The sequence below is a fragment of the Streptomyces sp. NPDC037126 genome (assembly GCF_055605965.1).
Map to the genome: position 1 here is coordinate 735,184 of NZ_JBVJTD010000001.1, position 56,445 is coordinate 791,628.

54 protein-coding genes (1 of these 54 only partly in view) are annotated in these 56,445 nt (G+C 72.7%); 35 read left to right on the plus strand and 19 right to left on the minus strand.

Annotated elements, in window-relative coordinates; translation table 11 throughout:
- The 5 genes from lspA to ACZ7FF_RS03365 form a co-directional block, all read left to right on the plus strand.
- Positions 1-475 carry the 3' portion of a signal peptidase II gene (lspA, locus tag ACZ7FF_RS03345; RefSeq protein WP_470809054.1) on the plus strand. Its footprint begins 149 nt before the window's first position, so the window shows 475 of its 624 coding nt (coding positions 150-624); its start codon lies beyond the left edge, outside the window; its stop codon occupies positions 473-475.
- Between the two features lie 64 nt (positions 476-539).
- Entirely contained in the window at positions 540-1,484 is a 945-nt protein-coding gene (locus ACZ7FF_RS03350) for an RluA family pseudouridine synthase (RefSeq protein ID WP_470809055.1), read from the plus strand.
- The gene (locus ACZ7FF_RS03355; protein ID WP_470809057.1) at positions 1,481-1,948 is read left to right on the plus strand and encodes a GNAT family N-acetyltransferase; all 468 of its coding nucleotides are present in this window, start codon (positions 1,481-1,483) and stop codon (positions 1,946-1,948) included. Before ACZ7FF_RS03350 ends, ACZ7FF_RS03355 begins: the two co-directional genes overlap by 4 nt.
- 131 nt (positions 1,949-2,079) lie before the next feature.
- Positions 2,080-3,666, plus strand: a complete 1,587-nt coding sequence (locus ACZ7FF_RS03360; protein ID WP_470809058.1) for a Na+/H+ antiporter — start codon at positions 2,080-2,082, stop codon at positions 3,664-3,666.
- Positions 3,667-3,768: 102 nt separating this feature from the next.
- The gene (locus tag ACZ7FF_RS03365) at positions 3,769-4,509 is read left to right on the plus strand and encodes an SDR family NAD(P)-dependent oxidoreductase (protein ID WP_470809060.1); all 741 of its coding nucleotides are present in this window, start codon (positions 3,769-3,771) and stop codon (positions 4,507-4,509) included.
- Between the two features lie 11 nt (positions 4,510-4,520).
- Here the strand turns inward: ACZ7FF_RS03365 and ACZ7FF_RS03370 are convergent, their stop codons facing one another.
- On the minus strand, positions 4,521-5,627 hold the full coding sequence (locus ACZ7FF_RS03370; RefSeq protein ID WP_470809061.1) for a mechanosensitive ion channel family protein: 1,107 nt from the start codon (positions 5,625-5,627) through the stop codon (positions 4,521-4,523).
- 107 nt (positions 5,628-5,734) lie between these two features.
- On the opposite strand from ACZ7FF_RS03370, the gene ACZ7FF_RS03375 reads away from it, so the two are divergent.
- On the plus strand, positions 5,735-6,304 hold the full coding sequence (locus tag ACZ7FF_RS03375) for a dienelactone hydrolase family protein (RefSeq protein WP_470809062.1): 570 nt from the start codon (positions 5,735-5,737) through the stop codon (positions 6,302-6,304).
- Positions 6,305-6,311: 7 nt separating this feature from the next.
- Here the strand turns inward: ACZ7FF_RS03375 and ACZ7FF_RS03380 are convergent, their stop codons facing one another.
- The 4 genes from ACZ7FF_RS03380 to ACZ7FF_RS03395 form a co-directional block, all read right to left on the minus strand.
- Positions 6,312-7,982, minus strand: a complete 1,671-nt coding sequence (locus tag ACZ7FF_RS03380) for an alkaline phosphatase D family protein (protein WP_470809064.1) — start codon at positions 7,980-7,982, stop codon at positions 6,312-6,314.
- Positions 7,983-8,083: 101 nt separating this feature from the next.
- Positions 8,084-8,893, minus strand: coding sequence for a thioredoxin domain-containing protein (locus ACZ7FF_RS03385; RefSeq protein WP_470809065.1), 810 nt, complete (start codon positions 8,891-8,893; stop codon positions 8,084-8,086).
- 81 nt (positions 8,894-8,974) lie between these two features.
- The gene (locus tag ACZ7FF_RS03390; RefSeq protein ID WP_470809066.1) at positions 8,975-9,664 is read right to left on the minus strand and encodes a hypothetical protein; all 690 of its coding nucleotides are present in this window, start codon (positions 9,662-9,664) and stop codon (positions 8,975-8,977) included.
- A gap of 68 nt (positions 9,665-9,732) precedes the next feature.
- On the minus strand, positions 9,733-11,058 hold the full coding sequence (locus ACZ7FF_RS03395) for a DUF2252 domain-containing protein (protein ID WP_470809067.1): 1,326 nt from the start codon (positions 11,056-11,058) through the stop codon (positions 9,733-9,735).
- 287 nt (positions 11,059-11,345) lie between these two features.
- Here ACZ7FF_RS03395 and dnaE point away from each other — a divergent pair, with 287 nt between their 5' ends.
- On the plus strand, positions 11,346-14,885 hold the full coding sequence (gene dnaE / locus ACZ7FF_RS03400) for a DNA polymerase III subunit alpha (protein WP_470809068.1): 3,540 nt from the start codon (positions 11,346-11,348) through the stop codon (positions 14,883-14,885).
- 70 nt (positions 14,886-14,955) lie between these two features.
- On the opposite strand, the gene ACZ7FF_RS03405 is transcribed toward dnaE, so the two are convergent.
- Positions 14,956-15,132: a hypothetical protein gene (locus ACZ7FF_RS03405; protein ID WP_470809069.1), complete on the minus strand. Its 177-nt coding sequence runs from the start codon at positions 15,130-15,132 to the stop codon at positions 14,956-14,958.
- A gap of 225 nt (positions 15,133-15,357) precedes the next feature.
- Between ACZ7FF_RS03405 and ACZ7FF_RS03410 the strand changes: the two genes are divergently transcribed.
- From ACZ7FF_RS03410 to ACZ7FF_RS03425, 4 genes are all read left to right on the plus strand, one after another.
- Positions 15,358-16,578: an NYN domain-containing protein gene (locus tag ACZ7FF_RS03410; protein ID WP_470809070.1), complete on the plus strand. Its 1,221-nt coding sequence runs from the start codon at positions 15,358-15,360 to the stop codon at positions 16,576-16,578.
- Between the two features lie 57 nt (positions 16,579-16,635).
- Positions 16,636-17,649 (plus strand): ABC transporter ATP-binding protein, encoded by a 1,014-nt coding sequence (locus ACZ7FF_RS03415; protein ID WP_470809072.1) that lies wholly within the window; start codon positions 16,636-16,638, stop codon positions 17,647-17,649.
- A 64-nt stretch (positions 17,650-17,713) separates the two neighbouring features.
- On the plus strand, positions 17,714-18,535 hold the full coding sequence (locus ACZ7FF_RS03420; protein WP_470809073.1) for an ABC transporter permease: 822 nt from the start codon (positions 17,714-17,716) through the stop codon (positions 18,533-18,535).
- Positions 18,536-18,569: 34 nt separating this feature from the next.
- Complete coding sequence (locus tag ACZ7FF_RS03425) at positions 18,570-19,211, plus strand: AAA family ATPase (RefSeq protein ID WP_470809075.1); 642 nt, start codon at positions 18,570-18,572, stop codon at positions 19,209-19,211.
- Positions 19,212-19,277: 66 nt separating this feature from the next.
- On the opposite strand, the gene ybaK is transcribed toward ACZ7FF_RS03425, so the two are convergent.
- The 4 genes from ybaK to ACZ7FF_RS03445 form a co-directional block, all read right to left on the minus strand.
- On the minus strand, positions 19,278-19,778 hold the full coding sequence (gene ybaK / locus ACZ7FF_RS03430; protein ID WP_470809077.1) for a Cys-tRNA(Pro) deacylase: 501 nt from the start codon (positions 19,776-19,778) through the stop codon (positions 19,278-19,280).
- A gap of 18 nt (positions 19,779-19,796) precedes the next feature.
- On the minus strand, positions 19,797-20,537 hold the full coding sequence (locus ACZ7FF_RS03435; RefSeq protein ID WP_470809079.1) for an LON peptidase substrate-binding domain-containing protein: 741 nt from the start codon (positions 20,535-20,537) through the stop codon (positions 19,797-19,799).
- A gap of 11 nt (positions 20,538-20,548) precedes the next feature.
- Complete coding sequence (locus ACZ7FF_RS03440) at positions 20,549-21,643, minus strand: hypothetical protein (RefSeq protein WP_470809081.1); 1,095 nt, start codon at positions 21,641-21,643, stop codon at positions 20,549-20,551.
- Between the two features lie 127 nt (positions 21,644-21,770).
- A complete protein-coding gene (locus ACZ7FF_RS03445) occupies positions 21,771-23,348 on the minus strand; it encodes an oxidoreductase (protein ID WP_470809083.1) in 1,578 nt (525 codons plus the stop codon).
- A 196-nt stretch (positions 23,349-23,544) separates the two neighbouring features.
- Between ACZ7FF_RS03445 and hisD the strand changes: the two genes are divergently transcribed.
- From hisD to ACZ7FF_RS03495, 10 genes are read left to right on the plus strand one after another with little or no spacing between them, the layout of a single operon-like run.
- The gene (gene hisD, locus ACZ7FF_RS03450) at positions 23,545-24,870 is read left to right on the plus strand and encodes a histidinol dehydrogenase (protein ID WP_470809084.1); all 1,326 of its coding nucleotides are present in this window, start codon (positions 23,545-23,547) and stop codon (positions 24,868-24,870) included.
- A complete protein-coding gene (locus tag ACZ7FF_RS03455) occupies positions 24,867-25,973 on the plus strand; it encodes a histidinol-phosphate transaminase (RefSeq protein ID WP_470809086.1) in 1,107 nt (368 codons plus the stop codon). Before hisD ends, ACZ7FF_RS03455 begins: the two co-directional genes overlap by 4 nt.
- On the plus strand, positions 25,970-26,563 hold the full coding sequence (gene hisB / locus ACZ7FF_RS03460) for an imidazoleglycerol-phosphate dehydratase HisB (RefSeq protein ID WP_452975577.1): 594 nt from the start codon (positions 25,970-25,972) through the stop codon (positions 26,561-26,563). Before ACZ7FF_RS03455 ends, hisB begins: the two co-directional genes overlap by 4 nt.
- Positions 26,560-26,724 (plus strand): hypothetical protein, encoded by a 165-nt coding sequence (locus tag ACZ7FF_RS03465; protein ID WP_406434773.1) that lies wholly within the window; start codon positions 26,560-26,562, stop codon positions 26,722-26,724. Before hisB ends, ACZ7FF_RS03465 begins: the two co-directional genes overlap by 4 nt.
- Entirely contained in the window at positions 26,715-27,359 is a 645-nt protein-coding gene (gene hisH / locus ACZ7FF_RS03470) for an imidazole glycerol phosphate synthase subunit HisH (protein ID WP_470809088.1), read from the plus strand. The genes ACZ7FF_RS03465 and hisH overlap by 10 nt, the downstream gene beginning before the upstream one ends.
- 4 nt (positions 27,360-27,363) lie before the next feature.
- Complete coding sequence (gene priA, locus ACZ7FF_RS03475; RefSeq protein WP_470809090.1) at positions 27,364-28,089, plus strand: bifunctional 1-(5-phosphoribosyl)-5-((5-phosphoribosylamino)methylideneamino)imidazole-4-carboxamide isomerase/phosphoribosylanthranilate isomerase PriA; 726 nt, start codon at positions 27,364-27,366, stop codon at positions 28,087-28,089.
- On the plus strand, positions 28,086-28,481 hold the full coding sequence (locus ACZ7FF_RS03480; protein ID WP_470809092.1) for a RidA family protein: 396 nt from the start codon (positions 28,086-28,088) through the stop codon (positions 28,479-28,481). Before priA ends, ACZ7FF_RS03480 begins: the two co-directional genes overlap by 4 nt.
- A gap of 6 nt (positions 28,482-28,487) precedes the next feature.
- Entirely contained in the window at positions 28,488-29,243 is a 756-nt protein-coding gene (gene hisF / locus ACZ7FF_RS03485; RefSeq protein ID WP_470809093.1) for an imidazole glycerol phosphate synthase subunit HisF, read from the plus strand.
- Between the two features lie 3 nt (positions 29,244-29,246).
- On the plus strand, positions 29,247-29,777 hold the full coding sequence (locus tag ACZ7FF_RS03490; protein ID WP_470809580.1) for a transcriptional regulator: 531 nt from the start codon (positions 29,247-29,249) through the stop codon (positions 29,775-29,777).
- Positions 29,778-29,792: 15 nt separating this feature from the next.
- A complete protein-coding gene (locus tag ACZ7FF_RS03495; RefSeq protein WP_470809094.1) occupies positions 29,793-31,046 on the plus strand; it encodes an MFS transporter in 1,254 nt (417 codons plus the stop codon).
- A gap of 4 nt (positions 31,047-31,050) precedes the next feature.
- Here ACZ7FF_RS03495 and ACZ7FF_RS03500 read toward each other — a convergent pair whose 3' ends face one another.
- Positions 31,051-31,449 (minus strand): VOC family protein, encoded by a 399-nt coding sequence (locus tag ACZ7FF_RS03500; protein ID WP_470809096.1) that lies wholly within the window; start codon positions 31,447-31,449, stop codon positions 31,051-31,053.
- Positions 31,450-31,464: 15 nt separating this feature from the next.
- On the minus strand, positions 31,465-32,100 hold the full coding sequence (locus ACZ7FF_RS03505; RefSeq protein WP_470809098.1) for a TIGR03085 family metal-binding protein: 636 nt from the start codon (positions 32,098-32,100) through the stop codon (positions 31,465-31,467).
- A gap of 83 nt (positions 32,101-32,183) precedes the next feature.
- On the opposite strand from ACZ7FF_RS03505, the gene hisI reads away from it, so the two are divergent.
- The 11 genes from hisI (at position 32,184) to lgt (ending at position 41,118) form a co-directional block, all read left to right on the plus strand.
- Entirely contained in the window at positions 32,184-32,594 is a 411-nt protein-coding gene (hisI, locus tag ACZ7FF_RS03510) for a phosphoribosyl-AMP cyclohydrolase (protein WP_470809099.1), read from the plus strand.
- An 11-nt stretch (positions 32,595-32,605) separates the two neighbouring features.
- A complete protein-coding gene (locus ACZ7FF_RS03515; RefSeq protein WP_470809100.1) occupies positions 32,606-34,084 on the plus strand; it encodes an anthranilate synthase component I in 1,479 nt (492 codons plus the stop codon).
- A gap of 54 nt (positions 34,085-34,138) precedes the next feature.
- The gene (locus ACZ7FF_RS03520; protein WP_470809102.1) at positions 34,139-34,777 is read left to right on the plus strand and encodes a TIGR02234 family membrane protein; all 639 of its coding nucleotides are present in this window, start codon (positions 34,139-34,141) and stop codon (positions 34,775-34,777) included.
- A 169-nt stretch (positions 34,778-34,946) separates the two neighbouring features.
- Positions 34,947-35,210: an HGxxPAAW family protein gene (locus tag ACZ7FF_RS03525; RefSeq protein WP_470809103.1), complete on the plus strand. Its 264-nt coding sequence runs from the start codon at positions 34,947-34,949 to the stop codon at positions 35,208-35,210.
- Positions 35,211-35,336: 126 nt separating this feature from the next.
- The gene (locus ACZ7FF_RS03530) at positions 35,337-35,837 is read left to right on the plus strand and encodes a DUF2752 domain-containing protein (RefSeq protein WP_470809105.1); all 501 of its coding nucleotides are present in this window, start codon (positions 35,337-35,339) and stop codon (positions 35,835-35,837) included.
- Positions 35,838-35,972: 135 nt separating this feature from the next.
- On the plus strand, positions 35,973-36,782 hold the full coding sequence (trpC, locus tag ACZ7FF_RS03535) for an indole-3-glycerol phosphate synthase TrpC (protein WP_470809106.1): 810 nt from the start codon (positions 35,973-35,975) through the stop codon (positions 36,780-36,782).
- Between the two features lie 21 nt (positions 36,783-36,803).
- Entirely contained in the window at positions 36,804-36,995 is a 192-nt protein-coding gene (gene trpM, locus ACZ7FF_RS03540; protein ID WP_470809107.1) for a tryptophan biosynthesis modulator TrpM, read from the plus strand.
- A gap of 96 nt (positions 36,996-37,091) precedes the next feature.
- Positions 37,092-38,375: a tryptophan synthase subunit beta gene (gene trpB / locus ACZ7FF_RS03545; protein WP_470809109.1), complete on the plus strand. Its 1,284-nt coding sequence runs from the start codon at positions 37,092-37,094 to the stop codon at positions 38,373-38,375.
- Positions 38,372-39,190 carry a tryptophan synthase subunit alpha gene (gene trpA, locus ACZ7FF_RS03550; RefSeq protein WP_470809110.1) on the plus strand — a complete coding sequence of 273 codons (819 nt, stop codon included), beginning with the start codon at positions 38,372-38,374 and terminating at the stop codon, positions 39,188-39,190. Before trpB ends, trpA begins: the two co-directional genes overlap by 4 nt.
- A 97-nt stretch (positions 39,191-39,287) precedes the next feature.
- A complete protein-coding gene (locus ACZ7FF_RS03555; protein ID WP_470809112.1) occupies positions 39,288-40,064 on the plus strand; it encodes a DsbA family protein in 777 nt (258 codons plus the stop codon).
- A gap of 82 nt (positions 40,065-40,146) precedes the next feature.
- Positions 40,147-41,118, plus strand: a complete 972-nt coding sequence (gene lgt, locus ACZ7FF_RS03560) for a prolipoprotein diacylglyceryl transferase (protein WP_470809113.1) — start codon at positions 40,147-40,149, stop codon at positions 41,116-41,118.
- Positions 41,119-41,192: 74 nt separating this feature from the next.
- On the opposite strand, the gene ACZ7FF_RS03565 is transcribed toward lgt, so the two are convergent.
- From ACZ7FF_RS03565 to ACZ7FF_RS03595, 7 genes are read right to left on the minus strand one after another with little or no spacing between them, the layout of a single operon-like run.
- Positions 41,193-42,005: an HpcH/HpaI aldolase/citrate lyase family protein gene (locus ACZ7FF_RS03565; protein ID WP_470809114.1), complete on the minus strand. Its 813-nt coding sequence runs from the start codon at positions 42,003-42,005 to the stop codon at positions 41,193-41,195.
- Entirely contained in the window at positions 42,002-43,207 is a 1,206-nt protein-coding gene (locus ACZ7FF_RS03570) for a CaiB/BaiF CoA transferase family protein (RefSeq protein WP_470809115.1), read from the minus strand. The genes ACZ7FF_RS03565 and ACZ7FF_RS03570 overlap by 4 nt, the downstream gene beginning before the upstream one ends.
- The gene (rbsK, locus tag ACZ7FF_RS03575; protein WP_470809116.1) at positions 43,204-44,097 is read right to left on the minus strand and encodes a ribokinase; all 894 of its coding nucleotides are present in this window, start codon (positions 44,095-44,097) and stop codon (positions 43,204-43,206) included. Before rbsK ends, ACZ7FF_RS03570 begins: the two co-directional genes overlap by 4 nt.
- A complete protein-coding gene (locus ACZ7FF_RS03580) occupies positions 44,094-45,455 on the minus strand; it encodes an ADP-ribosylglycohydrolase family protein (protein ID WP_470809117.1) in 1,362 nt (453 codons plus the stop codon). Before ACZ7FF_RS03580 ends, rbsK begins: the two co-directional genes overlap by 4 nt.
- Positions 45,443-46,645, minus strand: coding sequence for an ADP-ribosylglycohydrolase family protein (locus ACZ7FF_RS03585; RefSeq protein ID WP_470809118.1), 1,203 nt, complete (start codon positions 46,643-46,645; stop codon positions 45,443-45,445). The genes ACZ7FF_RS03580 and ACZ7FF_RS03585 overlap by 13 nt, the downstream gene beginning before the upstream one ends.
- Positions 46,646-46,652: 7 nt before the next feature.
- Positions 46,653-47,771, minus strand: coding sequence for an ADP-ribosylglycohydrolase family protein (locus ACZ7FF_RS03590; RefSeq protein WP_470809120.1), 1,119 nt, complete (start codon positions 47,769-47,771; stop codon positions 46,653-46,655).
- Entirely contained in the window at positions 47,768-48,937 is a 1,170-nt protein-coding gene (locus tag ACZ7FF_RS03595; RefSeq protein WP_470809121.1) for an ADP-ribosylglycohydrolase family protein, read from the minus strand. Before ACZ7FF_RS03595 ends, ACZ7FF_RS03590 begins: the two co-directional genes overlap by 4 nt.
- Positions 48,938-49,208: 271 nt before the next feature.
- Here ACZ7FF_RS03595 and ACZ7FF_RS03600 point away from each other — a divergent pair, with 271 nt between their 5' ends.
- The 3 genes from ACZ7FF_RS03600 to ACZ7FF_RS03610 all read left to right on the plus strand — a co-directional run bounded on the left by ACZ7FF_RS03600 (position 49,209) and on the right by ACZ7FF_RS03610 (position 56,428).
- A complete protein-coding gene (locus tag ACZ7FF_RS03600; RefSeq protein ID WP_470809122.1) occupies positions 49,209-49,940 on the plus strand; it encodes a VIT1/CCC1 transporter family protein in 732 nt (243 codons plus the stop codon).
- Positions 49,941-50,457: 517 nt separating this feature from the next.
- A complete protein-coding gene (gene gltB, locus ACZ7FF_RS03605) occupies positions 50,458-54,972 on the plus strand; it encodes a glutamate synthase large subunit (protein ID WP_470809581.1) in 4,515 nt (1,504 codons plus the stop codon).
- A complete protein-coding gene (locus ACZ7FF_RS03610; RefSeq protein ID WP_470809123.1) occupies positions 54,965-56,428 on the plus strand; it encodes a glutamate synthase subunit beta in 1,464 nt (487 codons plus the stop codon). The genes gltB and ACZ7FF_RS03610 overlap by 8 nt, the downstream gene beginning before the upstream one ends.
- Positions 56,429-56,445 lie beyond the last annotated feature (17 nt).

Genomic DNA, 56,445 nt, shown 5'->3' on the forward strand with positions numbered 1-56,445 from the left:
GATCGCCGTGCTGTTCGCCGTGGCCGCGTTCGCGTACGCCCTCGACCTGATCAGCAAGACCCTGGTGGTCTCCAAGCTGGAGGGCCGCACGCCGATCAAGCTCGTCGGGGACCTGCTGGAGCTGCACGCCATCCGCAACCCGGGCGCCGCCTTCGGCTTCGGCGCGGCCTTCACCGTGATCTTCACGGTGATCGCCGCCGCGGTGATCGTGGTGATCATGCGGCTGGCCCGCAAGCTCTACAGCTTCCCCTGGGCGATCGCGCTCGGCCTGCTGCTCGGCGGCGCGCTCGGCAACCTCACCGACCGCATCTTCCGGGCGCCCGGCGTCTTCGAGGGCGAGGTCGTGGACTTCATCGCGCCCAAGGGCTTCGCGGTGTTCAACCTCGCCGACTCGGCGATCGTGTGCGGCGGCATCCTGATCGTGCTGCTGTCCTTCCGGGGCCTGGACCCGGACGGCACCGTCCACAAGGACTGAGCCCGGGCCGGAGTTGTCCACAGCCTCGTACCGTGGCCCTCGGCCCGTCCGGCATACTCGACGGGTGAGCACGATTCCCGAGATCCGTACCCTGCCCGTGCCCGACGGCCTGGAGGGCGAGCGTGTCGACGCCGCCATCTCCCGCATGTTCGGCTTCTCCCGCACGAAGGCGGCCGAGCTGGCCGCGGCCGGCAAGGTCCAGGTCGACGGCGCGGTGGTCGGCAAGTCCGAGCGGGTGAGCGGCGGCGCCTGGCTGGAGGTCGAGATGCCGCAGGCGCCCGCCCCGGTGCAGGTGGTCGCCGAGCCGGTCGAGGGCATGGAGATCGTGCACGACGACGATGACGTGGTCGTGATCGTCAAGCCGGTCGGTGTGGCCGCGCACCCCTCGCCGGGCTGGTCCGGGCCGACCGTCATCGGTGGTCTCGCCGCCGCCGGCTACCGGATCTCCACCTCGGGCGCGGCCGAGCGCCAGGGCATCGTGCACCGCCTCGACGTCGGCACCTCCGGCCTGATGGCGGTCGCCAAGTCCGAACGCGCGTACACCTCGCTCAAGCGCCAGTTCAAGGAGCGCACCGTCGACAAGCGCTACCACACGCTGGTCCAGGGACACCCGGACCCGACGAGCGGCACCATCGACGCCCCGATCGGCCGCCACCCGAACCACGACTACAAGTGGGCGGTCACCGCCGAGGGCAAGCCCTCCGTGACCCACTACGACCTCATCGAGGCCTTCCGCGCCGCCTCCCTGCTGGACGTGAAACTGGAGACCGGCCGCACACACCAGATCCGCGTCCACATGTCCGCCCACCGCCACCCCTGCGTCGGCGACCTCACGTACGGCGCCGACCCCACCCTGGCCAAGCGGCTGCGCCTGACCCGCCAGTGGCTGCACGCCGTGCGGCTCGGCTTCGAGCACCCCGCGGACGGACGCTGGGTGGAGTTCGCCAGCGACTACCCCGAGGACCTGCAGAAGGCCCTCGACCAGGTCCGCGAGGAGACCTACGGGTGAGCGCCGCGTACACCGTCCGGGTCGCCGCGGACGCCGCCGACCGCGAGGCCTGCTTCGCGGTCCGCAAGGAGGTCTTCGTCGTCGAGCAGGGCGTGGACGAGGACATCGAGTACGACGCCTACGACGCCGTCGCCGTGCACGTGCTGGCGGTCCGCGCGGACGGTGTGGCGCTCGGCACCGGCCGGCTGCTGTCCGGCGAGGCGGCCGCCGCCAAGACCGGCGGGGACGCGGCGGTGGGCTCGCTGGGGCGGCTCGCCGTCTCCCGCGAGGCACGCGGGCTCGGCGTCGGCGCCGCCCTCGTGCGGGCCGTCGAGGACGCGGCACGCGCGCACGGCCTCACCGCGGTGGACCTGCACGCGCAGACCCAGGCGCTGGGCTTCTACGAGCGCCTCGGCTACGAGGCCTACGGCCCGGAGTTCCCGGACGCGGGCATACCCCACCGGGCGATGCGCCGGGCCCTGTAGCGGCCCGCGAAAGGCCCGGTGAGCGGGGGTACGCCGGACCGGCGGGCCGAGGCCGCCGGAACGGCCGGTGCGTGGGCGGCGTGGCAGGCTTGAGGCCTGCCGTGTGATCGTCGACTCCCGGAGCGCCGGCCGTGGATCAGTTGGCTTTGCTGTTCGCCCTGCTGCTGGGGGCCCTGGTGAGCGTCCCGGTGGGGGACCGCTTCGGGGTGCCGGCGCCGGTGCTGATGACGCTGTTCGGCGGGGTCCTCGCGGTGGCCGACTTCGTGCCCAACGTGGACATCCCGCCTGAGCTGATCCTGCCCGGACTGCTGCCGCCGCTGCTCTACGCCGCCGTGCGGCGGACCTCCTGGCGGCAGTTCGCGGCCAACAAGCGCCCGATCTTCCTCCTGGCCGTCGCGCTGGTGTTCGTGACGACGGTGTGCGTGGCGTTCGTGGCCAACGCGATCGTGCCCGGGCTGCCGATCGCCGCCGCCGTGGCGCTCGGCGCCCTGATCGCCCCGCCCGACCCGGTCGCCGCGACCAGCGTCGCCGGACAGCTCGGGCTGCCGCGCCGCCTGGTGTCGATCCTGGAGGGCGAGGGGCTCTTCAACGACGTGACGGCCATCGTGCTCTACCACGTGGCGATCGCCGCCGTCGTGAGCGGCACCTTCTCGGCCTGGCACGCCGGTCTCGCGCTGGTGCTGTCCGCCGTCGTCGCGGTGGCCGTGGGACTGGTGCTGGGCTGGGGCGCGAACCGGCTGATGGACCTGCTGGGCGATCCGACCCTCCAGATCGGCATGACCCTGCTGGTGCCGTACGCCTCCTACGTGCTCGCGGAGAAGCTGGGCGGGTCCGGTGTGCTCGCCGTGCTCACCACGGCCCTGTTCCTCGCGGAGTACGCCACGGGCGCCGACGACGTGATGACCCGGCTGGCCGGGCACACCTTCTGGGACATCATCGACACCCTCGTCACGGGCGTCGCCTTCGGGCTGATCGGCCTGGAGCTGCACAACGCCATCCGCACGGCGAGCGGGCGGTGGGGCGAACTGCTCGGCTGGGCGGCCGCCGTCGTGGGCGTGGTGGTCGTCGTACGGCTGCTGTGGCTGCTGCCGGCGACCTGGCTGACCAAGCGGCTGCACGCCCGCCTGGACCTGGACGAGGAGATCCCGACGAGCTGGCGGGAGACCGTCGTGATGTGGTGGTCCGGAATGCGCGGGGTGGCCTCGGTGGCGCTGGCGCTGGCCATCCCGCTGCGGACCGACGACGGGTCGCCCTTCCCGGACCGGGACGAGATCGTCTTCATCGCCTTCGGGGTGATCATCGCGACGCTGGTGCTCCAGGGACTGACCCTGCCGTGGCTGGTGAGGCGGCTCGGGGTGCAGGCCGACTCCGAGCGCGAGAAGGAGGTCGAGAAGGAGCTGGCGGTGCGGGCGGCGAAGGCGGCGAAACGCCGGCTGCGGGAGATCGAGCAGGTGGAGGACCTGCCCGAGGAGCTGTCCGAGCAGATGCTGCGGCAGGCCTTCGACATCGGGATCCGGATCAGCCCCGACATGGGGGAGGAGGAGCGCAGGGAGGCCCAGCACCAGCGGGCGCGGCGGCTCAAGCGGATCCGGCGCATCCAGGGCGAGATGCTGAGCGCGGCACGGCACGCGGTGCTGGCCGCGCGGAGCGAGCCGGGGGCGGACCCGGAGATCGTGGACCGGGTGCTCAGACATCTCGATGTGCGCAGCCTGCGGTAGACGTCCACAGGCCGGGCCCCTGGGAGTCCCGCGGTCATACGATCAGCCCGCCTCTGTGGACAACCGCAAGCGGTGTCCGCGGCAGGCTCCTACGCTCGGATCATGACTCGGAACATCGTGATCAGTGGTGGCGGTACGGGCATCGGGCTGGCGACGGCGCGGGCCTTCGCCGCGGACGGGGACCGGGTGCTGCTGCTCGGGCGGCGCGCCGAGGTGCTGGAGAAGGCGGGCGTGCCGGGGGCGCTCACCCACGCGGCGGACCTGACCGAACCCGGTGACGTGCGGGGCGTCGCCCGCTTCGTCGCCCAGGAGTTCGGCACGGTCGACGTGCTCGTGCACAGCGCGGGCGGCTCGGGGGGACTTGAGCCCCCGGCGGACAGCGACGACCCGCTCGACCGGGTGGCCCACGCCTGGACGACCGGCTTCCGGCTCAACACCCTCACCGCCGCACTCCTCACCGAGGCCCTCAAGGAGCGGCTCGCCGAGCCCGGCGGAAGAGTGCTCTTCCTTAGCTCCATCGCCGCACACCGGGGCTCGGGCAGCGGCGCCTACGCGGCGGCCAAGGCCGCGCTGCACCCCTACGCCCACGACCTGGCCCGCCAGCTGGGGCCCCGCGGCATCACCGTGAACGTGGTCGCGCCCGGGTACGTCGAGGACACCGAGTTCTTCGGCGGGGCGATGTCCGAGGAGCGGCGGCGGCAGCTCATCGCCGAGACCTCCACCGGCCGGGCCGGCAGACCGGGCGATGTGGCGGCGACCCTGCACTGGCTGGCCTCGCCCGCCGCCGCGCACATCACTTCACAGGTGATCCAGGTCAACGGGGGCGCCGAACGCGGCCACTGACCCGCGGCCGGTCAGCGGCGGCCGGAGCGCGGGAAGTCGTAGGCCTTGCGCAGGAAGTCGCTGTCCGGGGACGGCACGCGGTACGGCGGCAGCACGGCGTCCGAGGTGTTGACCCGGGGCAGCGCGTAGGGGTGCTCCGCGGACAGCCAGGTGATCATCTGCTCGCGGACCGCCACCCGCACCGTCCAGATGTCGTCCGAGTCCTTCGCGGTCATCAGCGCGCGCACCTGGATGGTGTTCGGCGTGGTGTCGGTCACCACCAGGCTGTAGGCGCGGCCGTCCCAGGCCGGGCACTGGCGCAGAATGTCACGCAGCTTCTCGCGCATCGCCTCCAGGGGCGCGCTGTGGTCGAGATGCCAGTAGACGATGCCGGTCATCTGCGGGGTGCCCCGCGACCAGTTCTCGAAGGGCTTGGAGGTGAAGTACGACACCGGCATGGTGATGCGGCGCTCGTCCCACGTCCGCACCGTCAGAAAGGTCAGGGTGATCTCCTCGACCGTGCCCCACTCGCCGTCCACGACGACCGTGTCGCCGATGCGCACCATGTCGCCGAAGGCGATCTGCAGCCCCGCGAACATGTTCGACAGCGTCGACTGGGCGGCCACACCGGCCACGATGCCGAGGACGCCGGCGGAGGCCAGCAGGGAGGCGCCGGCCGCGCGCATCGCCGGGAAGGTCAGCAGCATCGAGGCCGCCGCGACCACGCCGACGATCGCCGACACGACGCGCATGATCAGCGTCACCTGGGTGCGCACCCGCCGGACCCGCGCCGCATCGTGGTGGACGCGCGCGTAGCGGCTGTACGAGGTCTCGACGACCGCCGCCGCGATCCGGATCACCAGCCAGGCCGCCGCCCCGATCAGCACCAGGGTCAGCGTCCGTCCGACGCCGACCCGGTGTTCCTGGAGCAGCTGCGCCTGGTCGTAGGAGCCTCTGAGCAGGGCGGCGCAGAGCACCAGCTGGTAGGGGATGCGCGCGCGCCGCAGGCGATCCCACAGGGGGGTCTCGCTGTGGCGCGCGTCGGCCTTGCGCAACAGCAGGTCCGTGGCCCAGCCGACCAGTACGGTCAGGAACACGGACCCGCCGATCACGATCACGGGACGGATCACGGTCTCCATGCCTTCGAACGTAACCGGGTTCCGCGGACCCTGAACATGTGACTTCGGCTACGGCGTGGGTAGTGCCTCGGTGCGGCCGGGGCACTCCCTGCTGGCACCATGGCCTCATGAACATCATGCTCTTTCACTCGGCCTACGGACTCCGCCCCGCGGTGCTCGAGGCCGCGGACCGGCTGCGCGCGGCGGGCCACGAGGTGTGGACGCCGGACCTCTTCGAGGGGCACACCTTCGAGACCGTCGAGGAGGGCATGGAGTTCAAGGAGCGGCTCGGCAAGGAGGAGCTGCTGAAGCGGGCCGTGCTGGCGGCGGCGCCGTACTCGGAGCGGGGCCTGGTGTACGCCGGTTTCTCGCTCGGCGCCTCCATCGCGCAGACCCTCGCCCTCGGCGACGACAAGGCGCGCGGGCTGCTGCTCCTGCACGGCACGTCGGACGTGGCGCCGAACGCGCACGTGGACGAGCTGCCGGTGCAGCTGCACGTGGCCGAGCCTGACCCGTTCGAGACGGACGACTGGCTGAGCGCCTGGTACCTGCAGATGGGCCGCGCGGGCGCCGACGTGGAGGTCTACCGGTACCGCGGGGCCGGTCACCTGTACACCGACCCCGAACTGCCGGACCACGATGCCGAGGCCGCCGAGGCCACCTGGCGGGTGGCGCTCGGCTTCCTCGAGTCGCTGTGACGAACGGCTACACCGGGTCGTAGGTCCGCTCGACCTTCTGGGTGCCGCTGCGGGTGCGGTACGAGCGCTCCCAGTGGGCGGTGGCGTCGGCGGCGGTGCGGTCGGACAGCACGTAGTAGTCCATCTGCGCGCGGTCGGCGGTGATGTCCAGGACGCCGAAGCCGTGCCGGTCGGTGTCCACCCAGTGGACGTGCCGGTTGGCGGCCTCGATGAGCGGCGCGGCGACCACGGAGACCGTGCCCTCGGGGACCTTCACGATGTCGTCGAGGTTGTCGGAGGTCACCGAGGTGATCACGAACTCGGTGGCCGCCGACGGCGACAGCGGGTAGGTGCCCGCGTCCACCGGCACGTCGTTGGCCCAGGACATGTGGATGTCACCGGTCAGGAAGACGGTGTTGCCGATGCCGTTCGCGCGCAGGTGGTCGAGGAGCTCGCGGCGGTCGTGGGTGTAGCCGTCCCACTGGTCGGTGTTGAGACCGACGCCGCCCTGCGGCAGGTCGAGCAGCTTGGCGAGCGGCTTGAGCAGGTCGGCGGTGAGCGAGCCGATGACGAACGGCGCGATCATCACGGAGTTGCCGACCAGCCGCCACTTGGTGTCGGAGGCCTTCAGTCCCGCCTTCAGCCAGTCGAGCTGCGCCCGGCCGGTGATGGTGCGGCCGGGGTCGTCGACCGAGCCGCTGGTGCCGGACACCTGCTGCGAGCGGAAGGAGCGCAGATCCAGCAGTGACAGATCGGCGAGCTTGCCGAAGCGCAGCCGCCGGTAGGTGGTGCCGGTGATCGCGGGGCGGACCGGCATCCACTCGAAGTAGGCCTGCTTGGCGGCCGCCTTGCGGGCGGTCCAGGTGCCCTCGGCGCCCTCGGTGTGGTTGACCGCGCCGCCCGACCAGGCGTTGTCGGCGAACTCGTGGTCGTCCCAGATCGCGATGACCGGCGCCTTCAGGTGCAGGGCCTGCAGATCGGGGTCGGTCTTGTACTTGGCGTGCCGGATCCGGTAGTCGGCGAGCGTGATGATCTCGTTGGTGGGGGCGTGCTGCCGTACGACCGTGCCCCGGGCCGCGTACTCGCCGGACTTGTACTCGTAGATGTAGTCGCCGAGGTGCAGCCAGGCGTCCAGGTCGCTGCGCGCGGCGAGGTGGCGGTAGGCGGAGAAGTAGCCGGCCTCCCAGTTGGCGCAGGTGACCACGCCGAAGCGCAGGCCGGTCACGTTCGCGTCCGCGGCGGGCGCGGTGCGGGTGCGGGCCACCGCGGTGTCGGCGCCGCCGGCCGAGAAGCGGAACCAGTAGTCGGTGGCCGGGGCCAGGCCGCGGACGTCGGCCTTCACGGTGTGGTCGGAGGCGGCGGTCGCGGTGGTGGTGCCCTTGGCGATGATGTTCGTCAGCGCCTTGTCCGTGGCGACGACCCAGCTCACCTCGGTGTCCGGGCCGATCCCGGAGCCGGGTATGGCGTCGGGGGCCGGGGTCACGCGGGTCCACAGCAGGACGCCGTCGGGCAGCGGGTCACCGGAGGCGACGCCGTGCAGGAAGACGGGAGTGTCCGCGGCGGCTCGGGCCGGCAGGGCGGCGGCGAGGGGGCCGGCCAGGACAGCGGCCGCCGCCGCGGCCTTGACGACCGTACGGCGGCGTGGAGTGGGGGAGTTGAGGCCCTGGGACGCCTCGGCTCGTCTGTATCGACTGGTCACGGCCGATCAGACTACTGACGTAGTTACTGATCGGTATCCGCAAGAGCGGGCGAACTCCGAATGTTCGCCCGCTCTTCACGTGAAGGCCTGATTCCGGTCCGTCAGCCCTTGAGGGCCGCGTCCACCACCCTGTTGAAGTCGGCCACGGTCAGCAGCGGGGTGCCGCCGTTGAGCTGCTTGCCGTCCATGACGAAGCCCGGGGTGCCGGTCACGCCGTCCTTGTTGTCGTCGAAGGTCTTCGACATGTGCATCGCCCAGGCGTCGTAGGTGCCCTTCTTGACCGCGTCCTGGAACTTCGCGTTGTTCTTCAGCGCGGGGACGGTGTCCGCGACCTGGATGAGGTAGCTGTCGTCCTTGAACTTGTCGACCGTCTCGTCCGGGTGCCACTTCGCCGAGTACAGCGCGGACTTGTACTCGAGGAACGCCTCGGGGCTGACGTTCAGCGCGGCGCCCAGGGCGCTGAGCGCGTTCTTCGAGCCCACACCGTTGTCGTGGCTGTCGATGAACGTGGCGCCGACGTACTGGAACTTGAACTTGCCGGAGTCGATGTCCTGCTTGACCGTCGAGCCGACGGTCTGCTCGAACTGGGCGCAGACGGGGCAGCGCGGGTCCTCGTAGATCTTGAGGGTCTTCTTGGCGCTGTCCTTGCCTATGACGACCGTGGTGCCGTCCGTGCCGGTGGTGTTGGCCGGCGCGACGACCTTGGCGGTCTTCATGCCCTCCCAGTAGCTGGGCTTGTTGGCCTGGACGACGGCGTAGCCGATGCCGCCGGCCGCGGCCAGTACGACCACGACCGAGGCGGCGACGATGAGCTGCCGCCTGGTCTTGGCGCGCTTGGCCTGGCGCTCGCGCTCCTCGCGCAGCCGCTCCCGGGCCGCCGTCTTCGACGTCTGGTTGTTCCGCTTGCTCATGATGGGTGATCTCCGTGTGGGACGCGCACATGCCGTACGCGGGATACGTGTGGGGGACTCGGTCTGCTCGGGCCCCGCCGCTCAGCAGGCGGCGAGAGCGGGGGAGCAGGGCGGTCCGCGCCGTCCCAGGGAGTGCACGAGGAGCCGGTCGCGGGCGGCGCCCGGCCGGGAGGCCGGGTGGGGCAGCCGGCGGGCGGGGGCGGACCGTACGGCGACCGCGGCGACGGCGAGCAGCAGCGGCCGGAAGGTGGTGGCGGAGACCGCGCGCAGCAGCTGGGTCAGCGCCCGCTCGCCCCGGCCCAGCCAGGCGGCGGCCATCAGCCCGACGGCGATGTGGGCGGCCAGCAGCAGCCAGGCGGTGGCCGGGCTCGCGTGGGCGAGCGGCGCTCCGGTGCGGCCGGAGGCGCCGGTCATCTGGGCCAGCGAGGTGCCGACCGCACCGCCCCGGCACAGCACGTCGAAGCCGACCGCGTGCAGCGGGCCCGCGATCGGGCCGCCCGCCCGGCCGTAGCAGGCGTTCTGGCCGGTGGTGAACACCGTGTCGGCGGCCAGCTCCAGCGGGATCAGCAGGGCCGCGATCGGGCCGAAGCCGCGCTCGCGGCCCGCCGGCCCGTAGGCGGTGAGGAACACTCCGGCGGCGACCGCCGCCACGGTCCCGGCCGGCAGTGCGGCGCGGGACAGCAGCACGTGCGACGCGGTGCTGAGCGTCACGACGAAGGCCGTGAACAGCGCCGCGCGCACGGCTCTGAGCTGGGTCCCGGAGAAGTCCATAGCGATAGCAGAGTGTGTCACGTATCGGCGTAGGGGTCCCCTAAAGGATGACGGTGAAGGCGCGAAGGTCACAGCCCCGGGATCCGGCCGTTGCGGAACAGGTCCACGAAGATCTGGTGGTCCGCACGCGCGCGTGCGCCGTAGCCGTGCGCGAAGTCCACCAGGACCGGCGCGAAGCCCTCCTCGTCGGCCGCGATGGCTGCGTCGATGGCCCGCTCGGTGGAGAACGGGACCAGGGACTCTCCGGACTGGTCGTCCGCCGCCGCGTGCATGGCGGCCGTGGCACGGCCCAGGTCGGCCACGACCAGCGCGATCTCCTCCGGGTCGTCGATGTCGCCCCAGCCCAGGTCGACCGCGTACGGCGAGACCTCGGCGACCAGCTGGCCCGCGCCGTCCAGCTCGGTCCAGCCCAGCCACGGGTCGGCGTGCGCCTGCAGGGCGCGCTGGGAGATCACCGTGCGGTGGCCCTCGTGCTCGAAGTACCCGGCGATGGCCGGGTCCGTGATGTGCCGGGAGACGGCCGGGGTCTGGGCCTGCTTGATGTAGATCACGACATCGTTCTCCAGGGCGTCGCTGAGGCCCTCCAGGAGGATGTTGTACGACGGCAGGCCGGCCGAGCCGATGCCGATGCCCCGGCGGCCCACGACGTCCTTGACCCGGTAGGAGTCCGGGCGGGCCAGGGAGGAGTCCGGCAGGGTCTCCAGGTAGCCGTCGAAGGCCGCGAGGATCTTGTAGCGGGTGGCCGCGTCCAGCTCGACGGAGCCGCCGCCCGGTGCGAACCGGCGCTCGAAGTCGCGGATCTCCGTCATCGAGTCCAGCAGCTCGAAGCGGGTGAGCGAGCGGGCGTCGCGCAGCGCGTCGAGGAGCGGACCCTGCGCGGTGTCCAGGGTGAACGGCGGCACCTCGTCGCTCTTGGCGCCGGTGGCCAGGGCGTGGATGCGCTCGCGGTAGGCGGCCGCGTAGACCGTCACCAGTTCGGTGATCTGCTCGTCGCTCAGCGCCTTCGCGTAGCCGAGGAGCGCGACGGAGGCGGAGAAGCGCTTCAGGTCCCAGGTGAAGGGGCCTACGTAGGCCTCGTCGAAGTCGTTGACGTTGAAGACCAGGCGGCCGTTGGAGTCCATGTACGTGCCGAAGTTCTCCGCGTGCAGATCGCCGTGGATCCACACGCGCGAGGTGCGGTCGTCCAGGTACGGGCCGCCCCGCTTCTCGGCGTCCAGGTCGTGGTAGAAGAGGCACGCCGTCCCCCGGTAGAAGGCGAAGGCGGAGGCCGCCATCTTGCGGAACTTCACCCGGAAAGCGGACGGGTCCGCGGCCAGGAGCCGGCCGAAGGCGGTGTCGAAGACGGCGAGGATCTCCTCGCCGCGCTGCTCGTCGTTGAGCTGGGGGACCGACATCGCGGGGTGCCTCCTGGTGCGGGAGTGGTGCATGGATGTGCATCAATGGGTACGACAGCGCTTCCGCCGTCTCCAACGGGCGACGCCACGCGGGAGTGCCCGGTTCCCGCATGAAGGTACGCAGCCGGAGCCCGCGGGTGTCAGTGCCGGGGCATAGACTTCAACGCTGTCCCCCGGACTGTCCGCAGCCGGTCGGAAGATCGTCGACGCCCGTCCGTTCGCCGCCCGGCCACCGCCCCCGACGGGGGGCCACGCTCCGCACCCGTCTGATCTTGGAGGCTCGAACCGTGTCAAAGCCGCCGTTCACGCACCTGCACGTCCACACCCAGTACTCGCTGCTGGACGGTGCCGCGCGGCTCAAGGACATGTTCGACGCCTGCAACGAGATGGGCATGACGCACATCGCCATGTCCGACCACGGCAACCTCCACGGGGCGTACGACTTCTTCCACTCCGCGAAGAAGGCCGGGGTCACCCCGATCATCGGGATCGAGGCGTACGTCGCCCCCGAGTCCCGGCGCAACAAGCGCAAGATCCAGTGGGGCCAGCCGCACCAGAAGCGCGACGACGTCTCCGGCTCCGGCGGTTACACCCACAAGACGATGTGGGCGGTGAACAGCACCGGACTGCACAACCTCTTCCGGCTCTCCTCCGACGCCTACGCCGAGGGCTGGCTGCAGAAGTGGCCCCGGATGGACAAGGAGACCATCGCCCAGTGGTCCGAGGGCGTCGTCGCCTCCACCGGCTGCCCCTCCGGCGAGCTCCAGACCCGGCTGCGCCTCGGCCAGTACGACGAGGCCCTGAAGGCCGCCGCCGACTACCAGGACATCTTCGGCAAGGACCGCTACTTCCTGGAGCTGATGGACCACGGCATCGACATCGAGCACCGGGTCCGCGACGGCCTGCTGGAGATCGGCAAGAAGCTCGGCATCCCCCCGCTGGTCACCAACGACTCGCACTACACATACGCGCACGAGGCGGGCGCCCACGACGCCCTGCTGTGCATCCAGACCGGCAAGAACCTCTCCGACCCGGACCGCTTCAAGTTCGACGGCACCGGCTACTACCTGAAGTCCACGGACGAGATGTACGCCATCGACTCCTCGGACGCGTGGCAGGAGGGCTGCGCCAACACGCTCCTCGTCGCCGAGATGGTGGACACCACCGGCATGTTCGAGAAGCGCGACCTCATGCCCAAGTTCGACATCCCCGAGGGCTACACCGAGGTCACCTGGTTCAAGGAGGAGGTGCGCCGCGGCATGGAGCGCCGCTTCCCGGGCGGCATCCCCGAGGACCGCCAGAAGCAGGCGGACTACGAGATGGACGTCATCATCTCGATGGGCTTCCCCGGCTACTTCCTCGTCGTCGCCGACTTCATCATGTGGGCCAAGAACAACGGCATCGCCGTCGGCCCCGGCCGAGGCTCCGCGGCCGGTTCGATCGTCGCCTACGCCATGGGCATCACCGACCTCGACCCGATCCCGCACGGCCTGATCTTCGAGCGGTTCCTCAACCCCGAGCGCATCTCGATGCCCGATGTCGACATCGACTTCGACGAGCGCCGGCGCGTCGAGGTCATCAGGTACGTGACGGAGAAGTACGGCGCCGACAAGGTCGCCATGATCGGCACCTACGGCAAGATCAAGGCCAAGAACGCGATCAAGGACTCCGCGCGCGTGCTGGGCTACCCGTACGCAATGGGCGACCGGCTCACCAAGGCGATGCCCGCCGACGTCCTCGGCAAGGGCATCGACCTGAACGGCATCACCGACCCCTCGCACCCGCGCTACAGCGAGGCGGGCGAGATCCGCGGGATGTACGAGAACGAGCCGGACGTGAAGAAGGTCATCGACACCGCCAAGGGCGTCGAGGGCCTGGTCCGGCAGATGGGCGTGCACGCCGCCGGCGTGATCATGTCCAGCGAGACCATCACCGAGCACGTGCCCGTCTGGGTCCGGCACACCGACGGTGTGACCATCACGCAGTGGGACTACCCGAGCTGTGAGTCGCTCGGCCTGCTGAAGATGGACTTCCTGGGTCTGCGCAACCTCACGATCATGGACGACGCGGTCAAGATGGTGAAGGCCAACAAGGGCCTCGACATCGACCTGCTCTCCCTGCCGCTCGACGACCCGACGACCTTCGAGCTGCTCCAGCGCGGCGACACCCTCGGCGTCTTCCAGTTCGACGGCGGTCCCATGCGCTCGCTGCTGCGGCTGATGAAGCCGGACAACTTCGAAGACATCTCCGCCGTGTCGGCCCTGTACCGCCCGGGCCCGATGGGCATGGACTCGCACACCAACTACGCGCTGCGCAAGAACAAGCTCCAGGAGATCACCCCGATCCACAAGGAGCTGGAAGAGCCCCTGGAAGAGGTCCTCGCCGTCACCTACGGCCTGATCGTCTACCAGGAGCAGGTGCAGAAGGCCGCCCAGATCATCGCGGGCTACTCGCTCGGCGAGGCCGACATCCTCCGCCGCGTGATGGGCAAGAAGAAGCCCGACGAACTGGCCAAGAACTTCACGATCTTCCAGGCGGGCGCCCAGAAGAACGGCTACAGTGACGAGGCCATCCAGGCCCTGTGGGACGTGCTGGTCCCCTTCGCCGGCTATGCGTTCAACAAGGCGCACTCCGCCGCGTACGGCCTGGTCTCGTACTGGACCGCCTACCTCAAGGCGAACTACCCCGCCGAGTACATGGCCGCGCTGCTGACCTCCGTCAAGGACGACAAGGACAAGTCGGCGGTCTACCTCAACGAGTGCCGCCGCATGGGCATCAAGGTGCTCCCGCCGAACGTCAACGAGTCCGAGTCCAACTTCGCCGCCCAGGGCGACGACGTGATCCTCTTCGGCCTCTCCGCCGTCCGTAACGTCGGTACGAACGTCGTCGAGTCGATCATCAAGTGCCGCAAGGCCAAGGGGAAGTACGCCTCCTTCCCGGACTACCTCGACAAGGTCGACGCGGTGGTCTGCAACAAACGCACCACCGAGTCGCTGATCAAGGCCGGCGCCTTCGACGAGATGGGCCACACCCGCAAGGGGCTCACCGCGCAGTACGAGCCGATGATCGACAACGTGGTCGCGGTCAAGCGCAAGGAGGCCGAGGGGCAGTTCGACCTCTTCGGCGGCATGGGCGAGGAGGCCAGTAGCGAGCCCGGCTTCGGACTCGACGTGCAGTTCACCGACGAGGAGTGGGACAAGACCTATCTGCTCGCCCAGGAGCGGGAGATGCTCGGTCTGTACGTCTCCGACCACCCGCTCTTCGGCCTGGAGCACGTGCTGTCCGACAAGGCCGACGCGGGCATCGCTCAGCTCACCGGCGGCGAGCACGCCGACGGCGCGGTCGTCACCATCGGCGGCATCATCTCGGGCCTGCAGCGCAAGATGACCAAGCAGGGCAACGCCTGGGCGATCGCCACCGTGGAGGACCTCGCGGGCTCCATCGAGTGCATGTTCTTCCCGGCCACCTACCAGCTGGTGTCCACCCAACTCGTCGAGGACGCCGTGGTGTTCGTCAAGGGACGCCTCGACAAGCGCGAGGACGTGCCCCGGCTCGTCGCCATGGAGCTGATGGTCCCGGACCTGTCCAACGCGGGCACCAACGCGCCGGTGATCCTCACCATCCCGGCCACCAGGGTCACTCCGCCCATGGTCAGCCGCCTCGGTGAGATCCTCAGCCATCACAAGGGCGACAGCGAGGTCCGCATCAAGCTGCAGGGTCCGCGCAAGACCACCGTGCTGCGCCTGGACCGGCACCGGGTCAAGCCCGACCCGGCGCTCTTCGGCGACTTGAAGGTGCTGCTCGGCCCGTCCTGCCTGGCGGGCTGACCCCGGCACGGACGAAGGGGCGCACCCTCCACGGGTGCGCCCCTCCTGTGTACTGGGCTTCAACTGCCCTTTAGTTGTGGCCGAAGCTCTTCTGCTTCTTGCGAGCAACATCCGCGGGGCTGCCCTGGATGTGCGCCACCGGCGACTCGTCGGCCTCCGGCGACCGCTGCGCGTGCTCGTGTGCCTGCTCGGCCTGCGGCGCGCGGTTCTGCGGGCCACCCTGCTTGCGGTTCTTGTTCTTGGCCATGGTGATCTGCCTCCTGTGGGGGATCTAGGGGCCAGGGCCGGGACCAGATTCACATACGCTGACATCAGGCGCATGTCGGATAATTACCGTCTGTGACAGGGCGGGTGGGCGAACTGGAACCGCAAACGCCACGCCGAAGATCGAGTTCGGGCCGTTAACCCCCGTGCCGTCGGGCAGACTCGAAGGAAGTCCGAAGCAAAGCCTCCCGGGAAGAGGGTGAGTCGCGTGGACCGTTGCATCGTCCTGGTGGACGCCGGGTATCTGCTGGGCGCCGCCGCCAGCCTCCTCGCCGGTGAGCCCTCGCGATCCCGGATCACCGTCGACCACACCGCGCTGATCCAGGCCCTGCGCGTGCGCGCGGAGTCCGACACCGAGCGCCCCCTGCTGCGCATCTACTGGTTCGACGGCGCCCCCGACCGGGTCCCCCAGCCGGAGCATCGCCGGCTGCGGGTCATGCCCCGGGTCACCGTCCGGCTCGGCGCCCTGACCCGCAGCGACGGACGCTGGGCCCAGAAGGGCGTCGACGCCGCCATGCACGCCGAGCTGACCGAGCTGGCCCGCAACCGCGCCTGTTCCGACGTCGTCCTCGTCACCGGCGACGGCGATCTGCTGCCCGGGATGATGGCCGCCAAGGAGCACGGGGTCGCCGTCCACCTCTGGGCCGTGCAGGCCGCCGACGGCGACTACAACCAGTCCGAGGACCTGGTCGCCGAGGCCGACGAACGGCGCGTGCTGGACCGGGCCTGGATCACCCAGGCCGTCCGCGCCAAGGAGCTGACCGGCGTCTGCGCCCCGCCGCCCGCGCCCCGCCCCGAGATCGCCGCGATCCTCTCCGCCCCGCTGCCCGAGTCCGCGCTCACCGCGGCCACCGAGGCGCCCGTCGAGCAGGGCGCGCAGCCGCCGGCCGCCGCCACGGAGAACGGCGTCCAGGAGCGCGCGCAGGCACCCAAGGGCGTACCGACGCCCAAGGACCTCGCCGCGCTGCGCGCACCCGGTACCCAGCCCGTGCAACACCCCGCCACCGCGACCCTGCGCTGGTCCTCGGACAAGGGCTGGGTGGACCGCCCCGGCGCGGTCCCCGAACCGCCCGAGGTCGCCTCCATGCCGACCCTCGCCCAGCTCACCACGGCCGAGCAGCGATGGGCCGACCGGGAGGAGGACATCACCACCGTGGGCGGCGACCCCTACGAGGTGGGTCAGGTCTTCGCCCGCCGCTGGATGTCGAGACTGGGCGACCAGACCCACCTCGCGCGGCTGTCGCAGATGTACCCGCGCGTCCCGCACCGCATCGACGGCGAGCTGCTGCGCTACGCGGCCCGCTTCGGACTGCTCGCCCACAAGGACGACCAGATCGACGAGCACGACCGCTACGCCATCCGGGCGGGTTTCTGGCGGGAGATCGACGTACCCGCGTCCACCGAGCAGCACGCCCCCGCCGCCGACTGAGCCGCGTGACCGCCCCAAAGACGAGTAAAGCCCCCCGACCCCGTACCCTCGTCCCTTGTGAGTACGCGCGCGGCACAGGCACTTCGGCATGACGAGGTCGTACGCGTGCGCGGGCTCAGCAAGACCTACCCGGCCGTGAAAGGGCGCCGCGGGGCGCCCGGGGCACCCGAGGTGCGGGCCACCGACGGGGTGGAACTGGACGTACGGCGCGGAGAGATCTTCGGGCTGCTCGGGCCGAACGGCGCCGGCAAGTCCACCCTCGTGCGCCAGCTGACCGGCCTGCAGCGGCCGGACGCGGGCAGCGTGGAGATCCTCGGGCACGACATCGTGCGGCATCCCGAGCGGGCCGCGCGGATCCTCGCCTACCTCGGCCAGGAGTCCTCCGCCCTCGACGAGCTGACCGTCTCCCTCGCCGCCGAGACCACCGGGCGCCTGCGCGGTCTGGACGCACGGCAGGCGCGCGCCGAGCGGGACGCCGTCCTGGAGGAGCTGGGGCTCACCCCGATCGCCGGGCGGGCGCTGAAGAAGCTGTCCGGCGGCCAGCGGCGGCTCGCCTGCTTCGCCGCCGCCCTCGTCGGCGAGCGGCCGCTGCTCGTGCTGGACGAGCCGACCACCGGCATGGACCCGGTGGCCCGGCGCGCGGTGTGGGCGGCCGTGGACCGGCGGCGCGCCGAGCGCGGTGCGACGGTGCTGCTGGTCACCCACAACGTCATCGAGGCCGAGACCGTACTGGACCGGGTGGCCGTGCTCGACCAGGGCCGGGTGATCGCCTGTGACACCCCCGCCGGGCTGAAGGAGCGGGTGGCCGGCGAGGTGCGGGTGGAGCTGGTGTGGCGGGAGCGGGCGCCGCTGGAGGTGCCCGAGGTCGCCGTGCTGCGCGAACGCGCGGTGGAGTCCGGCCGGCGCTGGACGCTGCGGCTCGCGCCCGAGGAGGCCCGGGCCGCCGTCGCCACGGTGACCGGCGGGGCCGCCTTCGCCGCCCTGGACGACTTCACCCTCGCCACGCCCAGCCTGGAGGACGTCTACCTGGCGCTGGGCGGTGCCGCGCGGCAGGGGCTGGTGAAGGCATGAGCGCAGGAGCCGCGCGCCGCGTATGGATGGACGCGACTGCCGTAGGGAAGAGGAGCAGCTCGTCGTGAGTGTCGTACCCGCGGAGGTTCTGCCGGGCGGAGCCCGGGCCGTGCCCGAGGCGGCACGGGGCGCGGCCGAGCTCGGGCCGGCCGCACGGCTGTGGCCGTCACTGGCGGCCGTGTACCGGGCGCAGCTGTCCCGGGCCCGGGTGGCGCGGATCCCTCTGCTGTTCGTGGCCACCTTCCAGTCCGTCGGCATCGCCGTGATGATGCGGGGTGTCGTCGACAACGGCGGTGAGGCCGAGTCCGTGGTGGCGGGCTCGTCGGTGCTGGTCGTCGCCTACGTGGCGCTGAACCTGCTGTCGCAGTACTTCGGGCAGCTGCGGGCCAGCGGAGGGCTCGACCACTACGCCACGCTGCCGGTGCCGCCGGCCGCGGTGGTGCTGGGCGCGGCGGCGGCGTACGCCTCCTTCACCGTGCCCGGGACGCTGGTCACCGCGGTCTTCGGGTGCGCGCTGTTCGGGCTGCCGCTGTCCAACCTGTGGATCCTGCTCGCCGTGATCCCGCTCGCCGGGGCCGCGCTGTCCGGGCTCGGCGCCGCCTGCGGGCTGCTCGCGCCCCGCCCGGAGCTGGCCACACTGCTCGGCCAGCTGGGCATGTCGGCGGCGCTGCTGCTGGGCGTGCTGCCGGCCGACCGGATGCCGGAGATCGTCCGGCTGGCCCGGGACCTGCTGCCCTCCACCTACGGGGTGGAGGCATACGCCCGGACCTTCGGGGCACACCCGGACTGGGCCGTCGTCCTTGCTGACCTGGGGGTGTGCGCGGGTGTCGGAGTGGTCTCGCTGGCCGTGGCGACCTGGGCGTACCGCAGGGCCGCCGTCCGGTGACGCGGCGCACAGCACGACCTGGCACGATGTCAGGGTGACCGCACCGCTGACTCCGCCCACGCCACCGCACGACGACTCCCCGCACCAGCTCCGGCAGGCGCCGCCGCCCGCCGGAGTGCCGGTCGAGGGCGGCTACGAACAGGACGGCCCCGGGATGAAGACCGAAGTGCGGGACGCCGCCGTGATCACGGTGGCGGTGGCGCTGGGCGGGGTGCTGCTGGGTCTGTTGTGGTACTGGCTCGCGCCGCACGTGCCCCTGGTCGGCGACCAGGTCGGCAAGAGCTGGGTCGTCTACCTCAAGGACACCGAGGGCGAGCAGGCGATCGGGGTGGACGGAACGTTCACCCTGCTGGGGCTGGCCTTCGGCGCGGTCAGCGCGGTCGTGGTGTTCCTGCTGCGCCGGCGCGGGGGCGTTCCGCTGGTGGTCGCGCTCGGCGTCGGGGGCCTCCTCGCGTCGCTGATCGCGTGGCGGCTCGGCGTGCTGCTCGGGCCCGGGTCCGACGTCATCGCGCACGCGAAGGCCGTGGGCAAGGGGGTCACGTTCCCGGCGCCGCTGAAGCTCGGTGCGAAGGGCGCGCTGCTGGCCTGGCCGCTGGCCGCGCTGCTGGTACACCTCGGGCTGACGGCGCTCTTCGGCCCCCGCGACCCCGAACCGCTCTACCCGCAACAGCCGTAACCCCGTCGGCGCCCGTCACCGGCGGGCGAGCCGGGTGCCGGAGGTGGGCGTGGTGGGGTCGTGCGGTCAGCCTCGGCCGATGGGGGCCAGGACCGCTTCCGTGAGCTTCGCCAGGGCGTCCGGCGCCAGCTCCACCTCCAGCCCCCGGCGGCCCGCCGAGACGCAGATCGTCGGGTGCGAGCCCGCCGAGTCGTCGAGGACCGTGGGGAGCTTCTTGCGCTGGCCGAGGGGTGAGATGCCGCCGCGGACGTAGCCGGTGGTGCGCTCGGCGAGGGCCGGGTCGGCCATGGCCGCCCGCTTCCCGCCCACCGCCGCCGCGAGCGCCTTCAGATCGAGCGTGCCGGCCACCGGGACCACGCCGACCACCAGGGCGCCGTCGACGTCGGCCACCAGGGTCTTGAAGACCCGGTCGGGGGAGACGCCCATCGCCTCGGCCGCCTCCTCCCCGTAGGAGGGGTGGGAGGGATCGTGGTCGTAGGCGTGGACCGTGAAGTCCACGCCCGCCGTCGTCAGGGCCACCGTCGCCGGCGTCCCCCCGGACTGCTGCTTCTTCGGTTTCTTCGCCATCGGTGAGTGCCGGTTCCCTCAGTTCAGACTGGTCGGCGTCCGCGTCAGCTCGAACGCGGGCAACGACGGCAGGTTACGGATGATGGCGGTCTCGCCGCGAAGGAGTTTCAGCTCGTCCCGGAGCCGGGAGGCGGTGTCCGGGGCCTGCAGCAGCCGCTGCTTGGTCGGTGTGTCGTGCACCATCGCGGCCGCGACGAGGTACGACACCACGCTCGGGTCGTCCGGCAGGTCCCCGTTGGTCGACAGCGAGCGCTCACGTGCCCCCGCCAGCCGCTTCTGGTACTGCCGGAAGGCCCGCAGGACGCCCTCGGCGAGCGCACCCGCCTCGTCGCCCGGATCCTCCTCCAGCTCCTCCAGTTCCGCCGTCAGAAACGGCCCGGAGGCGTCCACGGACAGCAGCCGTACCCGGGTCGTACCGGTGGCCAGCACCTCGAAGGTGCCGCCCGTGCGCTCCCGGATGGTCGCGGCGTCCGCCACGCAGCCCACCCCGTGGAAGGCCTTGAGCGGGTCGGGACCGAAGCCCGCGGCCGGGCCGCGCTCCGGCTGGGCCGTGGGGTCGGGCATGCCGGGGGCGCTCGGCGCCACCTCGTGGCCGTCGCGGATGGCCACGACGGCGAACCGGCGCGGCTCCTCCTCTGGGGTCTTCAGCAGCTCGCGCATCATGGCGCGATAACGCTCCTCGAAGATGTTGAGCGGCAGCACGAGCCCCGGGAACAGCACCGAGTTCAGCGGAAAGAGCGGGAGACGGACGGTGGTCACGGCGCCCCAGCCTAATGGTCACCGGCGCGGACGTGTCCGCGGTGCCCGCCGAGGGCGCTCCCGGACAGCGCCGCCGTCCCGGCCGGCCCGCCCGGGGCGGGCACCGCGCCCGCCGAGAGCAGGTGCTCGCGCACGCCCAGGAAGTGGCCGAGCGGGTCGTCCGAGAACCGGTCCCAGGGGAAGGACGTGGCGTACGGGCCGATGAGGCCCAGCTGGGTGCGGGCGTCCTCGTGGCGGTCCAGCCGCAGCAGGACGTACAGCAGCTTGTTGCGGACCTCGGCGGGCCACGGGTCGGCCGCCGCGAAGCGCGCGGACAGGGCGATCGCGCGGTCGGCCGCCGCGTGCAGCCGGTCGAGCGGCACCCCGGGCTCGCAGCCGCCGGTCAGATAGCCGAGGGCCGCGCGGGCCGGCAGGGCCTGGACGAGCGAGTCGGCGGGGGCGTCCTGCGCGGCGAGCTCGGCGAAGTCGAAGCACTCGCGGTGGGCGGCGCGCGGGGCGTGCGGGGTGTCACCCCAACGGACGCAGCAGAACGCGGCCAGATAGCGCAGGGCGGCCACATGGCAGCCGTAGTGGTGCGGGGCGCGGCGCACCGCCGCCTCCCACAGCTCCTCGAAGTACCGGTGCCCGGCCCGGGAGCCGCGCGCGTGGTCCAGCGCGATCCGCCACGGGACCGGGTCGCGGTCGTCCGCGCGGGCGGCGGCGGTGATCAGCGGGCTCACCTCGCGCAGCAGTTCGGCGCGGGCCGGCGAGGGCCAGACCCGGTCCACCGCGAGCTGCGCGCCGACGAGCAGGACGCCCGGGTCGTCCGGGGCGGCCGCGCGCCAGTCCTCGAACCACTCGGGACGCGAGCGGGCGAATGCGGCCAGCCGCCGGGTGTATCGCTCCCGGTTCTCCCACTCGGCCGCGGCCCGGGTGGCGGCCAGCAGGCCGGCCGCGGCCGCGTACTCGCCCCGGCCGGCCGCGACCAGCGCGGGGGAGAGGCGGTCGTCGGGCGCGTCGAGCACGACCTCGGCCCCGGCGGGGGGTTGGCCGGCCGGGCGCGCGGAGCGTCTGGTCATCCTTGTGGGGCGGATGAACGAGGGCAGCAGAGCCATGGTGTCGACCATTGAAAGACCGCAGGTCGGGAGCGCGCCAGAGGCTTGGGAGAAGTTGCGGAAAGTTGTACGGCCGCGAGTCAAGGACCAGCAAAAGGCGACTGTTCAACTTTTGTGCGATTGCTGTGGGGAAAACCGGTCAGTTCCGGCGCAGCAGCCGGGTGGCCCCGGCCGCGACCGTCGTCGCCAGGATCCAGCCCAGCAGGATCATCGCGGTCGCCAGCCACTGCCAGCCCCCGCGCAGCTGCCACTCGCCGACCTGGCCGAGATCGACCACCGGCAGCAGCAGGTCCAGCGTGAACAGGGCCGGGCTCCAGTAGGGATGGCCGTCGTGGTTCACCGGCGGGTGGTCGGCGTGCGCGAAGGCGAGCGTGCCCGCCGCCCACAGCACCGCCATCCACACCGCGGCCCGGCCGGGCCGGTAGCCGTAGGCCACGGTCCAGTCCTGCACGAACCCCCAGATCTTGGCGGCCGGCGGCAGCGTCTCGCGACGCCTGCGCTGCTTGGCCAGCAGCACCTCGCGCGCGTCCTCGTCCTCCCCGGCCGCCCGCAGCACCTGGGCCAGCCGCTCGTACGGCTCCGGGGCGTACTCGGCGGTGGCCGCCGCCACCCAGTCCAGGCGCCGGGTCAGCGGGAACGGTCCCTGCGGCACCAGGCTCTCGTAGCTGAAGCCGCCCATGTGCAGGCTGCCGGCGCCCGGCCAGGCGCTCGCGCGGTCCACCAGGTTGCCGATCCGCGCCCCGGACAGCACGACCTTCCCGCGCTGCGGCCGGTCCCCGAGGAAGCGCAGCTCGGGCGCGTGCACCCGGCGCAGCGACAGCTCCTGGTCGTCCGTGAGGGTGAACCTGGCCCGCTCCAGGTCGACGGCGTCCCCGAACCGCCCGTCGTCCAGGCGCAGCCCGCCCCGGCACTCGAACCGCTGGATCCGCGTCCCGCGTGCGGGCGTGGTGCCGCTCAGCAGCGGGCTGCCCACGCCGGCCGGGGTCAGGTACAGGGTGCGTTCCACGGTCAGCTGGGGGGCGTTCAGGGCCAGCCGGGAGTACGGGTTGGCGAGCTTCGCGCCGCGCAGGCTGAGCGAGACCCCGATCGTCGCGCTGCGCAGGCTCAGCTCGCCGTGCGACTCCAGCAGCTCCGCCTGCAGGTCCTGGCCGACGGTCATGCCGTCCGCGGCGATCGACCGGCCGCTGCGGTCCCGGTACACGATCGCCTGGTTGAGCAGCAGATCGGTGCCGATGTGCGCGTCGGTCAGCCGGACCCCGTTCTGGAAGTGGCAGCGGGACAGGTGCAGATCGCCCTCGGTGTGCACCCGGGCGGCCTCCAGCCGCGGGACCGAGCAGTTCACCAGGCGCAGGGTCGTGAACCGTGCCTCCGGCAGCAGCACCTGGTCGTCGAAGCGGCAGTCGCGCAGCTCGACGTACGGCCCGACCGTGCCGCCCGCCAGGTCCAGCGTGCCGGTGATCCGCACCCCGACGAGCTTCAGCGAGGACACCCGGCCCGCGAGCGCCGGCGGTCCGTCCAGCAGCAGCCAGCACACCACGCGCGCCCGCACGGAGCGCTCCGGCCCCCAGGGATGACCGCCGTGCGGATCGTCCACGACGGCGTCCCCGCTGCACAGGTCGTACCCGCTGCCGTTGCGGAAGGCCTGCCACATGCCCGCCTCGGCCGCGGTCAGGTCGTCCGGCAGGTCCCCGGCGCCAAGGCCGGCCCCCTCGGTCACCGCTGTTCCTTCTCCCTCCGCTGTCCACAGGCTTTCGTACAGCCGTTGATGCCCGCTGGGTGACGGCTGGAACACCCGAGGTGAAGGCGATCTTCCGGGTTCCGGCCAGCGTCTGTACCAGGCATTGGTCCATGTTCTGTATCAGCCATTGATACGCACGCACGGCTCCCGACCCCGGTCTGAGAGAATTGAGTACGTGATTTCCCGAATCGATCTGCGCGGCGACGCCCTTCCCGAGGGCCCCGCCCTGCGCGACCTGCTGCCCCGAGCCGACTTCGACGTAGCGGCCGCCCTGGAGAAGGTGCGCCCGATCTGCGAGGCCGTGCATCATCGTGGCGACGCGGCGCTGATCGACTTCGCCGAGAAGTTCGACGGAGTACGGCTGGAATCCGTCCGTGTCCCGGCCCGGGCGCTCACCGAGGCGCTCGACGGCCTCGACCCGGCCGTGCGCGCCGCCCTGGAGGAGTCCATCCGCCGCGCCCGCCTGGTCCACCGCGCGCAGCGCCGCGGCACCCACACCACCCAGGTGGTGCCGGGCGGCTCCGTGACCGAGAAGTGGGTCCCGGTCGAGCGCGTCGGGCTGTACGCGCCGGGCGGCCGCTCGGTCTACCCCTCGTCCGTGATCATGAACGCGGTCCCGGCCCAGGAGGCCGGCGTCGGGTCGATCGCGCTCGCCTCCCCGCCGCAGGCCGCCTTCGGCGGGCTGCCGCACCCGACGATCCTCGCCGCGTGCGCGCTGCTCGGCGTGGACGAGGTCTACGCGGCCGGCGGCGCCACCGCCGTCGCGATGTTCGCGCACGGCACCGAGTCCTGCCCGCCCGCCGACATGGTCACCGGCCCCGGCAACATCTGGGTGGCCGCCGCCAAGCGCTACTTCACCGGAAAGATCGGCATCGACACCGAGGCCGGACCCACCGAGATCGCGATCCTCGCGGACGACACCGCCGACCCGGTGCACGTGGCCTCGGACCTGATCAGCCAGGCCGAGCACGACCCGCTGGCCGCGGCCGTCCTGGTCACCGACTCCGTGGAGCTGGCGGACGCGGTGGAGAAGGAGCTGGAGCCGCAGGTGGCGGCCACCAGGCACATCGAGGACCGCATCCGCCCGGCCCTCGCGGGCAGGCAGTCCGCGATCGTCCTCGTCGACGGCGTCGAGGAAGGCCTGAGGGTGGTCGACGCGTACGGCGCCGAGCACCTGGAGATCCAGACCGCCGACGCCACCGCCGTGGCCGACCGCGTCAAGAACGCCGGCGCGATCTTCATCGGCCCCTGGGCCCCGGTCTCGCTCGGCGACTACGCGGCCGGGTCCAACCACGTCCTGCCCACCGGCGGCTGCGCCTGCCACTCCTCGGGCCTGTCCGTCCAGTCCTTCCTGCGCGGCATCCACATCGTCGACTACACGAAGGACGCGCTGGCCGACGTCGCGCACCACGTGGTGACGCTGGCGGAGGCGGAGGACCTGCCCGCGCACGGCGCGGCGATCAAGGCGAGGTTCGGCTGGAAGGTACCCGAGAGCAAGTGACCGGCATCGACGATCTCCCCGTCAGGGACGAGCTGCGCGGCAAGTCCCCCTACGGCGCGCCCCAGTTGGACGTGCCCGTGCGGCTGAACACGAACGAGAACCCCTACCCGCTGCCCGAGCCGCTGGTCGAGCGGATCACGGAGCGGGTGCGGGAGGCCGCCCGCGACCTGAACCGCTACCCCGACCGGGACGCGGTCCAGCTGCGCACCGAGCTGGCCAAGTACCTTTCGAGGACCGGCAGGTACCCGCTCGGCACCGAGAACGTGTGGGCCGCCAACGGCTCCAACGAGGTCATCCAGCAGCTGCTGCAGACCTTCGGCGGACCGGGCCGCACGGCGATCGGCTTCGAGCCGTCGTACTCGATGCACGCGCTCATCGCCCGCGGCACGGGCACGGGCTGGATCTCCGGTCCCCGGGGCGAGGACTTCACCATCGACGTCGCGGCGGCCGAGCGCGCCGTCGCCGAGCACCGGCCCGACGTCGTCTTCATCACCACCCCCAACAACCCCACCGGCAACGCGGTCCCGCCGGAGACGGTCATCGCCCTGTACGAGGCCGCTCAGGCGGCCCGGCCGTCGATGGTCGTCGTGGACGAGGCCTACGTCGAGTTCAGCCACGGCGAGTCGCTGCTGCCGCTGCTGGCGGGCCGCCCGCACCTGGTGATCTCCCGCACGATGTCGAAGGCGTTCGGCGCGGCGGGCCTGCGCCTCGGCTACCTCGCCGCCGACCCGGCGGTCGTGGACGCCGTCCAGCTGGTCCGGTTGCCGTACCACCTGTCGGCGATCACCCAGGCGACCGCCCTGGCCGCCCTGGAGCACACCGACACGCTGCTGGGCTACGTCGAGCAGCTGAAGTCGGAGCGCGACCGGCTGGTCGCCGAGCTGCGGGCGATCGGCTACGACGTGACCGAGTCCGACGCGAACTTCGTGCAGTTCGGCCGGTTCGCGAGCAGCCACGAGGCCTGGCGGCGGATCCTCGACCGGGGCGTCCTGGTCCGGGACAACGGCGTACCGGGGTGGCTGCGGGTGTCCGCCGGCACCCCGGAGGAGAACGACGCGTTCCTCGACGCGGTGAGAGACCTGAAGAAGGAGTCCGAGGCATGAACCGCGTAGGACGCGTGGAGCGCACCACCAAGGAGACCTCGGTGCTGGTCGAGATCGATCTCGACGGCACCGGGCGGACCGACATCGCGACCGGCGTCGGCTTCTACGACCACATGCTCGACCAGCTCGGCCGGCACGGTCTGTTCGACCTGACCGTGAAGACCGACGGCGACCTGCACATCGACTCCCACCACACCATCGAGGACACCGCCCTCGCGCTCGGCGCCGCCTTCAAGCAGGCGCTCGGCGACAAGGTGGGGATCTACCGCTTCGGCAACTGCACGGTCCCGCTGGACGAGTCGCTCGCCCAGGTCACCGTCGACCTGTCCGGCCGCCCGTACCTCGTGCACACCGAGCCCGAGAACATGGCGCCGATGATCGGCGAGTACGACACGACGATGACCCGCCACATCCTGGAGTCCTTCGTCGCCCAGGCGCAGGTCGCGCTGCACGTGCACGTACCCTACGGGCGCAACGCCCACCACATCGTGGAGTGCCAGTTCAAGGCGCTGGCCCGGGCGCTGCGCTACGCCAGCGAGCGCGACCCGCGCGCGGCCGGCATCCTCCCCTCCACGAAGGGCGCCCTGTGAACAGCCTGTCCACCCTGCTGATCGTCGTCGGTCTCTTCCTCGTCGGCGGCATCATCTCCTTCGCCAAGCAGAAGATGCCCACGAGCCTCATCGTGCTGCTCTCCATCGGCGCGGCCATGTGCCTCGTCGCGGGCGTCATGCGGCTGGAGGTGTGGAATTGAGCACCAGGAAGGTCGTGGTCTTCGACTACGGCTTCGGCAACGTCCGTTCCGCCGAGCGCGCCCTCGCGCGCGTGGGCGCCGACGTCGAGATCACGCGTGACTTCGACAGGGCGATGAACGCGGACGGCCTGCTGGTTCCGGGTGTCGGCGCCTTCGCCGCCTGTATGCAGGGCCTGCGCGCCGCGCGCGGCGACTGGGTCGTCGACCGGCGGCTGTCCGGCGGGCGCCCGGTCATGGGCATCTGCGTCGGCATGCAGATCCTGTTCGCGCGCGGCATCGAGCACGGCGTGGAGGCCGAGGGCCTGGACGAGTGGCCCGGCACGGTCGGGCCGCTGGAGGCCGAGGTCGTGCCGCACATGGGCTGGAACACCGTCGACGCCCCGGCCGACTCCCAGCTGTTCGCGGGCCTCGACGCCGACGCCCGCTTCTACTTCGTGCACTCCTACGCCGTCCACGACTGGACCCTGGAGTCGCACAACCCGCTGATCGCCGCCCCCAGGGTGACCTGGTCGACGCACGGCAGGCCGTTCGTGGCCGCCGTGGAGAACGGCGCCCTGTGGGCCACCCAGTTCCACCCCGAGAAGTCCGGCGACGCCGGCGCCCAGCTCCTCACCAACTGGATCGGAACCCTGTAGAGACATGGCCAAGCTCGAACTCCTCCCCGCCGTCGACGTCCGCGACGGCCAGGCCGTCCGCCTCGTGCACGGCGAGTCCGGGACCGAGACCTCCTACGGCTCCCCGCTGGAGGCCGCCCTCGCCTGGCAGCGGTCCGGTGCCGAGTGGCTGCACCTGGTCGACCTGGACGCCGCCTTCGGCACGGGGGACAACCGGGACCTGATCGCCGAGGTCGCGAAGGCGATGGACATCAAGGTGGAGCTGTCCGGCGGCATCCGCGACGACGACACCCTCGCCGCGGCCCTCGCCACCGGCTGCACCCGGGTGAACCTCGGCACCGCCGCCCTGGAGACCCCCGAGTGGGTCGCCGGGGTCATCGCCGAGCACGGTGACAAGATCGCCGTCGGTCTGGACGTGCGCGGCACCACCCTGCGCGGCCGCGGCTGGACCCGCGACGGCGGCGACCTCTACGAGACGCTGGCGCGCCTCGACGCGGAGGGCTGCGCCCGCTACGTCGTCACCGACATCGCCAAGGACGGCACCCTGCAGGGCCCGAACCTGGAACTGCTGAGGAACGTCTGCGCGGCCACCGACCGCCCGGTCGTGGCCTCCGGCGGCGTGTCGTCCCTGGACGACCTCCGCGCGATCGCCGAACTGGTACCCCTCGGTGTCGAGGGCTCCATCGTCGGGAAGGCCCTGTACGCGAAGGCGTTCACCCTGGAAGAGGCCTTGGAGGCTGTGTCGTCATGACGTCCGAAGGCGCCCGGCGCGTGCAGAGCGGAAGTCCCTGGGAAGAGAGTTTCGGTTTCGCGCGTGCCGTCGCGGCCGGGGACCGGGTCTCCGTGGGCGGTACCACGTCCTTCAAGGGGACGGTGCTGTACGGCGAGGGCGATCCGTACGAGCAGACCAAGGTCGCCTTCGGCAACGCCCTGGAGGCGCTGACGGAGTTCGGGCTCGGCGTCGAGTCCGTGATCCGCACCCGTATGTACCTGAGCCATGTGCGCGACGTCGACGAGGTGGGGCGGGCCCACAAGGAGCTGTTCGACTCCGTGCGCCCGTGCACGACCCTGCTCGTGGTCGAGGGCTTCGTCGATCCGCGCATCCTTGTCGAAGTCGAGCTTGAAGCATTCAGAGGAGCCTGAGCAGTCATGACCCTGGCGGTCCGAGTCATCCCCTGCCTGGACGTGGACGGCGGCCGGGTCGTCAAGGGCGTCAACTTCCAGAACCTGCGCGACGCGGGCGACCCCGTCGAGATGGCGAAGGTGTACGACGCCGAGGGCGCCGACGAGCTGACGTTCCTGGACATCACCGCGTCCTCGGGCGACCGGGAGACGACGTACGACGTGGTGCGCCGCACCGCCGAGCAGGTGTTCATCCCGCTGACCGTCGGCGGCGGTGTCCGCACGGCCGAGGACGTGGACAAGCTGCTGCGGGCGGGCGCCGACAAGGTCGGTGTGAACACCGCCGCGATCGCCCGCCCCGAGCTGATCCGCGAGATCGCCGAGCGCTTCGGCCGGCAGGTGCTGGTCCTGTCGGTGGACGCCCGCCGCACCGGGTCGGGTTCCTTCGAGGTGACCACGCACGGCGGCCGCCGGGGCACCGGCATCGACGCCGTCGAGTGGGCCCACCGGGCGGCCGAGCTGGGCGCCGGGGAGATCCTGCTGAACTCCATGGACGCGGACGGCACCAAGGACGGCTACGACCTGGAGATGATCGCCGCCGTCCGCAAGCACGTCACCGTGCCCGTCATCGCCTCCGGCGGCGCGGGCAGGCTCGCCGACTTCCCGCCGGCCGTCGCCGCCGGCGCCGACGCGGTCCTCGCCGCCTCCGTCTTCCACTTCGGCGACCTCAGGATCGGCCAGGTGAAGGACACCCTGCGGGAGGCGGGCCACCCCGTCCGCTAGGGCCTGTCCGACCATCCGCGTCGTCGCCCGAAGGGCGGCCGCGCGGCGTCAGGTGCGTGCTCTCGGCGTGCCGGCCCCAGGCCCTCGTACTGGACGTACGTCAGCTACCACCTGCGCAAACTGGCCGAGCACGGGCTCGTCGAGGAGGCCGAGCCGCAGTCCGCGGACGGCCGGGAACGCTGGTGGCGGCCCGCGTCCGACGGCGTGAGCATCCGCGACGAGGACTTCCGGGACGCCCCGGAGAAGGCCGCCGCGCACACCGCGGCCAGCCGGCTGTTCTTCGAGCAGCGGGCCGACATGTACCGGCGCTTCCTCGACGAGCGGACCCACTGGGGCGAGGAGTGGAACGCCGCGGCGGAGTCCTCCGAGGCGGGGCTGCGGCTGACGGCGTCCGAACTGGCCCAGCTGAACCGGGAGTTGCTCGCCCTCGTCCGGCGCTTCGACGAACAGGGCCGGGCCGCCGTCGCCGCCGGTGACACCGAGGGCCGCGAGCACGTCGCGGTGCACACGTACGCGTTCCCGTTCCGGACCTGAGAGGACCCGCCTCCCGTGACCGCCACGCTGACCCCGCCGGCCACCACCCCCGCCCACCGCGACTCCGGCGTCCGCCGCTGGCTCGCCGCCTACACGTCCTCGATGCTGGGCGACAACGTCTACTACATCGCCCTGTCCTGGGCCGTCGTCCGCACCGCGACCCCGGCCGAGGTCGGGATCGTGATGTCGCTGAGCGCCCTGCCCCGGGCCGTGCTGATGCTGGGCGGGGGAGTCGTCGCCGACCGGTTCGGGCCGCGCCGGGTCGTCATCGGCAGCGACGCGGTGCGCTGCGCCGCCGTCCTCGCCGTGGCCGCCCTGCTCTTCCTCACCAGCCCCGGACTGTGGCCGCTCGCCCTGCTCGCGCTGGTCTTCGGCGCGGTCGACGCCGTCTTCGTGCCCGCCGTGGGCGCCCTGCCCGCCCGGCTCACCGGGAAGGACCAGCTCGGCCGGGTCCAGGGGATGCGCAGCCTCGCCATCCGGGTGGCCTCCGTGGTCGGCGCCCCGCTCGGCGGGCTCGGGGTGGCGGTGGGCGGCGCCCCCGCCGCGTTCGCGCTCGCCGGACTGCTCATCGCCGTGTCCGTGCCACTCCTGATGTCGCTGCGGCTGCGGGACCTCCCGGCGGACCCGGCCGCCGGCCCGCCGGACGCCGCGCCGCGCGGCACGGCCTGGGCCGAACTGAAGGCCGGGCTGCGCCACATCCGCGGCCACCGCGTCCTCGCCCCGCTGATGCTGGCCATCGCCCTCGGCGACCTGGGATTCGTCGGCCCGCTGAACGTCGGACTGACCCTGCTGGCCGACCGGCGCGGCTGGGGCGCCACCGGCATGGGCGGGGTGCTCGCCGGCTTCGGCGTCGGCGCGGGCGCCGCCTCGCTGCTGCTGGCCGTCCGGGGCCGGCTGCCCCGTGCCGGGCTCGTCGCCGGCTGCGCGATCCTCACCGGCTCGGTGGCCGTCGGCGCCCTCGCCTACGCCCCCACCCTCCTGACGGCCGTCGGCACGGCCCTGCTCGTCGGCCTGCTCACCGGGCTGAGCGGGGTGATGTGCGGCGCGCTGCTCCAGACCCACGCCGACCCCGGGTACCTCGGCCGGGTCACCGCCGTCTCCAGCCTGATCAGCCTCGGCCTCACTCCGCTGAGCATGCCCCTCGCCGCCGCCGCGATCGGGACCTGGGGACTGCGCCCGGTCTACGTCGTCAGCGCCGCCGTCTGCGGGCTCGGCGGGGTCGTCGCCCTCGCCGTACCGGGCCTGCGCCGGGCCGAACTCCCCGGCTGAGCCCTCACCCCCGCGGCTGGACCAGCTGCACCAGGTTGCCGCAGGTGTCGTCGAACACCGCCGCCAGCACCGGCCCCTGCGCCCGGGGCCGGTGCGTGAACCGCACACCCCGGGCGCTCAGCCGCTCGTACTCCGCCCCCAGGTCGTCCACGGAGAAGACGATGCACGGGACGCCCCCCTCGTACAGGGCCCGGCGGTACGGCTCCGCGACGGGGCCCTGGCCGGGCTCCAGCAGCAGCTGGAGGTCCGGCTGGCCGCCCTGGGCCGCCCCGACGGTCACGAACAGCGTGTCGTCGCCGAGGTCCAGGTGCAGACGGGTCTCGAAACCGAGGACGTCCGTGTAGAAGGCGTGCGCCCGCGCCACGTCGTCCACGTACACGCCCGTCATCGCGATCCTGATCATGGGCGCCGGCCTCTCTCAGATGCCCAGCTGCTTGGACTCGTGGAGCGTGGCGATCGCCTCCGTCTCGCCGTCCAGCCCCACCTTGGCCGCGTCCTGCCGGCCGAACACGAACATCAGCAGCTCCGACGGCTCGCCGGTCGCCGTCACCACCGGAGTGCCCCGGTGCGCCACCGCCGTCTGGCCGTCCGGGCGGCGCAGCACCAGACCGGTCGGCACACCCCGGGCCACCAGCCGCGCGGTGCGCTCCAGCCGGGACCACAGGGCGTCCTGGAACACCGGGTCCAGCTCGCGCGTGCTCCAGTCCGGCTGGGCGCGGCGGACGTCCTCGGTGTGGACGTAGAACTCGACGGTGTTCGCCGCCTCGTCGACCTGCTTGAGCTGGAACGGCGAGAACCGGGGCGGACCCGTGCGGATGAGCTGGATCAGCTCCTCGTACGGCTTCCCGGCGAACTCCGCCATCACCCGGTCGAGACGCGGGGCGAGCGGCTTGATCAGGGCACCGCCGGCCGCGTCCGGGCGCCGCTCGCGCACCACCACGTGCGCGGCCAGGTCCCGGGTCAGCCAGCCCTCGCAGAGGGTCGGGGCGTCCGGGCCCACGGTTTCCAAGAGGTCGGCGAGCAGGAGCCGTTCACGCTTGGCGAAGGTCGACATGGGGTCAGCCTACGACTCGGTAGCGCGTCCGCGCAGTGGACACGGCACCGGCACCGCCGCGCCCGCGCGGCACAATGGCAGCCATGACCAGTTCCACCGGCACCCCCCGGCCCAGCAGCCTCGACCCGGAGATCGCGGCGCGCCTCAGGCGCAGCGCCGACGGCCTCGTACCCGCCATCGCCCAGCAGTACGACACCGGCGAGGTGCTGATGCTCGGCTGGATGGACGACGAGGCCCTGCACCGGACCCTCACCACCGGCCGCTGCACCTACTGGTCGCGCAGCCGCCGGGAGTACTGGGTCAAGGGCGACACCTCCGGCCACTTCCAGTGGGTGAAGTCGGTCGCGCTGGACTGCGACGCCGACACGGTGCTGGTCAGGGTCGACCAGGTGGGCGCCGCCTGCCACACCGGCGCGCGCACCTGTTTCGACGAGGACGTGCTCCTGAAGGACGCCGGACCCGCCGGTCCCACGGCCCCGGCCGCCGATCAGTAAGGTCAGCCGCCATGGACCTAGAGACCTTCCGCAAGCTCGCCACCGACCGGCGCGTCATCCCGGTCACGCGCAAGCTCCTCGCCGACGGCGACACCCCGGTCGCGCTGTACCGCAAGCTGGCCGGCGAACGCCCCGGGACCTTCCTGCTGGAGTCCGCGGAGAACGGCCGCTCCTGGTCCCGGTACTCCTTCGTCGGAGTCCGCAGCGCCGCCACGCTCACCGCGCGCGACGGGCAGGCCCACTGGCTCGGCACCCCGCCCGTCGGCGTCCCGGTCGACGGCGACCCCCTCAAGGCCCTGCGCGCCACCCTCCAGGCCCTGCACACCCCGCACCAGGAGGGCATGCCGCCCTTCACCGGCGGCATGGTCGGCTACCTCGGCTACGACATCGTCCGCCGCCTGGAGAAGATCGGCCCCGGCGAGCGCGACGACCTGCGGCTGCCCGAGCTGACCATGCTCCTGACCAGCGACCTCGCCGTGATGGACCACTGGGAGGGCTCGGTCCTGCTGATCGCCAACGCGATCAACCACAACGACCTCGACACGGGGGTCGACGAGGCCTACGCCGACGCGGTGGCCCGGCTCGACGCCATGGAGGCCGACCTCACGCGCGCGGTGGCCCAGCCGCCGGCCGTGCTGCCGCCCTCGGAGCTGCCCGAGTACACCGCGCTGTGGGGCGGCCCCGACTTCCAGCGGGCCGTCGAGGACGTCAAGGAGCGCATCCGTGCGGGCGAGGCCTTCCAGGTCGTCCCCTCCCAGCGCTTCGAGACGCCGTGCACGGCGAGCGCCCTGGACGTCTACCGGGTCCTCAGGGCGACCAACCCCTCGCCGTACATGTACCTGTTCCGCCTCGACGGCTTCGACGTCGTCGGCTCCTCCCCGGAAGCCCTGGTGAAGGTCGAGGACGGGCGGGCCATGGTCCACCCCATCGCCGGTACCCGGCACCGCGGCGCCACTCCCCAGGAGGACCAGGCCCTCGCCGAGGAGCTGCTCGCCGACCCCAAGGAGCGTGCCGAGCACCTGATGCTCGTCGACCTCGGGCGCAACGACCTCGGCCGGGTCTGCGAGCCCGGCTCGGTCGAGGTGGTCGACTTCATGTCGGTCGAGCGCTACTCGCACGTGATGCACATCGTGTCGACCGTCACCGGCCGGGTCGCCGGGGGCCGCACCGCCTTCGACGTGCTCACCGCGTGCTTCCCGGCGGGCACCCTCTCCGGCGCCCCCAAGCCGCGCGCGATGCAGATCATCGACGAACTGGAGCCGTCCCGGCGCGGTCTGTACGGCGGCTGCGTCGGCTACCTGGACTTCGCGGGCGACTCCGACACCGCGATCGCCATCCGGACGGCCCTGCTGCGGGACGGCACGGCGTACGTGCAGGCCGGCGCGGGCATCGTCGCCGACTCCGACCCGGTGGCCGAGGACCAGGAGTGCCGCAACAAGGCGGCCGCGGTCCTGCGCGCGGTGCACACGGCCAACAGGCTCGGCCGGTAGGGCGCTCTCCTCACGTGAACCCCGGGTGACGGTTCGCCCGGGGTTCAGGCGATAGTGGACTACGTGACTGCCGTTCCTCACCCCCGTTCCGAAGCCCCCGCACCCGCCCGCTCCGGCCGACGGAGCCTCGCCGTGGCCCTCCTCTGCGGTGCGCTCGGCGCGGCCGTGGCGCTGCTAGCGACCCGTCAGCGCTGGGCGGAGGGCAGCGCGACGGTGGCCGGCGGCGCGTTCCCGCTGACCGCCAAGGGCAGCGACGTCACCGGCGTCCCCGCGGCCCTCGCCATAGTGGGCCTCGCCGCGCTCGTCGCCGTCTTCGCCGTGCGCAGGGCGGGCCGGGTCGTCGTCGCCGCGCTGCTCACCCTCTCCGGCGCCGGCATCGTCGCCGCCTCCCTGGTGTCCGCCTCCGACGGCTCCGCGCTGGACGAGAAGGCCGCCCAGGCCAGCGGGGACAGCTCCGCCACGGTCGAGGCGCTCAGCCACACCGGCTGGCCCTACGTGGCGGTCGCCGGCGGTGTGCTGATCCTGCTGGCCGGGCTGCTCGCCCTGCGCTTCGGGAGCCTGTGGCCCGCCATGTCCGGCCGCTACGAGCGCGGCGCCGAGCGCCCGCGCCGCACGGCCCGGCCGGCCGACCCGGAGCGGCCCGAGGAGATCTGGAAGGCCCTGGACCGCGGCGAGGACCCGACAGGGGCCTGACACCCCGTCACGGGTGTGGCGAACCAGACGCCACCCCCGCGTCCGGCGGGCGTGGGCGTACGGGACAATGGACGACGAGCGTCCGGCTCGGACAGTGACGGGCGGGCTCGGAACCGTACGACATGTACGACGCCTACTACGACACGTACACAGCAACGAGGAGCAAGTCATGGCGGGCAGCAGCCACGGTCACGGTCACACCCCGGCAGCCTGGACCGGTGTCATCATCGCCTTCATCGGTTTCTGCGTCGCGGGCGCCTTCATGGTGATGGCCCAGCCCGTCGGCTTCTGGGCCGGCATCGCGCTGACGATCCTCGGCGCCGTCGTGGGTGGCGTCATGCGCGCCATGGGCCTCGGCCAGCCGAAGCAGACCCACCACCTCGCACCCGCCGCGCCGGCCGCGACCCGCGAGCCCGCCGGCGCCGAGAGCTGAGCGCACGCCCCGCCTGCGCGAGGGGCGGCCCGCATCCGTGAGAGGGTGCCGGGCCGCCCCTCGCGCCGTTCCCGGGCGCGGTGCGGTTCGCGCGCGTGGCGGCGGGCCCTCGGAGACAATGACCGGGTGAACGCCGACCATCGCACGGCCCTGCGTCCGGAGCAGTCCCCGGACCACCGCCCGGACCCGTCCGGGGCCCCGTACCGGCCCTGGCGGGGCGCCCCGCCCGCCCCCGCGTGGCGGCGGCTCGCCGTACCGGCCGGGGTGCTCACGGCCGTCGCCGGGGCCTTCGCGTACGTCGGCGCCGTCGATCCGAACGAACCGGGCCACTACCCGGTCTGCCCCCTCTACCGCTTCACCGGCCTGTACTGCCCCGGCTGCGGCGGGCTGCGCAGCGCGCACGCCTTCGTCCACGGCGACATCCTGACGGCCCTGCACGACAACGCGCCGGCCGTCGCCGCCTACGTCGGCTTCGCCGTGCTGTGGACCCTCTGGGCGGTCCGTGCGGTACGCGGCCGGCCGGTCCGGCTCGAACTCGGGCCGGCGCAGCTGTGGGGCCTCGGCGCGCTGCTGCTGGTGTTCACGGTGCTCCGCAACCTGCCGTTCGGCGGCTGGCTGCACCCCTGAGCAGGAGAGACGTATGTCCAGGTACTGGGACCGGTGTCCACCGGATGCGAGGCCTCGGCCCCGCGCCGGATACCATCAAGTGACCACGGGTTTTCACAACCTGAAGGAACCACCGTCTGGAAGGGGGCCGCTCGCGTGAGTGTGCTCGACGAGATCATCGACGGAGTCCGTGCCGACCTCGCGGAGCGGCAGGCGCGCGTCAGCCTCGACGAGCTCAAGGAGCGTGCGGCCAAGGCCCGTCCCGCCAAGGACGGGGTGGCCGCGCTCAAGGGCGACGGCGTCAAGGTCATCTGTGAGGTCAAGCGCTCCAGCCCCTCCAAGGGCGCGCTGGCCGCGATCGCCGACCCGGCCGGGCTCGCCGCGGACTACGAGGCGGGCGGCGCGGCCGTCATCTCGGTCCTCACCGAGCAGCGCCGCTTCGGCGGCTCGCTGGCCGACCTGGAGGCGGTCCGCGCCCGCGTGGACATCCCGGTGCTGCGCAAGGACTTCATCGTCACGTCGTACCAGCTGTGGGAGGCCCGGGCCTACGGCGCCGACCTCGCGCTGCTGATCGTGGCAGCCCTGGACCAGCCGGCCCTGGAGTCGCTGATCGAGCGTGCCGTCTCCATCGGTCTCACCCCGCTCGTCGAGGTGCACGACGAGGACGAGGTCGAGCGGGCCGTGGACGCGGGCGCCCGGGTCATCGGCGTCAACGCGCGCAACCTGCGGACGCTGGAGGTCGACCGCGGCACGTTCGAGCGGGTCGCCCCGGAGATCCCGGACAGCGTCGTCAGGGTCGCCGAGTCCGGCGTGCGCGGGCCGCACGACCTGATCGCCTACGCCAACGCCGGCGCCGACGCGGTGCTGGTCGGTGAGTCCCTGGTCACCGGGCGCGACCCCAAGGCCGCCGTCTCCGACCTGGTGGCGGCCGGCGAGCACCCCGCGCTGCGGCACGGCCGCGGCTGATCCCCCGGTAGGGTTGCGCCGATGACCCCGACGATCCCCGTGACGAGCACGGACCGGTACGCCCGCCTGGCGCGCGGCTGCCGGCCCAGGGGCTGCCGAGCCCCTGCGAGGCGTGTCCACGGCCGTCGGGTGCGGTACGTCATCGGCGACGAGCCGGGACAGGTGAACGGCATGCGATGGCAGCGCCCCGCGAGGGGCGCGGAGCAGTCCTGACCGCGTGGACGCGACCGGCGGCCCGAGGCCGTCCGGCAAGCTCCGCCCCCACGGCGAACAGTGTTCTTCCACACGCACTCACCGTGAGGTTTCCGCATGCCCAGCGAGTTCTTCATCCCTGACCCGAGCGGCCAGGTGCCCAGCGCCGAGGGCTACTTCGGCGCGTTCGGCGGCAAGTTCATCCCGGAGGCGCTCGTCGCCGCCGTGGACGAGGTCGCCGTCGAGTACGACAAGGCGAAGGCCGATCCCGAGTTCGCCCGCGAGCTCGACGACCTGCTCGTCAACTACACCGGCCGGCCCAGCGCGCTGACCGAGGTGCCGAGGTTCGCCGAGCACGCCGGCGGCGCCCGGGTCTTCCTCAAGCGGGAGGACCTCAACCACACCGGCTCCCACAAGATCAACAACGTGCTCGGCCAGGCCCTGCTCACCCGCCGCATGGGCAAGACCCGGGTGATCGCTGAGACCGGCGCTGGGCAGCACGGCGTCGCCACGGCCACCGCCTGCGCCCTGTTCGGCCTCGACTGCACCATCTACATGGGCGAGGTCGACACCAGGCGGCAGGCCCTGAACGTGGCCCGGATGCGCATGCTCGGCGCCGAGGTCGTCGCCGTGAAGTCCGGCAGCCGCACCCTCAAGGACGCCATCAACGAGGCGTTCCGGGACTGGGTCGCCAACGTCGACCGCACCCACTACCTCTTCGGCACCGTCGCCGGTCCCCACCCCTTCCCGGCCATGGTCCGCGACTTCCACCGCGTCATCGGTGTCGAGGCCCGGCGCCAGCTGCTGGAGCGCGCCGGCCGCCTCCCCGACGCCGCGATCGCCTGCGTGGGCGGCGGCTCCAACGCCATCGGCCTCTTCCACGCCTTCATCCCCGACGAGGGCGTCCGCCTCATCGGCTGCGAGCCCGCGGGGCACGGCATCGAGACCGGCGAGCACGCGGCGACCCTGACCGCGGGCGAGCCCGGCATCCTGCACGGCTCCCGGTCCTACGTCCTGCAGGACGAGGAGGGCCAGATCACCGAGCCGTACTCCATCTCGGCCGGTCTCGACTACCCGGGCATCGGGCCCGAGCACTCCTACCTCAAGGACTCCGGCCGCGGCGAGTACCGCGCGGTCACCGACGACGCCGCCATGCAGGCCCTGCGCCTGCTGTCGCGCACCGAGGGCATCATCCCGGCCATCGAGAGCGCCCACGCCCTCGCCGGCGCCCTGGAGGTCGGCAGGGAGCTGGGCGGGGAGGGCCTGATCGTCGTCAACCTCTCCGGCCGCGGCGACAAGGACATGGACACCGCCGCCCGCTACTTCGGCCTGTACGACACCGACGCCGAGGTGGCCGCCGACCAAGCCGACACCGCCGAGATCGAGGGGGACGCCAAGTGAGCGGGAACATCCAGCTGCTGTCGGACACCCTCGCCGCCGCCAGGGCGGAGGGGCGCGCCGCGCTCATCGCCTACCTGCCGGCCGGCTTCCCGACCGTGGACGGCGGCATCGAGGCGATCAAGGCCGTCTTCGACGGCGGCGCGGACGTCGTCGAGGTGGGCCTGCCGCACAGCGACCCCGTCCTCGACGGCCCGGTCATCCAGACCGCCGACGACATCGCCCTGCGCGGCGGCGTGCGGATCGCGGACGTGATGCGCACGGTCCGGGAGGCCCACGCGGCCACCGGCAAGCCCGTGCTCGTCATGACGTACTGGAACCCCATCGACCGCTACGGCGTCGAGCGCTTCACCGCCGAGCTGGCCGACGCGGGCGGCGCGGGCTGCATCCTGCCCGACCTGCCGGTGCAGGAGTCGGCGCTGTGGCGGGAGCACGCCGACAAGCACGGCCTCGCGACGGTCTTCGTGGTGGCGCCGAGCAGCAGGGACGAGCGGCTCGCCCGGATCACCGCGGCGGGCAGCGGCTTCGTCTACGCGGCCTCCCTGATGGGTGTCACCGGCACCCGTGAATCCGTCGGCACGCAGGCCCAGAACCTGGTGGAACGCACCCGCGCGACCGGCAGCGGGCTGCCCGTCTGCGTCGGCCTCGGCGTCTCCGACGCGGCCCAGGCCGCCGAGGTCGCCGGCTTCGCCGACGGCGTGATCGTCGGCTCGGCGTTCGTCAAGCGGATGCTGGACGCCCCGGACGGCGCCGCCGGCGTCGAGGCGGTCCGTGAGCTGGCCGGAGAGGTGGCGAAGGGCGTGCGCGGCCAGGCATGACCGTGCGGGATGTCCCGTATCGCATGATTCGGTCACTCGAACGGGTGGACCTCGGGCCGGGGAGGCGCGCTGCGCCTCCCCGGTTCGTTCTGGGGGTGTGAGCGAGAAGAACCGTGACGGAAAGCGCACCGCCCGGGAGCGGCTGGCGGACGAGCGCAAGAAGCAGAAGGCCTCGGAGAAGCGGCGGCGTACGCTGATCGTCGGCGCGACCGTCGTCTGCGTCCTCGGCCTCGCAGCCGTGATCGGCGTGATCGCCGCGAACTCCGGCAAGAGCAAGAGCAGCGCGAGCGGCGGCCCGGTCGTGGCGCCCTCCGGCGCGCTCGGCAAGGACAGCCTCGCGATCCCGGTCGGCAAGGACGGCGCCAGATCCACGCTCACGGTCTGGGAGGACTTCCGCTGCCCGGCCTGCCAGGCCTTCGAGACGGTGTACCGGCCGACGCTCCACGAACTGGTCGACGCCGGCAAGCTGAGGATCGAGTACCACCTGGTCCGGCTGATCGACGGCAACCTCGGCGGCACCGGCTCCCTGCGCGCCGCCAACGCGGCGGCCTGCGCCCAGGACGCCGGGAAGTTCCGCGACTTCCACGACGTGCTGTACGAGAACCAGCCCAAGGAGACCGAGGACGCCTTCGGCGACAACGCCAAGTTGATCGCGCTGGCCGGAAAGGTCAACGGCCTCGACACGCCCGCCTTCCGCAAGTGCGTGGACGGCGGCACCCACGACGCCTGGGTGAACAAGTCCCACAAGGCCTTCCAGGCCGGCGGCTTCACGGGCACGCCCACCGTCCTGCTGGGCGGCAAGAACATCTACCAGGAGCAGACGATGACCCCGGCCAAGCTCAAGCAGATGGTCGAGCAGGCGAACGGCGGGTGAGCGAATCCCGCGCTCCTGTTATGGACCCGTAGCCGGGCTGCTTGCTGTCCCCCCGGCCCGGCACGGTAGCGTCGGACCTGCCATGGAACTTGCCTACATTCCCAGCCCGTCGCGCGGGGTGCTGTATCTCGGCCCCATCCCGCTGCGCGGCTACGCCTTCTGCATCATCATCGGCGTCTTCGTTGCCGTCTGGCTCGGCAACAAGCGCTGGATCGCCCGCGGCGGGCAGTCCGGCACGGTCGCCGACATCGCGGTCTGGGCCGTGCCGTTCGGCCTGGTCGGCGGCCGGCTCTACCACGTGATCACGGACTACGAGCTGTACTTCAGTCCGGGCCGTGACTGGGTCGACGCCTTCAAGGTGTGGCAGGGCGGCCTGGGCATCTGGGGCGCGATCGCGCTCGGCGCCCTCGGCGCCTGGATCGGCGCCCGCCGCCGGGGCGTCCCGATGCCCGCGTACGCCGACGCCGTCGCCCCCGGCATCGCGTTCGCGCAGGCCATCGGCCGCTGGGGCAACTGGTTCAACCAGGAGCTGTACGGCCGTGAGACCCATGTTCCGTGGGCGCTGCACATCACCTCCTCCGAGGGCGGCCGGGTGCCGGGCTACTACCACCCGACCTTCCTCTACGAGTCCCTGTGGTGCATCGGCGTCGGCTTCCTCGTCATCTGGGCCGACCGCCGCTTCCGGCTGGGGCACGGCCGGGCGTTCGCCCTGTACGTCGCCGCCTACTGCGTGGGCCGCGGCTGGATCGAGTACATGCGCGTGGACGACGCCCACCACATCCTGGGCCTGCGCCTGAACGACTGGACCGCGCTGCTGGTCTTCCTGCTGGCGGTCACCTACATGGTGGTGTCGGCGAAGCTGCGGCCCGGCCGCGAGGAGGTCGTCGAACCGCTCGCGCCCGGCGCGCCGGGCGACGGCGCCGAATCTGCTGCCGGGGCGACCGGCACGGAGCACGAGGCCGAGGACGCGCAGAAGGCCGAGGGCGGTGACGAGCGGGACGCCGCGGAGGCGACGGAGGACGAGGCCGCCGGGTCGGCGACCAAGAAGACCTGACGGCCGGCCGTACGACGCCGAGGGCGCCCGGGGGTTCTCCGGGCGCCCTCGGCGTTTTCCGCGGCGGGCGCGGTTCAGCGCCGGCGGGCCAGGGAGAGCGTGCGCCGGGCCGTCGCCACCACGGCCGCGTCGACGAAGCGGCCGTCGGGCAGGGCCAGGGCACCCTCGTCCGCGGCCGCCGCCTTGATGACGGTCTCGGCGTGCTCCAGCTCGGCCGGCGTGGGCAGGAAGGCCCGCTCGATGACCGGGAGCTGCCGTGGGTGGATCGCGGCGCGGCCGAGGAAGCCGAGGGCGCGGCCGCGGGCGCAGGAGGCGGCGAGGCCGTCCAGGTCACGGATGTCCGGGTGGACGGTCTGCGGCGGCGGGGCGAGGCCCGCGGCCCGGGCGGCGACGATCACCCGCGAGCGTGGCCAGTCCAGCCCCGAGTCGGCCCGTACCCCCAGATCGGCCCGCAGGTCGGCCTCGCCGAGCGAGATGCCCCGCAGGGAGGGGTGGGCGGTGGCGATGGCGTAGGCGTGCTCGATGCCGAGGGCCGACTCCAGCAGGGCGTGCAGGGGGACGGGGGTGGCCGTGGCGACCTGCCGTACCTCGTGCGGGCCGGTCACCTTCGGCAGCCGCAGGCCGCAGAGGCCCGGCAGGCCGGCCAGGGCGGCGAGGTCGCCGGCCGCCCAGGGGCCGTCCAGGGCATTGACGCGGACGTGCACGGGCACCGGCTGCCGCTCCGTGAGGAGGTCCGCCGCGGCCGCGCGGGCGTACTCCTTGCGGTCGGGGGCCACCGCGTCTTCCAGGTCGACCACCACGACGTCGGCGCCCGCGGCGAGCGCCTTGGCGACCACGTGCGGGCGGTCACCGGGGACGTAGAGCCAGGTCAGCGGGGTCCGGGTCACAGGGCGCCCTCCGCGCGCAGGCCGGCGATCTCGGCCGGGGCGAGGCCCAGCTCGGTGAGCACGGCGTCCGTGTCGGCGCCGTGCGGGCGACCGGCCCAGCGGATCGTGCCGGGCGTGGCCGACAGCCGGAACAGCACGTTCTGCAGGCGCAGAGGACCCAGCTCGGGGTCGTCGACCGTGGTGACCGTGTCCAGGGCCTGGTACTGGGGGTCCGCGAGGACGCCCCGGACGTCCTGGACGGGTGCCACGGCGGCCTCCGCCTTCTCGAAGGCCGCGAGGACCTCGGTGCGGGTGCGGACGGCGATCCAGGAGCCGACCGCCTCGTCCAGCACGTCGGCGTGCGCGGCCCGCTCCGCGCCCGTGGCGAACCACGGCTCCTCGGTCAGCTCCGGTCGGCCCACCAGGCGCATCACCCGCTCCGCGACCGACTGCGCGGACGTGGAGACGGCCACCCAGGTGCCGTCGGCGGTGCGGTAGGTGTTGCGCGGGGCGTTGTTCGCGGACCGGTTCCCGGTGCGCTCCTGCACATGGCCGAGTTGGTCGTACCAGGTGGGGTGCGGGCCGAGTACGGACAGGATGGGCTCGATGATCGCCATGTCGACGACCTGGCCCTCGCCGGTGCGCTCCCGCGCGGCCAGCGCCGTCAGCACGGCGTACGCGGTCGCCAGGCCCGCGATCGAGTCGGCGAGTCCGAAGGGCGGCAGTGTCGGGGGCGCGTCCGGCTCCCCGGTGATCGCGGCGAAGCCGCTCATCGCCTCGGCGAGGGTGCCGAAGCCGGGGCGGTGCGAGTACGGGCCGAACTGGCCGAACGCGGTGACCCGGGTGAGGACCAGCCGCGGGTTGACCGCGGTCAGCTCCGCCCAGCCCAGGCCCCACTTCTCCAGGGTGCCGGGGCGGAAGTTCTCGACCAGCACGTCGGCGGTGGCGGCGAGGCGCAGCAGGGTGGCCCGGCCGCCGGGCCTGGACAGGTCGAGGGTGATCGTGCGCTTGTTGCGGCCGAGCACCTTCCACCACAGGCCGATCCCGTCCTTGGCCGGGCCGTGGCCCCGGGACGGGTCCGGCCGTCCGGGATGCTCGACCTTGATCACCTCGGCGCCGAAGTCGCCGAGCAGGGTGGCGGCCATCGGACCGGCGAAGAGGGTCGCCAGGTCCAGCACCCGCAGGCCGCCCAGCGCGGGGAGCGGCGGTGCCGTCGTACTCATGCGGTGAACAGGGCGTCGATCTCCGGGCGGTACGGCATCGACGCCGACGCCCCTTCCCGCTGGACCGAGATCGCCGCCGCGGCGGCCGCCCAGGACAGCGCCTCCCGCACCGGTTTCTCCTCGGCGAGGGCCACCGCGAGCGCGCCGACGAAGGTGTCGCCCGCGCCCGTGGAGTCCACGGCCTCGACGTGCGGCGCGGGCACCACCAGCGGCTCGGTGCCGCGGACCAGGTACAGGCAGCCGGTCGCGCCGAGGGTGACCACGACCTCCGGCACCACGTCCAGCAGGGCGGCGGCGGCCTCGCGCGGGTCGGTGCGGCCGGTGAGGGTGACCGCCTCGTACTCGTTGGCCACCAGCAGGTCGGTGGCGGCCAGGAGTTCCCTCGGCAGCGGCTGGACGGGGGACGGGGTGAGCGCCGTGCGCACCCGGTGCCGGCGGGCGGCCTCGGCCCCCGCGACGACCGCGGCCAGGGGGATCTCCAGCTGCAGCAGCAGGGCGTCGGCGGAGGCGATCACCCCCTCGTCGCCGGGCGAGAGGTGGTCGACGGTGCCGTTCGCGCCGGGGATGACGACGATGGAGTTGCCGCCCTCGTCGTCGACCACGATGTGCGCGGTGCCGGACGGGCCCTCGACCGTGCGCAGGGAGTCGGTGTCCACGCCGGAGTGTTCGAGGGTGTCCCGCATCCGCAGGCCGAAGGCGTCGTTGCCGACCGCGCCGATCATCGAGACGGTGGCGCCGGCCCGGGCGGCGGCGATCGCCTGGTTGGCGCCCTTGCCGCCGGGGATCGTGCGGAACTCCCGTCCCGTCACGGTCTCGCCGCGCTGCGGGGCCTTCGTGACGTAGGTGACGAGGTCCATGTTCGTGCTGCCGAGGACGGCGATGTGGGTCATGGTCGGGTCGCCTCCAGGTGGGTGAGGTGGGCCAGGGTGTCGAAGCCGGTGCCGTCGAAGTCGGCGACGGTGGTGGCGAGCCGGTTCTTCAGGGGGGCGCGCCAGTGCTCGGGGAGGGCGGCGGGGGAGCCCGCGAGGAGCCCCGCGACGCTGCCCGCGGTCGCGCCGGCCGAGTCCGTGTCGAGGCCGCCCGACACCGCACGGCGCACGGCACCGGTGAAGTCGCCGTCCGCGTGGCTGAGGGCCGCGGCGAGCAGGGCGGTGTTGGGGACGGCGTGCACCCAGTGGTGGGTGGGGGCGTAGCGGGCGTGCAGCGCGTCCACGACGTCGTCGAAGTCGGTGTGCGCCCCGGCCAGCCGCAGGGCGTGGCCGACCGCCCGCGCGAGGCGGGAGCGGGGCGGGATCACCGTACGGCCCGTGCGCAGGCAGTCGTGCACGTCGTGGTCGCCGGTGGCCGCGGTGGCGATCACGGCGGCGGTGAACATCGCCGCGTAGACGCCGTTGGCCGTGTGGGTGAGGACCGCGTCCCGGTGCGCCTGTTCGGCGGCCGCGGCCGGATCGCCCGGGTTGGTCCAGCCGTGCACGTCGGCGCGGATCAGCGCGCCGATCCACTCCCGGAACGGGTTGCGGTGGCGGGCCGTGTGCGGGGGTTCGATGCCGCTGAGGAGGTTGCGGTAGGCGATGCGCTCCGCGGTGAACGTGCGGCCGGGCGGGAGTTCGTCCAGCCAGAGCCGTGCCACGTCCACGGTGGTGAAGGCCCTTCCGTGCCGCTTCCGGAGGAGCAGGTTGAGGAGCGGGTAGTTCAGGTCGTCGTCCTCGGGCATGCCGTCGATGTTCTCGGCGAGGGAGGTGGCGGCCGAGCGGCGGTTCCACGGGTGCGCGGCGAGCAGGTCCTCCGGGACTCCCCGGGCCGTGAAGTAGCCGGCGAGGGGCCAGTTGCCGGCCGCATGGGCGAGGGCGCGGACGCCGTCCAGGGGGAGCTTCTCCACGGGCTTGCCCAGCAGGCATCCGATGGCCCGGCCCAGCCAGGACGCCTCCAGCGCGAGGGGGGTGGTCTCCCCGGCCGGCCGTGCGGAGGGCCAGTCGGGGCAGGCGGCCCTGATGCCGGGCAGGTCCGTCGGCTCGTCCTCCGCCCAGCTGCCGGGCAGGTCGGCCAGTTCGTCCAGCAGGTCCTCCGCCAGCAGGCGCAGGTACCGGGAGGCGCGGTGCGGGGACGCGCCCGCCCGGTCCGGGGCGTCCGGCCCGCCCGCCGCCCGCCATCTCGCCTCGATCCGGGACGGCTCGCGGCCGTCGAGCCGGGCCTGGCGCAGTTCGTGGCCGAGGAGGTCCTCCGGCTGGACCCAGGTCAGTCGGAGCACGGCTCGCCCCCGAGGGCGGCGAAGGCCCGCTCGTGGGCCCGGTGGCGGTGCACGTCGCGGGCGAAGATCTCGCGGGTGACCCCGGTGAGCGTGGTGGCCGGCTGCCACAGGTCGAGGCGGCTCGCCTCCGCGACCGTCTTCGACCACTCCTCGGGGACGGGCGAGCCGAGGGCGCCCGCGAGGGCACCGGCCATGGTGGCGATCGAGTCGCAGTCGCGGCCGTAGTTGACCGAGCCGAGGACCGCGTGCCGGAAGTCCCCGCCCGCGACCACCAGCATGCCGAGGGCGACGGGGAGTTCCTCGATGGAGTGCAGGCGGGAGGGGCGCCGGGCGGCCAGGGAGGGGGCGCGGTAGTCCGGGCCGACCGTGTCGTACGGGGCGACGGCCGCGCGCAGCGGGCCCAGGGCCGACTCGAAGTCGCGGTGGCCGCGTGCCACATCGCAGACGCTCTCGATCGCCGCGCGGGTGCCGTCCTTCGCCAGCGCCAGGCAGGCGGTCACCACCGAGTCCGGGGTCGCGCCCGGTGCGGCGGCGGCGGCGACGGCCGCGGCGAAGACACCGGCCGCCTCCCGGCCGTACGACGACTGGTGCGCACCGGCGACGTCCAGCGCCTCGGCGTACGCGGCGGCCGGGTCGGCGGCGTTGACCAGGCCGACGGGGGCCATGTACATCGCGGCCCCGCAGTTGACGATGTTGCCGACGCCTGCCTCCCGGGGGTCCGCATGGCCGTAGGCGAGCCGGGCGACCAGCCACTTCTCGGCCAGGAAGATCCGGTGCAGCGGCAGCGCCTCCGCCTCCAGCTCCGGGATCCAGCGGGGGTTGGTCATCAGGTCCGGGACCAGGTGGTCGGCGATCGCGTACGCGTCGAGGTGGTCGCGGACGTGGGCGTAGACCCGGACCAGCGCATGGGTCAGCAGGGTGTCGTCGGTGACGTGTCCGTCGCCCTTGTGGTACGGGGCGAGGGGGCGGGCGGTGCGCCAGGCGTCGCCGTGCCAGGGGCCGACGATGCCGTGCACGCGGCCGCCGTGGCGCTCGGCGATCTGCTCGGGGGAGTAGCCCTCGACCGGGCCGCCGAGGGCGTCGCCCACGGCGGCCCCGACCAGGGCCCCGGTGATCCGCTCGCCGAGACCGGGCGGAGGGGGTCCACCGCTTTCTTCGTCTACGAGTCCTTTGGACTCCTTGGGCGTCATGCCCGAATCATCCTCCCGGGCGGGCCGGTTGTGCGGCTTCCAGGAGTCCGGCGAGTTCCACCAGGTCGGTGCCGGTGAGGCGGGGCAGGGCGCAACCGGGCAGGGTGCGGCAGGCGTCCCGCCAGGCCCGCGGAACGGCCGCGCCGCCGCCGAGGGCGCCGGTGAGGGCGCCCGCGAGTGCGGGGGCGGAGTCGGCGACCCGGGACAGGCAGGCGGCGGCGGGCACGGCCTCGGCGATGCGGCCGCGGGCGGCGGTGGCGAGCGCGAGGGCGACCGGGACGGTCTCGGCGGCGGCGATGCCGTAGCTGTAGACGTGATCGACGATCTGGTGTTCGAGGAGCGGGACGAGGGCGAAGGCGGACTCGCCGTCCCCGGCGAGCGCGAGCGCGTGCCGGGTGTTGCGGCCGATCTCCGTGTCGGCCGGGAGCTCGGCGAGGGCGGCCGTGACACAGGTGTCGGTGTCCGCGCCGGCGAGGGCGAGCGCCAGGGCCGCCCCCATGGCCCGCGCGCCGTGCACGCCGTCGCCGTCCTGGGTGTAGCGGGCGTCGAACTCGGCGAGGGAGGCCGCGCGCCCGGGATCGCCGGGGTGGGCGACGGCCAGGACGCAGGCGCGGACGCAGGCGGCGTCGTCGAAGTAGTGCGGGTTGTCGTGCCCGGTGGCGGGCGGGCGCAGGCCGGTCGCGAGGTTGCCGAGGCCCGCACGGACCGAGATGCGGGCGCGCAGCGGGAGCACGGCCGATTCGATCTCGGGCGCGCGGTCCGCCGCGGCGGCGACCTCGGAGGCCACGGCGGTCCAGGTCAGGTCGATCGCGGCGCGCATGCGGCGGTCCCGGCTGAGGTCGCCGAGGACGTCGTCGGCACCGGCCCGCAGCACCGCCTCGGCGGCGAAGGCGGCCCACTCGGCGTCGTCGGAGGGGCCGAGGCGGAGGGGGCCGGGGGGCTGGTTGAGGGCGATCGGCACGGGGAGCGTGGTGGTGGCGTTCTGCTCCGCGAAGGTGTCCAGCTCGCGGGTGAGACGGCGGGTCCACTCGGGCATACGGGCGGCGCGGTGCCGGGCGGCGGGCCAGCCGGCGGCGTCGCCCGCGGCGAGGCCCAGCAGCAGGCCTTCGACGCGGCGCGCGGTCATGACCGGCCCTCGCTGTCCGCCCCGACCAGGGACCCACGGTCCTGTGCCCGTCCCCCGCCCGGCTCCGCCGGGGGGCGGGGCGGGGACGCCTCGGCGGCGGCCGGGGCGGGATTGCGCAGCTCCTGCGACAGGAACACCGGCAGGACCACGTCCGCCCCCCACTTGCCGCCCTCCTCGGGGACGAGGAGCTCGGCCAGGTCCAGGACGTGGTGGCCGGCCATGGCGGGCAGGCAGCGTCCCCGGGCGGGGCCGATGGCCGCGGCCCAGGCGGTCGGGACGGCGGAGAACCCCCCGGTCGCCCCGGCCAGCGCGCCGGCCACCGCGGCCGTCGTGTCGGCGTCGCGGCCCATGTTGACGGCCGTCAGGACCGCCTCCCGGAAGTCGCCGTCGGCCGCCGCGTACGCGCCGAACGCCAGGGCCACCGCCTCCGGCGCCAGGTCGGTCCAGGGGTAGCCGCCGATGACGACGGCGGAGCGGACCGCGCGTTCCCCGCGGTGGGCCACGGCCACCGCGCGGCGCAGGGAGCGGGCCGTCCAGGAGTCCTCCGGGATCACCGCGAGGGCGGAGGCGATCACCACGGGGGCCGGCGCTCCCGCCATCGCCGCGGCCACTCCCGCCGCGACCGCCTGGCCGCCGTAGATGCCCTCGCCCTCGTGGCTGACGGAGCCGTCGATCGCCACCAGCCGGGCCGCCTCCGCCGGGCGTCCGGCGGCGAAGACGCCGAAGGGCGCCGCGCGCATCGCCAGCCCGTCGCTCCAGGCGTGGCGGTGCTGGGCCGAGATGGGGGCGGCCAGGCCGCGGCGCAGGTTCTCCAGGGTGCCGCGCTCGCTGAAGCCCGCGCCCCGGAAGGGGCTGTCCGCGCGGTCCGCGATCCACTCGTGCCAGGCCGCCTCCACGTGCGCCGGGGTCAGCGCCGAGCCGTGCCGGGCCAGCAGCAGGCCCGAGAAGAGCGCGTACTCGGTGTCGTCCGTGCCCTGCGGGCGGTCGCTCACGTACCCCGTGACGCGGCCCCAGCGGGCCCGGATCTCGGAGGGCCTGAGGTTCTCGGCGGGGGCGCCGAGGGCGTCCCCGACGGCCAGGCCGAGCAGCGCGCCCCGGGCGCGCTCGCGGAGGCCGGTGGCGTCCCCGGGCGCCGGAACCGGGGGAGTGCGGGCGATCGATGCCATGGGCGGCCTCCTTCGGAGGGGCCCCGGAACACCGCCGGGGACCCTTTGCGGATGTGTCCCACGGCAGGGGTGCGACCGAGCTGTCCCCGGCTCAGCGTCACCCGCTCGACATATGAGCAGTCATGATCACCAATGAGCAAAGAGAGTAAAGCCGCAGGTTAGCCCAGCCTTCCCTTGCTGGCGACGGGGAGGTTATCGGCGTAGGTTCAGGGCTATCCAAAAGTAGAACTCGTCCAAAGTTAGCTTTGGCTAAGCTATCCCGGGGGGCCTCATGGCCATCATCGAAATCGAGGCCGCGCTGCACGAGGCGCACCGCGACAACCACACGCACCGCGACGTGAACGGCGGCTGGCTGCGCCCCGCCGTCTTCGGCGCGATGGACGGCCTGGTCTCCAACCTCGCGCTGATGACCGGCGTGGCCGGCGGTTCCGTCAGTCACCAGACCATCGTCATCACCGGACTCGCGGGCCTCGCCGCCGGCGCCTTCTCCATGGCGGCCGGCGAGTACACCTCCGTCGCCTCCCAGCGTGAACTGGTCGAGGCCGAGCTCGACGTCGAGCGCCGTGAGCTGCGCAGGCACCCCCAGGACGAGGAGGACGAGCTCGCCGCGCTGTACGTGGCCCGGGGCGTGGAGCCCGAGCTGGCCCGCGAGGTCGCCCGGCAGCTGTCCAAGGACCCCGAGCAGGCCCTGGAGATCCATGCCCGCGAGGAGCTGGGCATCGACCCCGGCGACCTGCCCTCCCCGCTGGTCGCGGCCGTCTCCTCCTTCGGATCGTTCGCCCTCGGCGCCCTGCTGCCCCTGCTGCCCTACCTGCTCGGCGCCACCGCGCTGTGGCCCGCCGTGCTGCTCGCCCTCGCCGGGCTCTTCGGCTGCGGTGCCGTCGTCGCCAAGGTGACCGCGCGGTCCTGGTGGTACAGCGGCCTGCGGCAGCTCGCGCTCGGCGGCGCGGCGGCCGGTGTGACGTACGCCCTCGGCACCCTGTTCGGGACGGCCGTAGGATAGTCCCGCTGGTACTTATGCGCTGGGCCGCATAAGCAGCCGTTACTCGCTGGTTTCGAATGCGTGACCACCGGGCATGAGCCGTAAGCACAGCGGGCAATGACGCCTGCCGCAACCCCCGCGGGGTGAGCCGACGACGCTCCCCCCGCCCCACAGGGCCGACGAACAAGGATCCGACCGGTCCTGTCCGCAGCGGTCCTCCTCTCACGTTCGCCGCCACCGTGCGGCAGCCCCCGCCGCCCCGCGCGGCACCCCGCCGACACCACGCGGCGACACCGTCACGGACCCCGTGGCGTCCGCATGTTGGAACGGGCTATCCGGTTACCGGGTACCGCCCCATCATGTAATCTGCACGAAATTTAGCCATCACACAGCAGAGGGCCAACGTCGTCCCTCGGCACCTGCCACATGCCATATGACGACGACGGGAGAGCCGATGCGTACGCCGCGCCAGCCGTCCCAGCACTCCGTGACCGGCCAGAACTGGTCGTTCATGGATGCTCGCCCTGCTGCGCAGGGTATGTACGACCCCCGCAACGAACACGACGCCTGTGGCGTCGGTTTCGTCGCCACCCTTACCGGCGAGGCGTCCCACACGCTGGTCGAGCAGGCGCTCACCGTGCTGCGCAACCTGGAGCACCGCGGCGCCACCGGCTCCGAGCCGGACTCGGGCGACGGCGCCGGCCTGCTGTCGCAGGTTCCGGACGCCTTCCTCCGCGAGGTGGCCGGATTCGACCTTCCCGAAGCTGGCTCGTATGCAGTAGGCATCGCCTTCCTTCCGGTGGAGGGCACCGAGGCCGCTGTCTCACAGATCGAGACGATCGTGGCCGACGAGGGCCTGACCGTCCTCGGCTGGCGCGAGGTCCCGGTCGCCCCCGAGCTGCTGGGCGCCAGCGCCCGCTCCACCATGCCGGCCTTCCGGCAGCTGTTCGTGACCGACAACGCCAGCGAGGGCATCGCGCTGGACCGCAAGGCGTTCGTGCTGCGCAAGCGCGCCGAGCGCGAGGCCGGCGTGTACTTCCCGTCGCTCTCCGCCCGCACGATCGTCTACAAGGGCATGCTGACCACCGGCCAGCTGGAGCCCTTCTTCCCGGACCTGTCCGACCGCCGCTTCGCCTCCGCGATCGCGCTCGTGCACTCCCGGTTCTCCACGAACACCTTCCCGTCGTGGCCGCTCGCGCACCCGTACCGCTTCGTCGCCCACAACGGTGAGATCAACACCGTCAAGGGCAACCGCAACTGGATGCGCGCCCGCGAGTCCCAGCTCGCCTCCGGCCTGTTCGGCCCGGACGAGAAGACGATCGAGCGCATCTTCCCCGTGTGCACGCCGGACGCCTCCGACTCGGCGTCCTTCGACGAGGTGCTCGAACTGCTGCACCTCGGCGGCCGCTCGCTCCCGCACTCCGTGCTGATGATGATCCCGGAGGCGTGGGAGAACCACGACTCCATGGACCCGGCCCGGCGCGCCTTCTACCAGTTCCACTCCACGATGATGGAGCCCTGGGACGGCCCGGCCTGCGTCACCTTCACCGACGGCACCCAGGTCGGCGCCGTGCTCGACCGCAACGGTCTGCGCCCCGGCCGCTACTGGGTCACCGACGAGGGCCTCGTCGTCCTCGGCTCCGAGGTCGGCGTCCTCGACATCGACCCGGCCAGGGTCGTCCGCAAGGGCCGGCTGCAGCCCGGCCGGATGTTCCTCGTGGACACCGCCGAGCACCGCATCATCGAGGACGACGAGATCAAGGCCGGCCTCGCCGGCGAGAAGCCGTACGCCGAGTGGCTGGAGGCCGGCGAGATCGAGCTGGGCGACCTGCCCGAGCGCGAGCACATCGTCCACACCCACGCCTCGGTCACCCGCCGCCAGCAGACCTTCGGCTACACCGAGGAGGAGCTGCGCGTCCTCCTCGCGCCGATGGCCCGCACCGCTGCCGAGCCGATCGGCTCCATGGGCACGGACTCGCCCATCGCGGCCCTGTCCGAGCGCCCGCGGCTGCTCTTCGACTACTTCACCCAGCTCTTCGCGCAGGTCACCAACCCGCCGCTGGACGCGATCCGCGAGGAGCTGGTCACCTCCCTGCGCTCGTCGCTCGGCCCGGAGGGCAACCTGCTGGAGCCGACGGCCGCCTCCTGCCGCTCGGTCACCCTGCCCTTCCCGGTCATCGACAACGACGAGCTGGCCAAGCTCATCCACATCAACGCCGACGGCGACATGCCCGGCTTCAAGGCCGCGACCCTGTCCGGCCTGTACCGGGTCTCCGGCGGCGGCGACTCGCTCGCCGCCCGCATCGAGGAGATCTGCGCCGAGGCCGACGCGGCCATCGACAACGGTGCCCGCCTGATCGTCCTGTCGGACCGCCACTCGGACGCCGAGCACGCGCCGATCCCGTCGCTCCTGCTCACCGCGGCCGTCCACCACCACCTCATCCGCACCAAGCAGCGCACCCACGTGGGCCTGCTGGTCGAGGCCGGCGACGTGCGCGAGGTCCACCACGTCGCCCTGCTCATCGGCTTCGGCGCCGCCGCCGTCAACCCGTACCTGGCGATGGAGTCGGTGGAGGACCTGTTGCGCGCGGGCACCTTCATCAACGGCATCGAGCCCGAGCAGGCCATCCGCAACCTGATCTACGCCCTCGGCAAGGGCGTCCTGAAGGTCATGTCCAAGATGGGCATCTCCACCGTCGCCTCCTACCGCGGCGCCCAGGTCTTCGAGGCCGTCGGCCTGGACGAGGCCTTCGTCGAGAAGTACTTCAACGGCACCGCCACCAAGATCGGCGGCGTCGGCATCGACGTCATCGCCAAGGAGGTCGGCGCCCGCCACGCCAAGGCCTACCCGGCCTCCGGCATCGCTCCCGCGCACCGCGCGCTGGAGATCGGCGGCGAGTACCAGTGGCGCCGCGAGGGCGAGCCGCACCTGTTCGACCCGGACACGGTCTTCCGCCTGCAGCACTCCACGCGCACCGGCCGGTACGACATCTTCAAGAAGTACACGTCCCGCGTGAACGAGCAGTCCGAGCGCCTGATGACGCTGCGCGGCCTGTTCGGCTTCACGTCGGACCGGCAGCCGATCCCCCTCGACGAGGTCGAGCCGGCCAGCGAGATCGTCAAGCGGTTCTCGACGGGCGCCATGTCGTACGGCTCCATCTCCAAGGAGGCGCACGAGACCCTCGCCATCGCCATGAACCAGCTGGGCGGCAAGTCCAACACCGGTGAGGGCGGCGAGGACCCGGACCGCCTGTACGATCCGGCGCGCCGCTCGGCGATCAAGCAGGTGGCCTCCGGCCGCTTCGGCGTGACCTCCGAGTACCTGGTCAACGCGGACGACATCCAGATCAAGATGGCCCAGGGCGCCAAGCCCGGCGAGGGCGGCCAGCTGCCCGGCCACAAGGTCTACCCGTGGGTCGCGAAGACGCGTCACTCGACGCCGGGCGTCGGCCTGATCTCCCCGCCGCCGCACCACGACATCTACTCCATCGAGGACCTGGCCCAGCTGATCCACGACCTCAAGAACGCCAACCCGGCCGCCCGCATCCACGTGAAGCTGGTGTCCGAGGTCGGCGTCGGCACGGTCGCGGCCGGTGTGTCCAAGGCGCACGCCGACGTGGTGCTGATCTCCGGTCACGACGGCGGCACCGGTGCCTCCCCGCTGACCTCGCTGAAGCACGCGGGCGGCCCCTGGGAGCTCGGCCTCGCCGAGACCCAGCAGACCCTGCTGCTCAACGGCCTGCGCGACCGCATCGTCGTGCAGACCGACGGCCAGCTGAAGACCGGCCGCGACGTCGTCATCGCCGCGCTGCTCGGTGCCGAGGAGTTCGGTTTCGCGACCGCGCCGCTCGTCGTCTCCGGCTGCATCATGATGCGCGTCTGCCACCTGGACACCTGCCCGGTCGGCATCGCCACCCAGAACCCGGTGCTGCGCGAGCGCTTCGCGGGCAAGGCCGAGCACGTGGTGAACTTCTTCCGGTTCATCGCCGAGGAGGTCCGCGAGCTGCTGGCCGAGCTGGGCTTCCGCTCCATCGAGGAGGCCGTCGGCCACGCCGAGGTGCTCGACGTCGAGCGCGCGGTCGACCACTGGAAGGCGCAGGGCCTGGACCTGGAGCCGCTGTTCCACGTGCCCGACCTGCCCGAGGGCGCCGTCCGCCACCGGCTGATCGCCCAGGACCACGGCCTGGAGAAGGCGCTGGACAACGAGCTGATCAAGCTCGCCGGCGACGCCCTGGCCGCGAGCGACGCCACCGAGGCCCAGCCGGTGCGCGCCCAGGTCGCCATCCGCAACATCAACCGCACGGTCGGCACCATGCTCGGCCACGAGGTGACGAAGAAGTTCGGTGGCGCGGGCCTGCCCGACGACACCGTCGACATCACCTTCACGGGCTCGGCCGGCCAGTCCTTCGGCGCGTTCCTGCCGCGCGGTGTCACGCTGCGCCTGGAGGGCGACGCCAACGACTACGTCGGCAAGGGCCTGTCCGGTGGCCGGATCGTGGTCCGCCCGGACCGCGCGGCCGACCACCTCGCCGAGTACTCGACCATCGCGGGCAACACCATCGGCTACGGCGCCACCGGCGGCGAGCTGTTCCTGCGCGGCCGTACCGGTGAGCGGTTCTGCGTCCGCAACTCGGGCGCGCTGGTCGTCTCCGAGGGCGTGGGCGACCACGGCTGCGAGTACATGACCGGCGGTCACGCGGTCGTCCTCGGCCCGACCGGCCGCAACTTCGCCGCGGGCATGTCCGGCGGTATCGCCTACGTCATCGACCTCGACCGCGACAACGTCAACGTCGGCAACGTCGAGTCGGTCCAGGCGCTGGACGACACGGACAAGCAGTGGCTGCACGACGTGGTGCGCCGCCACGCGGAGGAGACCGGCTCGACGGTCGCCGAGAAGCTGCTCGCCGACTGGGACACGGCCGTGGAGCGGTTCAGCAAGATCATCCCCAGCACCTACAAGGCAGTGCTCGCCGCCAAGGACGCCGCCGAGCGAGCCGGTCTCTCCGAGACCGAGATCACCGAGAAGATGATGGAGGCGGCGATCAATGGCTGACCCGAAGGGCTTCCTGAACCACGGCCGCGAGGTCGCCAAGACCCGTCCTGTCGGTGAGCGCGTCAAGGACTGGAACGAGGTCTACGTCCCCGGCTCCCTGCTGCCGATCATCAGCAAGCAGGCCAGCCGGTGCATGGACTGCGGCATCCCGTTCTGCCACAACGGCTGTCCGCTGGGGAACCTGATCCCCGAGTGGAACGACTACGCCTACCGCGAGGACTGGGGCGCCGCCTCCGAGCGCCTGCACGCGACCAACAACTTCCCGGAGTTCACCGGTCGCCTGTGCCCCGCCCCCTGCGAGTCGGCGTGCGTGCTCGGCATCAACCAGTCGCCGGTCACCATCAAGAACGTCGAGGTCTCGATCATCGACAAGGCGTGGGAGACCGGGGACGTCGCCCCGCAGATCCCGGAGCGCCTGTCCGGCAAGACGGTCGCGGTCATCGGTTCGGGCCCCTCGGGCCTGGCCGCAGCCCAGCAGCTGACCCGGGCCGGCCACACGGTCGCCGTCTACGAGCGCGCGGACCGCGTCGGAGGCCTCCTCCGGTACGGCATCCCCGAGTTCAAGATGGAGAAGCGGCACATCAACCGCCGTATCGAGCAGATGCGCGCGGAGGGCACCCGCTTCCGTACCGGTGTCGAGGTCGGCCGCGACATCAACGCCCGCGACCTGAAGAAGCGGTACGACGCGATCGTGATCGCCGCCGGCGCCACGACCGCCCGTGACCTGCCGGTGCCGGGCCGCGAGCTCAAGGGCGTCCTCCAGGCGATGGAGTACCTGCCGCTGGCCAACAAGGTCCAGGAGGGCGACTACGTCACCACGCCGATCTCCGCCGAGGGCAAGCACGTCGTCGTCATCGGCGGCGGCGACACCGGCGCCGACTGCGTGGGCACCGCCCACCGCCAGGGCGCGGCCTCCGTCACCCAGCTGGAGATCATGCCCCGCCCGAACGACGAGCGGCACGCGACCGACCAGCCCTGGCCGACCTTCCCGATCCTCTACAAGGTCACCTCGGCCCACGAGGAGGGCGGCGAGCGGATCTACTCCGCCTCCACCACCCACTTCGAGGGCGACGAGGACGGCAACGTGCAGTGGCTGCACCTGGCCGAAGTGGAGTTCGTCGAGGGCAGGTTGACCTCCAAGCCGGGCACCGAGCGCAAGATCCCGGCCCAGCTGGTCGCCCTCGCCATGGGCTTCACCGGCACCGACCGGGAGAACGGCCTGGTGGAGCAGTTCGGCCTTGACCTCGACGAACGCGGTAACATCGCCCGCGACGCCGACTTCCAGACCAACGTCCCGGGCGTGTTCGTCGCCGGTGACGCCGGCCGTGGGCAGTCCCTCATCGTGTGGGCGATCGCGGAGGGCCGCTCGGCCGCCCGCGGAGTCGACCGCCACCTGACCGGTGCCAGCGACCTGCCGGCCCCGATCCGCCCGACGGACCGCGCGCTGGCGGTCTGACGGCTCCAAGAACGTCC

Bases quoted from the DNA above. Each gene is read 5' to 3' on its own strand.
- hisF (WP_470809093.1), top strand. From the start codon at position 28,488: ATGACCCTGGCGGTCCGAGTCATCCCCTGCCTGGACGTGGACGGCGGC.
- ACZ7FF_RS03505 (WP_470809098.1), bottom strand. From the start codon at position 32,100: ATGTCGACCTTCGCCAAGCGTGAACGGCTCCTGCTCGCCGACCTCTTG.
- rbsK (WP_470809116.1), bottom strand. From the start codon at position 44,097: ATGACCCACATCGCCGTCCTCGGCAGCACGAACATGGACCTCGTCACC.
- trpM (WP_470809107.1), top strand. From the start codon at position 36,804: ATGACCCCGACGATCCCCGTGACGAGCACGGACCGGTACGCCCGCCTG.
- ACZ7FF_RS03600 (WP_470809122.1), top strand. From the start codon at position 49,209: ATGGCCATCATCGAAATCGAGGCCGCGCTGCACGAGGCGCACCGCGAC.
- ACZ7FF_RS03385 (WP_470809065.1), bottom strand. From the start codon at position 8,893: ATGAGCAAGCGGAACAACCAGACGTCGAAGACGGCGGCCCGGGAGCGG.
- ACZ7FF_RS03590 (WP_470809120.1), bottom strand. From the start codon at position 47,771: ATGACCGCGCGCCGCGTCGAAGGCCTGCTGCTGGGCCTCGCCGCGGGC.
- priA (WP_470809090.1), top strand. From the start codon at position 27,364: ATGGCCAAGCTCGAACTCCTCCCCGCCGTCGACGTCCGCGACGGCCAG.
- ACZ7FF_RS03525 (WP_470809103.1), top strand. From the start codon at position 34,947: ATGGCGGGCAGCAGCCACGGTCACGGTCACACCCCGGCAGCCTGGACC.
- ACZ7FF_RS03370 (WP_470809061.1), bottom strand. From the start codon at position 5,627: ATGGAGACCGTGATCCGTCCCGTGATCGTGATCGGCGGGTCCGTGTTC.
- ACZ7FF_RS03365 (WP_470809060.1), top strand. From the start codon at position 3,769: ATGACTCGGAACATCGTGATCAGTGGTGGCGGTACGGGCATCGGGCTG.
- ACZ7FF_RS03515 (WP_470809100.1), top strand. From the start codon at position 32,606: ATGGACCTAGAGACCTTCCGCAAGCTCGCCACCGACCGGCGCGTCATC.
- gltB (WP_470809581.1), top strand. From the start codon at position 50,458: ATGTACGACCCCCGCAACGAACACGACGCCTGTGGCGTCGGTTTCGTC.
- ACZ7FF_RS03405 (WP_470809069.1), bottom strand. From the start codon at position 15,132: ATGGCCAAGAACAAGAACCGCAAGCAGGGTGGCCCGCAGAACCGCGCG.
- ACZ7FF_RS03440 (WP_470809081.1), bottom strand. From the start codon at position 21,643: ATGGTCGACACCATGGCTCTGCTGCCCTCGTTCATCCGCCCCACAAGG.
- ACZ7FF_RS03480 (WP_470809092.1), top strand. From the start codon at position 28,086: ATGACGTCCGAAGGCGCCCGGCGCGTGCAGAGCGGAAGTCCCTGGGAA.
- hisB (WP_452975577.1), top strand. From the start codon at position 25,970: ATGAACCGCGTAGGACGCGTGGAGCGCACCACCAAGGAGACCTCGGTG.
- ACZ7FF_RS03595 (WP_470809121.1), bottom strand. From the start codon at position 48,937: ATGGCATCGATCGCCCGCACTCCCCCGGTTCCGGCGCCCGGGGACGCC.
- ACZ7FF_RS03375 (WP_470809062.1), top strand. From the start codon at position 5,735: ATGAACATCATGCTCTTTCACTCGGCCTACGGACTCCGCCCCGCGGTG.
- ACZ7FF_RS03610 (WP_470809123.1), top strand. From the start codon at position 54,965: ATGGCTGACCCGAAGGGCTTCCTGAACCACGGCCGCGAGGTCGCCAAG.
- ACZ7FF_RS03395 (WP_470809067.1), bottom strand. From the start codon at position 11,058: ATGTCGGTCCCCCAGCTCAACGACGAGCAGCGCGGCGAGGAGATCCTC.
- ACZ7FF_RS03570 (WP_470809115.1), bottom strand. From the start codon at position 43,207: ATGAGTACGACGGCACCGCCGCTCCCCGCGCTGGGCGGCCTGCGGGTG.
- ybaK (WP_470809077.1), bottom strand. From the start codon at position 19,778: ATGGCGAAGAAACCGAAGAAGCAGCAGTCCGGGGGGACGCCGGCGACG.
- hisI (WP_470809099.1), top strand. From the start codon at position 32,184: ATGACCAGTTCCACCGGCACCCCCCGGCCCAGCAGCCTCGACCCGGAG.
- trpB (WP_470809109.1), top strand. From the start codon at position 37,092: ATGCCCAGCGAGTTCTTCATCCCTGACCCGAGCGGCCAGGTGCCCAGC.
- ACZ7FF_RS03390 (WP_470809066.1), bottom strand. From the start codon at position 9,664: ATGGACTTCTCCGGGACCCAGCTCAGAGCCGTGCGCGCGGCGCTGTTC.
- lgt (WP_470809113.1), top strand. From the start codon at position 40,147: ATGGAACTTGCCTACATTCCCAGCCCGTCGCGCGGGGTGCTGTATCTC.
- ACZ7FF_RS03585 (WP_470809118.1), bottom strand. From the start codon at position 46,645: ATGACGCCCAAGGAGTCCAAAGGACTCGTAGACGAAGAAAGCGGTGGA.
- ACZ7FF_RS03500 (WP_470809096.1), bottom strand. From the start codon at position 31,449: ATGATCAGGATCGCGATGACGGGCGTGTACGTGGACGACGTGGCGCGG.